This window comes from Delftia sp., assembly GCF_059499305.1.
Genome location: NZ_JCABYI010000023.1, coordinates 1 through 52,365, shown reverse-complemented (window position 1 = coordinate 52,365; position 52,365 = coordinate 1). Strand labels below are relative to the sequence as shown.

Sequence of the window (52,365 nt, the reverse complement as noted above, 5' to 3'; positions counted from 1 at the left end):
TGAGCACGGTGCGCGAGCCGGTGACGATCTTGCCCTTGACGACGCTGTCGGTGATGCGGGCTGCGGGTTTGCCACTCATGCGAGGCTGCTCCTGGAGAGATGGGGGAGAACGGGAATGCGGATACGGGGAACGCGGTACGGGCTGTCTGCCTTCAGCAGTTGAGCCGGTCCATGGGCGAGAGGATCTGGATGTCGCCGGGCGTGATGCGGATGGTGCTTTCGCCGCAGGTCAGCAGGATTTCCTGCTGGGCTTCGAGCCGGATCTTGGCGGCATTGAGCTGGATGCTTTGTCCATCCATGGTGAGCTGCGAGGCCTTGCCACCTCCGCCTGCACCCCCACCACCGCCGCCATCGCCCCCACCGGGCGCCGTGATGTTCATGGCCATGCCGCCACCGGCGCCACCTCCCGCGCCACCGCCACCGCCACCTCCGCCACCACCGCCCACGGTCAGCGAGTACTGCGAGCCCACTTCGGTGCTTTGCTTGCTGCCGACCTTGACCTGGCGCTCCTGCCCCACGGTGAGGCTCTGGTTCATGCCCACATGGGTCTGCATGGCCACGCCGATGTTTTCCATGTAGTTGACGCCGATGTTCATCATCTTCATCCCACCCACGTTCTGCATGTAGGCCATGCCTATGGTCTGGGTCTTGAGCAGGCCGACCGTGACGTGCCAGTTCTGGCCTATCTTGTCGGTCTCGGTCTTGCCGATGGTCTTGCTGCGGTTCTTGCCGATGGAGATGTTCTCGTCGATGCCAACGTCTTCATTGCGGTTGTCGCCGATGCTGATCTTCTCGTCGTGGTCCACCCGCTCCGTGCGGTTGTTGTGCACGGTGATGGTCTCGTCGCGGTCCACGGTCTCGGTGCGGTCGCGGTGGATGACGCTGGTCTCGTCCCGGTCGATGGTCTTGCGCCGGTCGTTGCCCACCCATTTGTCCTCGTCGTTCTCGACTTCGGTGAGCTGGTCCTTTTGCGCGTGCAGCCACAGCTGTTCGGCGCCCGCCTTGTCCTCGAAGCGGATGGCGTTGGCGTCGCCCTGGCCGTTCTTCATGCCTGACCCCGGGTTGCCATCCTTGCTCGATCGGGTCTTGATGCCCGATTGCGTGGCATTGGCCGGCAGCGCCCAGGGCGGCATGTTGGCCGCGTTGTAGACGCAGCCCGTGACGATGGGATAGTCCGGGTCGCCGTTGAGGAAGTCCACCACCACCTCATGCCCTATGCGGGGGATCGAGATGGCGCCAAAGCCCGGGCCTGCCCAGTTGGTGGCCACGCGGATCCAGCAGCTGGAGTTCTGGTCCTTGCTGCCCAGCCGGTCCCAGTGGAACTGCACCTTGATGCGGCCGTATTCGTCGGTCCAGATTTCTTCTCCGGCCGGGCCCACGACGACGGCGGTCTGCGGGCCCGTGGTGCGCGGCTTGGGCGTGGTGCGCGGCGGCGTGAAGGCCAGGCTGGTGGGCTGAGCCTGCAGTTCGTAGCGCTGGAAGGAGCCGTCTTCGGCGGCGCTGCCCTTGGCGCCCGGGGCCACAGCGCTGACGCGGGGGTTCTCCTTGAGGTGGTAGCTCAGGCCGGTGATCAGGTACTGCCGGTTCTGGTCACCACGCGGGTAGTTGTAGAGGCTGAAGGTGTAGCCCGTGGCCAGCGCCCGGTGGCAGGACTGGCCCCGCACCCGGCTGTGGCCCGTGAGGCCTTGCTTCAGGCGCACGCGGATGTAGGCATCTCCATCGCCGTACTCCGTGTAGCCGCCCGGCCATTCGTAGGTTTCATGGCCGTCGTGCGCATGGCCCGGTGGATCGCGGCGCATGTGGGACAGTTCGGCCCGGGGCTTTTTGAAGTCGTAGTCGTCGATGTAATGGCGGCCCGGCTTGATTTCCTGCTCCAGCTGCCAGGCGTGGATGTTTTCCTGGTCGCCTGCGGCGGCTTTTTCCGGGGGATAGAAGGGAATGGATTCGCCGCCGGGCAATGCGCCATGCGAGGCAATGATGTCGTCGCACAGCACCAGGGTGTGCTGGCCCGATGCGTGCTCGAAGAAATAGTAGATGCCTTCGTGTTCCATCAATCGCGAGACGAAGTCGCAATCGCTTTCGTTGTATTGCACGCAGTAATCCCAACTGCGATAGGCGCGCGTGAGTTTCTTTTGCAGGGGATGGCCATAGACGCCCAATACCTGCTCGATGATGTCGGGCACGTTGAGGTTCTGGAAGATGCGAAAGTCGCTCTTGCGCGTGGCCAGCCACAGCCAGGGGCTCAGGCGCGCCTTGTAGGCGTAGTGGCGGTGGTCCTGGCCCTGCATGCCGAAGCGGGTGACGATGCCGTCGATGAAGCGCCTGCCGCCGCCCTGGGTTTCAATTTCTATGGTGGCGTTTTTTCCCAATAGGGCCTTGGGATCGATGCTTTCGTTTTCGCTGAGCATTTCCACATCGAGGCTGAAGAGCTGGCTGATGTTTTCCTGGCCGCGCAATTCACGGAAATGCAGTTCATCGCCCAATGGCGTATGGATGGTGACTCGGCGTGTCATTGTATGAACCGCCCTGGGGGCGGCCTCCCGTCTCTTGGTGAGCGGGGATCATAGACAAGCCGATGGCTATAGGGCAATCAAATGCAGGGTCAGATACACTCTGTAAATGTAAGCAATTTCCCATCTTGGATACAGGCATGTATTTGAATGGCATGCCACCCATTGATCTTCAATGCCATTCAACCCTCCATCGCGCAATGCATTCGCCTTGAACTGCGAATGCATTGCGCGTGCTCACACTCCCAAATACCGTTCCCACAGCGCTCTGTCCCCATCCAGCGCGGCCGAGTCTCCGCTCCACACGACCTTGCCGCGCTCCAGGATGAGGTGGCGGTCGGCCAGGCCCAGCAGGCGCTCCACGTATTTGTCGATGACCAGGATGGTCTGGCCAGCGGCGCGCAGCTGGGCCAGGCAGGACCAGATCTCTTCGCGGATGCGGGGGGCCAGGCCCTCGGTGGCTTCGTCCAGGATGAGCAGGCGCGGGTTGGTGACCAGGGCGCGGCCTATGGCCAGCATTTGCTGTTCACCGCCCGACAGTTGGTTGCCCATGTTGGAGGCGCGCTCGCCCAGGCGGGGGAACAGCGCGAACACGCGCTCGGGCGTCCAGGGCTGTGCCGCGCCGGGACTGCCCGAATTGCGATGGGCCACAAAGGCCGTCAGGTGCTCGCGCACCGTGAGGTTGGGAAAGCACTGGCGGCCTTCGGGCACGATGGCCACGCCGGCGCGGGCGATGCGGTCGGTGGCCCAGCCGGCGATGTCCTGCCCGGCAAACACCATGCAGCCAGCGCGCAGCGGCAGCTGGCCCAGCAGCGTGCGAAGCAGCGTGGTCTTGCCCATTCCGTTGCGGCCCAGCAGGGTGACGACCTGGCCAGCCTCGATGCGCAGGTCCACGCCGAACAGCACCTGGCTGGGTCCGTAGCCGCTTTGCACGGCCTGCATTTCGAGCATCACGCGCCCTCCTTCACTTCTTCGTCTCCCAGGTAGGCCTGGCGCACATCGGCGTTGCCACGTATCTCGTCGGGCGTGCCGGTGGCGATGATGCGGCCGTAGACCAGCACGGAGATGCGGTCGGCCAGGCGGAACACGGCCTGCATGTCGTGCTCCACCAGCAGCATGGCGGCACGGCCGCGCAGGGACTCGATCAGCTCGGTCAGGCGCAGTGTTTCATCAGGCCCCATGCCGGCCATGGGCTCGTCCAGCAGCAGCACGCCGGGGCGCGCAGCCAGGGCCAGCGCGAATTCCAGCTTGCGCTGCTCGCCATGCGGCAGCGTGCCTGCGGGGCGTTGCAGCAGGCTGGCGTCAATGGCGCATTCGCGCGCCAGCTCGCGGGCCTGCTCATAGAGCGCGGTCTCGGCCGCGCGCGGGCGCCAGAAGCTGAAGCTGCTGCCCGCATGCGCCTGCACGGCCAGCGCCAGGTTGTCCAGCACGCTGGACTGCTTGAAGATGTTGGTGATCTGGAACGACCGCGACAGCCCCGCCGCCACGCGCTGGTGGGCGTTGAGCGCGCTCACGTCGCGCCCGGCCAGTGCCAGGGTGCCGGCGTCGGCCGCCAGCGTGCCCGACAGCAGATGGATGAGCGTGGACTTGCCCGCGCCATTGGGGCCGATCAGCGCATGGATCTCGCCAGGCGCCAGCGACAGCGAGACATGGTCGGTGGCCAGCAGCGCGCCAAAGCGGCGCACCAGGCCCTTGGCCTCCAGGGCCGGGGTGGGGATGGAGATAGGTGTGGCCGCGCCGCTCATGCCTGCCTCCCGCGTGCGGACCACAGGCCCGTCAGGCCGCGTGGCGCGCCGAACACCACGCACAGCAGCAGCAGGCCCAGCGGCAAGTGCCAGTACTCGGTCCACATGCGAAGCACTTCCTCCAGCGTCAGCATGACGACGGCGCCGGCCACGCCGCCCCAGCGCAGGCCCACGCCACCGACCAGCACCATGATCAGCAGGTTGGCCGACTGGGTCCAGTGCATGAGGCTGGGCGAGATGAACAGGTTGTGGTTGGCCAGCAGCGCGCCCGCCAGCCCCGCCACCGCGCCGCTGAGAACGAAGGCCACGAGCTTCAGGCGGTAGACCGGGTAGCCCAGCGACTCCATGCGCGACTCGTTCTCGCGCACGCCCTGCAGCGCCTTGCCGAAGCGCGAATCCACCAGCCGGCCGAACAAGGCCATCAGCACCGCGAACAGCGCCAGCACCACGTAGTAGAAAGAAACGTCGTGGCCCAGGTCCAGCCCGGGCAGCACGGAATGGCCGGGCAGGTTCAGCCCGTCCTCGCCGCCGTACTGGCGCAGCGAGATGAAGATATAGAACAGCATCTGCGCAAAGGCCAGCGTGATCATGATGAAGTACACGCCGCGCGTGCGCAGCGACACGGCGCCCGTGGCGGCGGCCAGCAGCCCGGCCAGCAGCGCGGCGGCAGGCCAGGCGACCAGGGCCGAGGTCACACCGTTCATGGCCAGGATGCCCACCGCGTAGGCCCCCGCACCGAAGAAGGCCGCGTGCCCCAGGGCCACCATGCCGCCATAGCCCAGGATGAGGTTCAGGCTGGTGGCGGCCAGCGCGTAGATCAGCACGCGGCGCACGAAGGAGATGTAGAAGTCCAGCCCCAGCGCCGGAGCCACCAGCGGGAACACCGCCAGCGCCAGCAGCGCGAGCACGGTCCAGAAGAACCGGGCCTGGAACCTGCCTTGCAATGTGCTGTGTTCCATGCTCAGCCTCGCGCAGGGAAAAGGCCGGAAGGACGGTACACCAGCACCACCGCCATCAGCACGTAGATGGAAATCGCCGCCAGCGTGGGCCCCACGCTGGACGCCACGGCCGGGGAGAACACCTGGCGCAGCAGCATGGGCAGGAAGGCCCGCCCCGCCGTATCCACCATGCCCACCAGCAAGGCGCCCACCAGGGCGCCGCGTATGGAGCCTATGCCGCCGATGACGATGCACACCAGCACCAGGATCAGGATGTCCTCGCCCATGCCCACCTGCACCGAGGTGATGGGTCCCAGCAGCGCGCCCGCCACCGCCGCCAGCATGGCGCCCAGCGTGAACACGCCCAGGAACAGCAGCGGCACGCGCACGCCCATCAGCGTGGCCATCTGGCGGTTGGAGGCGCCCGCCCGCACCAGCACGCCGGCGCGCGTGCGCGTCACGAACCAATACAGGCCCAACGCGGCGGCCAGGCCGAAGACGATGATCATCAGCCGATAGGCCGGGTACATGAGATCGGGCAGCAGCTGCACGGGCCCGGACAGCGCGGCCGGCATGTTCAGCATCACGGGCGCCGGGCCCCAGACCATCTTGACCAGGTCATTGGCGATGAGGATGACCGCATAGCTGCCCAGCACCTGGGCCAGGTGGTCGCGCACGGCAAGGCGCCGTATCAGCACCAGCTCCAGCACCACACCCGCCACGCCCGTGGCCACGGCCGCCACCAGCACCGCCGCCGTGAACGAGCCCGTGCGATGCAGGGTCTCGGCCGCCACATAGGCGCCCGCCATGTACAGCGAGCCATGGGCCAGGTTCATGATGTCCATGATGCCGAACACCAGGGTCAGCCCGGCCGCGATCAGAAACAGCATCAGCCCGAACTGCAGGCCATTGAGCAATTGCTCCAAGAGCAGCGTCCACGTCATCCACACGCCCCCTGCCGCAGGCGCATCGGCCCGCGCGCGGTCAACAAATCATCCGGCTTTGAAAATCAAGATCAAGGCACGCCGCGCCCGACGGGGGCGCGGCGGCGGGGTCACATCTTGCAGTCGTTGACGTAGACGTCCTGGTACTTGTCGAACACCTTGCCCACCAGCTTGTTGGTGATGCGGCCGCTGCCATCCTTCTCGATCACGCGCTGGTAGTAGGCCTGGATGGGGTAGTGGTTCTTGCCGTACGTGAAGGGGCCGCGCACCGAGGCGTAGTCGGCCTTCTCCAGCGCCTTGACGATGGCCTGGCGGTCCGAGGCCTTGCCGCCGGCCTGCTTGACGGCCGCATCCATGGCCATGATCACGTCATACGCCTGGGCCGCGTAGACCGAGGGGTTGCGGCCCTTGTACTCCTTGCGGAAGGCCTCGACGAAGGCCTTGTTCTGCGGCACGTCCAGGTCATGCGCCCACTGCGCGGTGTTGACCATGCCCAGCATGGGCTCGCCCACGGCCTGGATCACGTCCTCGTCGGCCGAGAAGCCCGGGCCGATCAGCTTGACGCTTTGCGACAGCCCCGTGGACACGAACTGCTTGACGAAGTTGATGCCCATGCCGCCCGGCAGGAAGATGTAGACCGCATCGGGCTTGGCCGCGCGGATCTGGGCCAGTTCGGCCGCGTAGTCGATCTGGCCCAGCTTGGTGTAGACCTCTTCGCCGGGCGCGGTCTTGTAGCCGCGCTTGAAGCCGACCAGCGCATCCTTGCCGGCCGGATAGTCGGGCGCCATGATGAACATCTTCTTGAAGCCACGGTCGGCCGCCAGCTTGCCGGCTGCCTCGTGGAAGGCATCGTTCTGGTAGGACGTGCCGAACCAGAACGCATTGCACTGCGCGCCCGCGAACTGGCTGGGGCCGGGATTGTTGGACAGGTAGGGCACCTTGGCGCCGAACAGCGCCGGGCCCACGGCCAGGGCCACGTTGGAGCCGATGGGGCCGGTGAAGAAATCCACCTTGTCGCGCTGTATGTAGCGCGTGACCAGCTGGCGCGCCTGGTCGGGGTTGCCGCCCATGTCGGTCTGCAGGAACTCGGCCGGCTGGCCGCCCAGCTTGCCGCCCAGCTGCTTGATGGCGAGGTTGAAGCCGTCACGCGCCTCGGCGCCCAGCGCGGCAAACGGCCCGGAAATATCGTTGGCGATACCGACCTTGATGGTGTCCGCCTGCGCGAGCGCGGGAACAAAGGCAGGGGCCAGGGCCGCTGCGGCCAGGAAGGGGGTGAGGAAACGCATGCTGCTGTGCTCCTTGCGCGGGCCGCGCGGATGACAATCGGTGGTGAGGCAGTCTTCCGTCACGCTGGACGGGAAACTCTGTAAGGGCTGGAACGGTTGGCGCGGGTCTTAGTTTAGGTTTAAAGTATTTTGCAGAACAAGTCTGGGACTTGTACCAATACCTGCCATACAAACCATTTCGCGCCATCTCCGTTCCAATGCCCGCACTCTACCGTCACTACGACCGCGCCGGACTCGATGTCCAGTACAACGCCCGCGCGACGGTACGCGACATCACCCCCATCATCAAGGCCTATGCCGACGACAGCCGGGCCGCGCGCCAGAGCCTGCCCTGCGCGCTGAACGTGGCCTATGGCAAGCATGCCGACGAGCTGCTGGACATTTTCCCGGCAGCAACCGGGGCGGCAGGCGCCCCTGTTCTCTTCTTCATCCACGGCGGCTACTGGCGGCTGCTGTCCAAGGACGACTCCAGCAGCATGGCGCCCACCTTCACGCGCGCCGGCGCCGTGGTGGTGGCCCTGAACTATTCACTGGCGCCCGCCGTCACGCTGGACCACATCGTGGACCAGACACGCCGCGCCCTGGCCTGGGTGCATGCCCACATCGCCCGCTACGGCGGCGACCCGGGCCGCATCCATGTCTGCGGCAGCTCGGCCGGCGGCCACCTGGCGGGCATGCTGCTGGCCGGCGGCTGGCATGCGGACTACGGCGTGCCCGAGGACGTGGTGCGCGGCGCCGCACCGCTGTCGGGCCTGTTCGACCTGCGCCCGCTGGTGCACACCCACATCAACGAATGGATGCGCCTGAGCGAGCAGGACGCCATTCGCAACAGCCCCGCCCTCCTGCCGCACGGCGCGGCCTGCCCGCTCATCGTCAGCTACGGCGAGAGCGAGACCGATGAATTCAAGCGCCAGAGCGACGACTACCTGGCCGCCTGGAACCAGCGCTGTGGCCCCGGTCCATCGTCAGGCCAGTACGTGGCCATGCCCGGCACCAACCATTTCGACATCGTGCTCACCCTGAACGACCCGGCCAGCCCGCTGACGCGCGCCATCCTCGCGCAGATGGGCTTGAGCGCCCCCACACCGCAGAACCAGCCATGACCCACGCTCCCGACCTGGAGTCGCGCGCCGCGCCCGACGACCACCATGCGCTGCGCCTGTGGCTGCGCATGCTCACCTGCTGCAACCTCATCGAAGGCGAGATCCGCAACCGCCTGCGCAGCGAATTCGACACCACCCTGCCCCGCTTCGACCTCATGGCCCAGCTGCAGCGCGCGCCCGAGGGCATGAAGATGGGCGAGCTGTCGCGCCACATGATGGTGACCAACGGCAACATCACCGGCATCACCGACCAGTTGGAGAAAGAAGGCCTGGTGGTGCGCACCAAGGTGGAGTCCGACCGGCGCAGCTCCGTGCTGCACCTCACCCCGCTGGGCCGCAAGACCTTTGCGCGCATGGCCAAGGCGCATGAGTCCTGGGTCATGGGCATGTTCGGCGACATGCCGCAGGCCAGCCGCAACGAGCTGTACCAGGCGCTGGGCGACCTCAAGCAGCAGGTGGTGGCCCACCGCTCGCCCACGGACTGAGCGCACGCAGACCCACCCCCATTCAGCCCTGCACGCAGTTGCGCCCTGCGGCCTTGGCGCGGTACAGCGCACGGTCGGCCGCTTCCACCAGCGCCACGGCGGCACCTTGGGTGGAGCCGTGGGTAGTGCCTTGTGTAGCGCTTTGTGTAGCGCTTTGTGTAGCGCCTTGTGTCGCGCCAGCCTCACCGCACTGCGCTGTCGCCACGCCGATGCTGGCCGTCACATGGCCGAAGCGGCTGCTGCGGTGCTCCAGGCCCAGGCCCTCGATGCGCGCACGCAGCCGCTCGGCCACCTGCAGCCCGCCGGCCTGGTCCGTATTGGGAAGCACCACGGCCAGCTCCTCCCCGCCGTAGCGCGCCGCCATGTCGCCGGGCCGCTGCACGGCCTGGGCCAGGGCGCGACACACTGTCTGCAGGCAGGCATCGCCTGCCACATGGCCGTAGGCGTCGTTGTAGCCCTTGAAATGGTCCAGATCGATCAGCAGCAGCGACAGCGGCGTGCCCTCGCGCACGGCGCGCCGTGCCTCGCGCTCCAGCACCTCGTCGAAGCGGCGCCGGTTGGCCAGGCCCGTGAGCTGGTCCTGGGCGGCCAGCACCTCCAGCCGGCGGTTGGCCTGCAGCAATTCCTCGCGCGCGCTGACCAGGGAGCATTCGGCACGCGAGCGCAGCCGCATCGCCGCCGTCAGCCGCCAGCCGATCAGCGCAATCGCCAGAAACAGCCCCAGCACCACGGCCAGCGTCAGCTGCGCCTGGCGCTGCCAGGAACTGAGCGCCTCGTCGCGGCCCAGGGCCACCGTGGTCACCAGCGGATAGCGCTCGCTGCGCAGGAAGGCATAGATTCTTTCCGTGCCATCCAGGCCCGAGCGGAACGACGCCGTGCCCGACATCGCCCCCGCATAGTGGCGCAGGAAATTGGGCGACTGCGAGAAGTCCCGGCCCAGGTCCTGCTCACGGAAGGGGTGGCGCACCAGCAGTTGCCCGCCCGGCGTGCTCAGTGAAATGGCGCCCTGCTCGCCGATGTCGATCTTGCCGAACAGCCGCAGGAAATTTTCCACACCCAGCGTCACCACGACCACGCCGGCAAACTGGCCCTCGCTGTCGGTATAGCGCCGGCTGATGGTGATCACCCATTCGCTTGTGGAGCGGCTGCGGATCGGCGGCCCGATGTAGATGCCTGACGACGGGTCGTCGCGGTGGTGCGTGAAGAAGTCGCGGTCCGCGCTTTGCGTTCCTGGGGGAAACGTCCCCTTGGACGACATCAGCCAGCGCCCCTGCGCGTCCACGACCAGCAGCTCGTTGAGCTGGTTCAGCAGCTGCTCCTGGCGGTTGACCAGATGCAGCACGCGCTCCAGGTGCGCGGCACCGGCGCCATCCAGCTCCAGCCTTTCGGCAATGCCCAGCAGCAGCATGGAGCTTTGGGTGATCACGCCTTCGGAATAGGTATTCAGCGTCTGCGCCAGATTGCGGTTGACGGTATCCACCTCGGCCAGCGTGCGCTGGCGTGCAGCCACCAACTGCCACACCGTGGCCGCCGACACCGACACGAACACCACGGCCAGCAGCCAGCCCACCAGGCGGGTATCGCGTTTGACGGGCCGACCGCTGCGGCTGCGGCAGGCCCTTGTCCACCAATCCCTCTTCGTCACATGCACCTGCGCCATCTCGGCGGTCTCGCCGCCGTCCGATCTTGGGGTTTTCTGCGTCCGGGTTCAACGCCAGTGCAGCTTCCTTCCGCAAGCGATTCCCGTCCTCGACCCAGGTCGAGCCGGAAAAACCCGCGAACCCGGTATTGTCCCCGGCTTCGGAAAAATCGGCCGGCAGGGTTGGGATTGGGGGGTGCTGCCGGCAGTTTCAGGCTGAATGCGGATGGCAGGCCTGTGATCACAGGCCTTATCGTCAAGGCATGGGTGATCAGCCGGGGCCGTCGCTCGCGGCAGCAAGAAGCGGCACCAAGACATCACCGATCGGGGTCGGAACCCCGCGCGCCCGGCCGCGGCGCGCGATAACGCCGTTGCGGATATCCCATTCGAGCGGACGGCCTGCTTCGCGATCCGCCAGTATGGACGTGCCCAGGTCGGCAGGGGATGCCTGGAACTTGTCGAGGATCGCCTGCGGGACCTCATCGCCCAGTTCAGCACCTTCGGCGCGTGCCACGGCCAGGCACTCCTGCAGGTAGTCCAGTGTGAGCTTGGAAATGTCGTGCCGGCCGTACATGCCCGAGCGGCGATGCGTGAGCGCCATGAGCCCGGCCGCCGCGTTCTGCAGCAGCTTTTGCCAGGCCAGAGATCTGAAATTCGAAACCAGGTCTACCAGGCACCGGGAGCCTTGCAGTGCCTGCGCAACCACGAGGGAGGCCGCTTCGTCAGGCAGGCTGATCCGAGCATCGCTGCGCAGGAGCACCGACCCATCGGATTGCGCCTGCGCAGGGAACCACACGACTGCAGGAACGACTCGCCCCTGAGGGCACAGCGCAGTGACACTCTCCAACTGCTCGACCCCGTTTTGCAGGACACACACGACGGTTTGCGGGCCGCTCAACGCCGCAAGCCATTGCGCAGTGGCAGCGGTCTGAGTCGCTTTGACCGCGAGAAAAACGAGGTCCACCGGGCGTGCAATCTGTGCTGGATCCGTTCTCACCGGCCCGGGAACAACGATGCGAACACCGCTACCTTGCAGCACCAGGCTGTCACGCGGCGTACGGCCGCAAAGCATGGGCGTGCGGCCGACTTCGTGCAACGCAGCAGCGACGGTGGTCCCGATCGCACCGGGCCCCAGGACAGCGATTCTTGTATGGACTTGTTGATTCACTGAAGCGGATTCCTCGAAACGGATGCTCGGCGCCGGCCTCGACACCTGAAAAGGACAATTATGGAGTGCCACGGGCGCAGTGGAGGGCTGCTCTTGGCTGTGCGTGCATAGGTGCAATGCATCTTGATAGTTTCTCAGTATTCATCCCGGCACAATACACGTCAGTGGACTCTTTCATTGGGCATGCAATATGAGTTGACGAACATTGCAGTATTCCGTAACGATTGACGAATATCCGGCTTTGATATTCCGTGCCTTTTGGCGAATTGCTCGACCGCCGCTGTGTCAAAACGCGTAGTCTGGATGAAGTCCAGGGCTTCGGCATCCGTATTCAAAAACCGCGCGACCGGAGGAATGCTCAAAAGCCATTTCAGCAATCGGAGCGAAATATGATGCTTTGGGGACTTTATGCCAAGAGGTTGTGCCACCTCTGCCAGGAGTTCTCGCAAGTTGGGACTTTGGTCGTCAAGCGCCAGAAGCTCCTGACCGGCCATGGAAGGATCAAAAGCGCAAGCCGAAACCAGCTCGACCAGATAATCCACAGTGACCAATGGCAACCAGTGCTCTGCGCTACCGGGCACTGCAGCCAGTTTTCCCTGCGCCAGATTGCGTATCAGATCCACCAGTGGCTGGCTGCAAGGTATATGTCCCGTGCGGCTATGACCACAGACCGTTGCGGGGTGCACGACGGTCATTTTCCCTCCCTTGGCAGCCATGAACTCCAGGGTCGCGAAATGCGCCTCCAGTTTGCTCCCCTCGTAAGCGCCGACACGCCGATAGACGGCAGGCCAATGAGTCCTTTCCGGATGGCCGGGATCAATTCCGATGCGCTGCAGATGTTCATTGTTCTTCAGCATATAGCCGCCGATCATCACCAGCCGGCTATCTTGCTGCGCTGCCAACAACGCCACGCGCTTTGCACCTTCCACATTCACTGCACGCGAATGCTCCATTGAAAGGCCCCACGCGAAGTGGGCGCCCAGGTGGAACACAACTTCGGCCTGCCGCAAAGCCTCTCGATCGGAAAGACTCAAGCCGAGGCTCTCCTGCTCCAGATCGCCAGCCACGGCAAAGACCCGGTTTGCGACACCTCCCAGATTGTCGACCTGCTCCCGCAGTTGCGCCAGGCGCTCCGGGCGACGCATCAGCACCCGAATCGTGTGACCTTTCGCGCTCAGGCATGACACCAGATGCTGGCCGATGAAGCCGGTCCCTCCCGTAACAAAGCACTCCACGCTCATTTTTCTGCTCCTTGGCACGATGAAAAATCGAGTGTAGACTGTCGACCCAACTCTATAGTCAAGCGTTTTCTCATGAATATCGGCGAACTCGAGGTCCGCAGCGGCGCCAGCCGCCATACCCTGCGCTACTACGAGAAGATCGGCCTTATCGCACCATTGCGGCGAAACAACAATTACCGTGTTTACACACCACAAACCCTGCAGGATCTTGGATTTATCCAGCGCGCACAAAGCATGGGATTTTCTCTTGCGGAAATAGGCGAAATTCTGGACGCTCAGAGAAACAAGTCAATCGATTGTGCCGAGGGTGCCAAGTTGATTGAAAAGAAAATGCTGGAAATCAGAAAGAAAATCACTGAGCTCAAAAGCATTTATCGGTATTTGGACGAGGAGCGTGCAAATCTCGAGGCCAGTGCTGCCCAGCAACTTGAGCTTCAGCGACTCAACAACGCCTTGAAGTGAGCTGTCGGCATCCAGACAACAGCGGCAATCGCTGCATGGCTGCTCCCGGCATCACCCGAGTACATCCGCGCAGCCTGGACAGAAAACGTATCTGCCGCGCCAAGGCATGGCGCAGCCATTCATCCACGGCTATGCTCAATACCTTTGCCGTTGCGCAGCCGGCGCCCGCCCTGCAACGGACCTTGACTGTTCAGGACCTCCCATGCACATCGAACCCGGCGTCGTCAGCCCCGAAAAAATCGCCCTCAGTTATGTCACCGCCGCAGCGGCCTTCGGCCTGACCGCGGCCCTGGCACGGCAAAGCCTGCGCGACAACGGCGGCTGGCTCGCGCTGCTGGCCCGCAGTGTCATCACCACCGCGCTGGTGTTCAGCTTCTTCGAGGTGTTTCCGCACGAGCCGGTCGGCGTGTCCGAGGTCCATCTGATCCTGGGCTCGACCTTGCTGCTGATGTTCGGCGCGGGAGCTGCGGCCATCGGCCTGGCGTTCGGCCTGCTGGTGCAGGGCCTGTTCTTTGCCCCCTTCGACCTGCCGCAGTACGGCATGAACGTCACCACCTTGCTGGTGCCGCTGTATGCGGTGAACCAACTGGCGCGCCGGCTGATTCCCGCCGGCACGGCCTATGTGGACATCAGCTACAGGCAGGCCCTGGCCCTGTCCACCACCTACCAGGGCGGCATTGTCCTGTGGGTCGCGTTCTGGGCCATCTACGGCCACGGTGCCAGCCTGGCAACCTTGACCGAGGTGGCAAGCTTCGGTGCTGCCTACATGTGCGTCGTGCTGGTGGAACCCCTGGTGGACCTGGCGGTGCTGTGGCTGGCCAAGCGCCTGGCGACCTTCACCCAAGGGCCGCTTTTCAATACCCGCCTGCACGCCGTTGCCGTCTGACAGGGCCGGCTCCCCCGGTCACGGTTGACGCCCCATAGGGCATCTTGTCCCGGTGCTCCCGCCTTGCCGCCCCCGGGCCACCATGGCAAAGCGGGGAGCGGCAGGTGCATGGACGGCCCCGCGCGCAGCCGTGGCCGCTTCCTTTTGGTCCAGAATGACCAGGTCCCTCTTCATCAGCCTGCCGGCAAGCGAGCTCGGCAAATCCACCGCCTTCCACAAGGCCCCGGGCTTCCAACAGAGCCCGCAGCCCAGCAGTGAAGACGGCTTCGCCATGGTCTGGAGCGGCGGGATGCCTGCGCAGTGCAAGGACCCGGCGTTCGCCTCCGCGACGTGGCCTTGGCAACGCGGCCGACGCCGGAATCGCTGCAGCCGGGTGATCGGGCAAGCCTGAAAACCCGCTTCCTGCGACAATCCGCCCCGCTCGCTTTGCTCCACTGCATCGCGACGGCACGGACCGTCGCCGCATTGCTCCTTGTCTGGCGGCTCTCACAAGGAGCGCGCCTGCGCCGATACCTCCATCGCCCATGGCTCTCGACCCCTTCACCCTGCTCGTTCTCACCACGGCCATGGCGGCCGCTTCGGCGCTGTATCTGGCTGCGGAATGGAGCAGCGTGCGCGAACGCTCGCTGCTGCTGTGGAGCGCGGGGTTCGCCATCATCGTCGTGGGCTGCGTGTTGGCCCTGCTGCGTTCCAGCGGCCATGTGCTGCTGGGCATCTGGTTTCCCAACGGCCTGCTGATCGCCGCCCACTGGCTGTTCCTGGCCGGGGTCGCCGGATTCATGCGCGTGCGGCTGTCGCACTTCTGGTGGCTGCTGGCCGTCGTCTGGCTGGCCATGCTGTTTCTGCCAGACGGGCCCTGGTGGTCCAAGGCGATGCTGGGCATCCAGTCGCTGCTGATCGCCATCACCACCTTGCGCGCCGGCCTGCTGCTGCGCCCGCATGGCGGCGCGCTGGGCATGGGCGCGGCGCAGTTGAGTTTCGTGCTGCTGGCCCACGGCCTGTTCTACCTCGCCAAGGCAGGATCGACCGTGGCGCTGGACGCCTTCGTCAACCTGGGCAGTTTCCGCGGCACGGTGATCCTGATCTCGCTGGTGGAGGGCGTGATGGCGATCATGCTGCTGGCCATGTCCATGACCGGGACGGAGCGCCATCGCCGCGAGGAGCGCATCGCGCAGATTGCCGCCCGCGATCCGCTGACCTCCCTGGACAACCGCCGCGCGCTCTATCTGCGCGCACCGGCGCTGCTGGCACAAGCCTCGCCGGCCCGCCCCGGCGCCCTGCTGCTGATCGACATCGACCACTTCAAGCAGGTCAACGACCTGCACGGCCACGATGCCGGCGACCGCCTGCTGATGACGCTGAGCGACCTCATCCGCAGCGTGCTGCCTCGCGGCGCACTGGCCGCGCGGCTGGGCGGGGATGAGTTCGTGATCCTGCTGCACAACGTCTGCGGCACGGCCGCGCAGGCGCTGGGCCAGGACTTGCGCGAGGCGTTCGTGCAGCAGGCGCGCGCGATGTTCGCGACGCCGCAGCCCGTGTCCCTGAGCATCGGTGCGGCCTTGTTCGACCAGCCCGGAACAGAGCTGTCCCACTGGCTCAAGCAGGCCGACGAGGCCCTCTATGCATCGAAGCGCAAGGGACGGGACCGGATGGAACTCGCCCCGCTTGCCCCAGGGCGGCCCCACGGATGATCTGCTTGCCGCAGGTGGGCCGCTTGCGTGCGCTTGCAGGTCACATCTGCCGCTGATAGGGGTCCGGGCCGGTTCAGTCCGGGTCGTTTTGGCGCCTCAAGGCGTCAATGCAAAGTCCACCGCAGCCTCGGCATGCAAGGCCGTGGTGTCCAGCACGGGCACGGGGCAATGCGCCTGCTGCACCAGCAGGCTGATTTCCGTGCAGCCCAGCACCATGGCCTGGGCGCCCTGCCCGGCCAGCTGCGCCATGATGCGCTGATAGGTGCGCCGCGACTCTTCCCGTATCCGGCCTGCGCACAGTTCCTCGTAGATGATGCGGTGCACTTCGGCGCGGTCCGCCTCCTGCGGCACCATCACCTCCAGCCCCTGCTGCTGCAGGCGCTCGCGCATGAAGGGCTGCTCCATGGTGAAGCGGGTGCCCAGCAGCCCCAGCCTGCGGTAGCCTGCCGCCCGGGCCGCATCGGCCACCGGGTCGGCAATGTGCAGAAAAGGGATGCGCACCGCTGCCGCAATGCGGTCTGCCAGCTTGTGCATGGTGTTGGTGCACAGCAGCACCCCATCCGCCCCGCCATCCTGCAGCCGCCGCGCGGCATCTTCCAGCAAGGCAGCTGCGTCATCCCAGCGGCCTTCATGCTGGGCCAGCTCGATGGGGCCAAAATCCACGCTGTACATGAGCAGTTTTGCAGAGCGCAGCGGACCCAGCCGGTCGCGCACGCCCTGGTTGATGAGCCGGTAGTACTCGGCGCTGGACTCCCAGCTCATGCCCCCGATGAGACCGATGATGCGGTGAATTTCCGTGTGGTTCGCGTTCATGCCTTCAGTGTGGGCAGCGCCCGGTTTCCCGTCTATCAAGAAATTTCAGTTCAAGACACAAGGCGCCAGGGTGATGAAAGTTCAGGAACTACCGGGATTCGAGGTGCAGCTGCTGGGCCGCGCCGCCTATAGCAGCCATGACCCGACCCGCCTTCATTCGCTGGGCATTGCGCTGGAGCGCCAGCAAGGCGTGCATGCCATTGGCAGCGACCGCCGCGTGGACTTCGACACATGGCCCGGCACGGTGGCACGCACGCCACCGGGGGTGGATGTGTTTTCCGAATCGGCCACGGGCGGCGAGTACCTGGTGGTTCGCTGTACCCCTGCGCAATGGGAGCAATGGCTGGACGACGCAGTGCCTCACACCGAAGCCCGGCGCGTTGTGCACCCTGGCCAGCGCGCCGCCTTGCAGATTGCGCACCAGCTGCGGCAACTGCTGCTTTGCCCCGAGACGGACACCCTGGCAATAGAGCAGGCAGTCCTGCACTTCATGGCCCGGCAATGCGTCGATGCGAGGGATGTGCCCCATGCGCCCATCCCGCGCATCGATGCATTGCGCCCGGTGTATCGGCCGGTTCTGGAGCGCATGGCGGCCGAGTTTGCACAGCCGTTGAGCATTGCCCAGCTGGCCCGGATGACCCGTCGCACCCCGCTGCGTTTTCTGCGTGAGTTTTCCCAGCTGCTTGGCATGACTCCGCATGCCTATCTTGTGGAGACCCGCATACAGGCGGCCCGCTCCATGATGCGGGCGGATGCCGATTCGCTGGCCTGTATCGCCCACGATTGCGGCTTCAGCCATCAATCGCACATGGGAGCCGCGTTTCGCAAACATCTGGGGCTGACGCCCAGCCAGTACCTGGCCCGCATTCGCCATACGGCCAGGCAGTGACCGATGGAGCACCTGGACCCGTCACGCCCGGGGCATGCGGCATGACCGGTGTTCCAGGCGGTGCAATGAACTTGCAAGTTCCCGCGTTGGCTTTTCATTCCCATTGTCAATCCGAACAGACGGACTCGACCTGCGCACTTCAACCGCGCATACTTAGGGCCATTGCTCTCCCCCTGTTCTGATTTGCGATGGCGCGGCAACCCCAACCTTGCCGTGTTCCTGCCAATGGAGCGGACTACCGATAATTCATTCCCGTTATCAACGGCATATCGTGCCGCTCGGCCATGTCGGGCAGAACTGAGGACCGTCAATCCGCCAGCAGCGCGTCAATTCAATGTGCGTACACATCTGATAGAGCAGATCAATGAAATGACCCCTCGAAAATCCACATTCGCACCTTTGAGCAGAATTTTTGCTTTCGCCATTGAACTGGATGGAGTGGACCGTGTGCTGTCCGTGGTCCGGCGGCATCTGGGCATGGATGTGGCCTTTGTGGCCCGATTCCGCGAAGCGGATCGGGTGCTGGAGCATGTGGACGAGAGCACTGGCGGTGTGATTTTCCGGCAGCAGAAGATTCCATTGAACGAGGGCTATTGCCAGAAGGTGGTCAATGGCGAATTGCCGCAGTTGATTCCAGACACGTCCCGTTTACCCGCTGCACAGGGAATACCGGAGACGCACACCATTCCCATCGGCTCGCACCTGAGCGTACCAATCCGCCTGGATGACAACCGTCTGTACGGCACCTTGTGCTGCTTCAGCCACCAGCCCAATCCCGCGCTGGGTGAGCACGATATGTCGCTATTGCGGGCATTCTCCGATTTATTGGGACTGCATTTCAGTGCAACTTCTGCGGTCCAGCATGCAAGGGACAAAGCGGCCAACGAAATCCACCTTGCCATGCAGGGCAATGCGCTGCGCCCTGTATTTCAGCCCGTATACACCATCGCGACAGGCAAGCTGCACGGTTTTGAGTGCTTGTCGCGCTTTGACCTGGAGCCATTTCGCCCGCCAGACCAATGGTTCAAGGCAGCGCACGAAGTCGGCCTGGGGCTGGAGCTGGAGCGCCATGCAATCGACACGGCGCTTGGCGCGCTCGGTCGCCTGCCAACCGATTGGCTGCTCGCAGTCAACTGCTCGCCGCAGCTGATCCAGTCGGGGCAGCTGCCCCGGCTTCTGGGTTCGGACCAGGATCTGTCGCGCGTGACGCTGGAAATCACGGAGCATGCCGCCGTGGATGACTACAGGGCTTTGGCCGATGCACTGGCTCCGCTGCGGCGCCGGGGCGCGACCTTGGCAGTCGACGATGCCGGTGCCGGCTACTCCAGCATGCGGCACATCCTGCATCTTCAACCGGACATGATCAAGCTGGACATGAGCATCACGCACGACGTCGATACCGACCGCAGCCGCCGTGCGCTCGCCAAGGGGCTCACGAGTTTCGCGCACGAAATAGGAAGCGTGGTGGTCGCCGAAGGTGTGGAGACTGCCGAGGAATTCAATGCGCTGGCAAGCCTTGGCGTGGATCTGGCCCAGGGCTACTTCTTTGCCAAGCCGATGGGGTCAGCACAGGCGCTGGCCATGGGACTTGCCAGGGCCTAGGGCCCAGGCGTTCAAGCTTTCGAGCCTGCGTGAATGCGTGAATGCGTGAATGCGTGAATGTGCTGTGGCGACGCAGCGTTCTCCCGCCACCTTGACCGGGATCAAGCGCACACCAGCCATGGTGCCCGAGCAAGGCGCCCGTTGCGCGAAGCCGTAGTGCACCCGGCGCATAATCGCCTGCATTCTTTCCCCAGCCCATCCGCCATTGCAGGTCTGCATGCGGCAGGCGCGTCCAGCGGCCATCGCGGCGCCCCAGCATTTCCCCAGACTTCCAGCAACAGCCTCCCGGCAGGCGGTCATGGGCATGCCCACGGTGAACCCAGATGGAAGTTTTGAAGCAACTCGAACCCCTCATGCGCGACATCATCGCGCCCCAGGCCGCGCAGATCGACGAGCAGGCACGCTACCCGCGTGCCGCGCTGGATGCACTGGCGGCAGCCGGCCTGCTGGGCCTGATCAGCGCCAGCGAGGTGGGCGGCCTGGGCAAGGGCCTGGCCGAAGCGGTGCAGGTCGTCGAGCGCATTGCCCAGGACTGCCCCTGCACGGCCATGGTGCTGACCATGCACTACTGCGGCGTGGCGCTGATCGAACCCTTTGCCGACGCCCCTGTGCGCCGCGAGATCGCGGCCGGCCGCCACCTCACCACGCTGGCCGTGTCCGAAGCCGGCTCGCGCAGCCATATCTGGGCGCCGACGGGCACGGCGACCGCCGCTGAAGATGTCATCCACCTGAACGCGCTCAAGAGCATGATCACGTCGGCCGGCGAGGCCGATTCCTATGTCTGGATCTCGCGCGCCACGCAGGGCGAGGGCAATACGCTGTGGCTGGTGGACAGCCGGCTGCCGGGCCTGTCCATTCCCGGACGCTTCAACGGCATGGGGCTGCGCGGCAATGCGTCCTCGCCCATCGAGGCACGCAACGTGGGCGTTCCACGCGCCCGCATGCTGGGCGCCGACGGCGAGGGCGAGGCCGTGAAGGGCCGCTATCTGATGCCCTTCTTTCCCACGCTGATCGCCACGACGTCCATCGGCCTGATGCAGGGCGCGCTGCGCCGCGCCGTGGCCCATGTGGCGGGCACGCGCTTTGCGGAAAGCGGCAGCTCGCTGGCCGACCTGCCCACCATCCGCGCCTACCTGGCCCGTGCCCAGCTGCGCCTGGAGCAGGCCCGCCTGCTGCGCGACGATACCGTGGCCGCCGTGCAGGCGGCCCGGGCCGATGCGCGCACCCGCCTGCTGCAGAGCAAGGCCGCAGCCGCCGAGGCCGCACTGGAAGTGACCGACATTGCCATGCGCGTGTGCGGCGGCGCCGCCTTCCGCAAGGAGCTGGGCATAGAGCGCCTGTTCCGCGATGCGCGCGCCGCCTCGGTCATGGCGCCCACCACCGATGTGATCTACGACATGCTGGGCAAAGGCATGTGCGACGCCGCCGCCTGAGCCTGAACGGCAGAACCCGTCGATCGCTTCACCCCTCCTCCCCCATCCAGCAAAGGACTTCCGCATGACGACAACCGCCCCCGTGATCAAGCTCGGCGCCGTGGCCTACGCCCCCAAGGTGATCACCATCTGGGAAGGCTTCAAGGCGTATTTCATCGAGCGCGGCTACTACTTCGACTACGTTCTCTATTCCAACTACGAGTCGCTGACCGAGGCGTTGATGGCAGGCGATGTGCACCTGGCCTGGAACTCGCCGCTGGCCTTTGTGCGCGCCGACCGCATGGCCCGCGCGCGCGGCCTGCGCGTGGAGTCCATCGCCATGCGAGATACCGACCTGGACCTGCATTCGCTGCTGGTCGTGCCAGCAGACAGCCCCATCCAGAGCGTGCAGGACCTGCGCGGCAAGACCGTGGGCTTCGGTGCCGTGGATTCGCCCCAGGCCACGCTGATCCCGCTGGACCATCTGCGCCAGCAAGGGCTGGTGGCCGGGCGCGACTACACGGCACGCCGCTTTGACGTGCTGGGAGGCAAGCATGGCGACCACATCGGCGGCGAGCGCCTGGCCGCCGCCGCCATGGTGGCCGGCGAGATACAGGCTTCATGGATGGTGGGCAAGAACTACCTGGCCTTTGCGCGCGAAGGCACGCTGCCGGCCGGCGGCACGCGCGTGCTGGCCACCTCGGGCGCCTTCGACCACTGCAACATGACGGCCGGCCCGCACATCGATGCCGGGCGTGCCGCCGCCTTCCGCGACATCCTGCTGGCCATGTCCTGGGACGACGCGGCAGTGCGCCCGCTGCTGGAGCTGGAAGGCCTGAAGGTCTGGCACCCGGGCCGCGGCACGGGCTACGGCCTGCTGGAGCGCGCGGTGACGGACGAGGCCTTCTACGACGCCGAAGGCCGCATCACCGTGCAGGACTACCGTTACTGATACGCGCCATGGCCATGCCTGATTCCGACAGCGGCGCCCTGCCCGCCTCCACCCAGCCCGCCTCCACCCTGCCTGTCATCGACCTGCAGGGCCTGGGCTTCGATGCCGGCGCCCATCTGCTGGTCAAGCACGCGCTGGCCGCCCTGTCCGTGGGCGGGCAACTGCGCGTGACCGGCAGCGCGCCGGGCTGGCAGGCCCAGCTGTCGGGCTGGTGCAGCGACCAGGGCCATGGCCTGCGCTGGGAGGATGGCGTGGACGCAGCACAGGCCATGGCCATCGTGGCGCGCGGCGGCGCCCAGGCCGGGCGCTGGCGCGGCGCGGCGCAGACGGGCCGCAGCGATGCGCGCTCGGGCGACGGTGCCGTGGCCGCGCAGGCCCAGCCTTTCTGGGGCCTGGCCGCGCGTGGCGCGCAGGTGGAAGCCGGGGCGCCGGCCTTCCATTTCCGGCTCAGCGACAAGCTGCAGGTCTGGACCGACAGCGCCTCCGACCTCTACGCCCAGGCCGTGGCCGCGCAGTGGAATGCCGACACCGATATCGACTGGAACGACGCACCCGAGCTGCCCGCGCCCGTGGAGGACGCCATCGTCCAGCTCATGACCTACATGGTGGAGAACGAGAATGCGGCCCTGCTGGTGCCTGCGCGCTTTCTGGGCCAGCTGCACCCGCACTACCGCGAGCTGCAGGCGGCGCTGGCCATCCAGGTGGCCGACGAGGCGCGACATATCGATGTCTTCACGCGCCGCATCCGCCGCCACGGCCGCGAGCCCGCGCTGTCCACGGCGGGTGGACAGGCCTCGCTCAAGAGCCTGCTGGACGAGACGGATTTTTCCGTAGCGGGCTTTTTGCTGTCGGTGCTGGGCGAAGGCACCTTCGTGCACCTGCTGCAGTTCCTGCAGACCGAGGCGCCCGACCCCCTCACACGCCAGATCTGCCGCCTGGCCGCGCGCGACGAGGCGCGCCATGTGGCCCTGGGCATGTCCCACCTGCTGTACCGCCTGCAGCACGAGCCCGGCTTCCAGCACCAGCTGGCCCAGGCCGTGGAGCAGCGCTTCGACAACCTGGCCGGCACCTCGGGGCTGAACGAGGAAGTCTTCGACGCCCTGATCCTCATCGCGGCCGGCACCCTCACCCCCGAGGCCCTGGCCCGTGGCGCCGCCCGCGTGCAGCAGCTCATGCGCGACATGGCAGACGGCCGGTTTTCCAAGCTGCTGCGGCTGGGGTTCGAGCGTGGGCATGCGGAGCGGCTGGCTTCGCTGCATACGCGCAATTTCATGTAGGCACGAGAAACGGACCCGGTGCGCGGTGCCCGGTGGCCATAGGACCGGCGCCGGTCAATCCACGATCAATTTGCTGTTGTTCAGCAGCTGCGTGATGATCTGCTGATCCGTGGCGGCACCGGAATACAGCGTCTGCAGATTCACGCCTTCCAGGATGATCTGCTGGGTCTCGGCCGATGCCGAATAGCTTGCACCCACCGCATGGGAGTCCGCACCGAAGCCGCCCGTGTGGCTGACATGGACCCAGTTATCACCTCCCGTGATCTCGAAGTGCAGGTAGTCGGCCAAGTTGCCTGCGGCATTGCCGGGGCCTGCGGATTCACCCTGCAGCAGGTCGCGCAGGTCCAGTACATCACCGCCTGCGCCGTTGGCTCCCGCGGCCGCCATGGCGAAGTTCTGGATTCGGTCCATGGCCGGCGTTCCTGCCGCCCCCTGGTCTCCCAGCGACCAGGCAAAGACATCCACGAAGTTCTCGCCCGCATCACCGCCGCTCATCAGATCGTTGCCGGGGCCACCGGCCAGCAGGTCCGTGCCCGACCCCGCATTGAGGGTGTCGTCGCCGCTGCCGCCCATCAGCACATCGGAGCCTGCGCCCGCCGACAGGTTGTCGTCGCCAGCGCCTCCGAAAACGATGTTGTTTCCGTTGTTGGCGCTGATGGTGTTGGCGCCGTTGCCACCGGTGATGTACTCGTTGGCCGAGCTGCCTGTATAGCTGCCGCTATGGGTCGTGGTGACATCCACGGTCGTATATGAGGCCTTGAGCGTGACCACGGTGGATGTCGATGCCGTGAAGCCGCCGCTCACCTCCGTCGCCGTGACCTGGACCGTGAGATTGGTGGCGTTCGTGGTGTAGCTGCCAGGCAGATTCAGGATGAGATTGGGCAGGTCGGCTTCGGTGAACTGCCAGACACCACCACCCAGGTTCGTGCCCGCATTGAAGGACAGATTGGTGGGCAGTCCACTGATCCTGATCGACAGGGTTTCCGAGCCATCCGTATCCACCAGCTTCGTGGTTATCGGAAACCTGACGCTGGTCCCGCCTGTGCCGTGTGCGATGGCCAGCAACGTGGCAAAGCTGATGCTCCGCGGGATGTCCGTGGCAACCATCCATTGATCTGCCACGGCAACCGGTGCATCGTTCACGGGAGTGACCGTGATGGAAACGGTGACGATGTTTCCCATGGCCAGCCCATCGCTGGCACGGTAGGCAAAGCTGTCGGAAACCGTCTCGCTGCCGTTGTGGATATAGGTGAAGGTGCCATTGCCGCTCAGCGTCAGGGACCCGTTCGCCGGACCCGTCACCAGCACCGCGACGAGCGGATTGCCGTCAGGGTCCGTGTCGTTGGCCAGCACGCTGGTTGCACCGCTGGCAAGGACCGTGGCCACAGCGCCCTCGGCCACCATTATCGCATCGGAGACAGACACTGGCGGTTGATTGCCGGAGGGTGCAGCAGCAACCGTCACCGACACACTGGCCGTGGCAGAACCGCCCCTGCCGTCGCCAATGGTGTAGGTGAAGCTGTCGCTGCCGGTGAAGTTGGCGTTCGGCGTGTAGACCGGATTGCCCGTGACGGCATCCACGACCACGGAACCGTGGGTGCCCTGGGTGATGCCGGAAACGGTCAGGCTGTCCCCATCCGCATCGCTGTCGTTCCCGCGCACGGCGATGGCGACGGATGTATCGGCATCGGTGGTGGCCGTATCGTTGCCGGCCACGGGCACCCGGTTCACGAAAACACTCAGCGTGCTGGACGCGCCGGTCTGCACGGTGTAGCCGATGCCCAGCGGATGGCCGCCGCTGTAGTTCGCATCCGCCTGGAAAGTGAAGCTGCCGTCTGCCTGCAGCGCGAAGGTCCCGCGCCCCGCCACGTTCCGGGAGCTGCCGGCCGCCACGGTCTGGCCTTCATAGGTGAAGCTGGCGACCACGAGCGCCCCATCGGCATCGGAATCGTTGGACAGCACATTGCCCGTGCGCTGCCCGGCCGTGTCCACCTGCACGCTGTCGGGCGCAAGCACGCTGGCGTGGCTGCCGTGCGCGGCGGCCGCCGCGTTGGCGCACAGCTGCGCCACGTCCACCCAGCAGGAGCCGCCCGCCTCCAGCGCGGCGCCGACCGCGCAGGCGCTGCCGGGACGTGGGGCCGTCGTAGGAATCGTGCCCGGCACGCCCAGCGGAAAGCAGGTGTTCCACACAGGGTCCGTGATGCCGGTGATTTTCAGCCGTAGCGATGTCTGATTGCGGTAGACCACGGGCAGGAAGCCCTGCGGCGCTCCAGCGGCGCCCAGGGCGCTCGCCTGCACGGGAATGACAAGCGTCTCGCCCGCAGCCTGGTTGAAGGCTTCCTGCAATTCCTGTATCTGGGCCTGCACCCGGTCGCCCCAGGCCGCCGTGGCCGCTGTCGCCACGACAGCACCGCCCAGGGCCCAGGCGCGCAGGCTGGCCGGGGAAATCCGCCCTGTGCGCACCCCCCATGCAAGGCAGGCCCCCATGGCCAGTGCCAGCAGCGCAAGAGCGCCAGGGTGGTCCACAGGAATCGCCGCCGGCGCCACGGCCGCCAGCGGTGCCGCAGTGATGCTCTGGGCCTGGGCTGCCGGCACGGCACAGGCCACGGCCAAGGCGCCCAACGCCTGTGCGAGCCACGTGCCGCGGGCAAGGAATTGGAAAAGTTGCAGCATGGGTCTGGCCTGGAAGAAAAGATCCGAAGATCCGAACAGGCGGGGAGCGGTCCCCGCCACTGCCTTCAGGCAGGCCACAAATGACTGCGCTGCCGACAATTTCTTACTTTAGACGACGGCCTGCGCAGCGCATATCCCTGAAAGCAGGTAATTGGCCAGCGGGCACCGGCTCTGGCAAGGGCCGCTCGAAGGCCGCACGACCCCTCCAATGCGCCCAGCTCGTCCGACCGCCCGCCCTTGCCTGGCAGGTACCGGCCCAGATCCACCCCGCCCACATGCGGGCCGCATATCACTCGACTTGTGACAACCCTAGAAAACCCAGGGATTTTCTCGCGGGCCTTTGTGATTTTTCCCATCAGAAAAACCGAGCCGCATCAGCGAATTAAGTCAATGGAGCCGGAGAAAGTTTCGCAAAAAGACAAACGCCTGCGCAATCTGACAAGAGAAAGCTTTTCCAAATGTAAACAATTGTTTATTCAGCCTGTAAGATTCCTCCAGTCAATCAGTGTTTCCCATGGGACAGGCCTGCGCCACCCCACAGATGCATTCATCATGAAAATGCATCAATCGAGCAGGATCATTGATTTTTTCATGCAAGAATTCTTACTCAATCCATCTTTTGACGCACAACATCCACGGCCACCCAGATGAGAGCGCATCCAGATTGTGGAGAATAATATCCGACCATCACCAGCGACCTGATCAGGGAAACAATAAAATCAGCCGGGCCGAGCAATTGCTGCAGGCCTGCAAATGGCCGGAGCCGCCGATATATCCATCATTGGTACTCAGGCATATTCAGGAAGCGCAGGCGATTTTCGAATTGCACCGCATGCCTGACCGCGCGGTGTCGTCGCGCATCGCAGCGGCCTTCATCCATTGCCAGCTGGGTGAGGAGCGCAATGCCATTTCACTGGCCACGGCGGCCATGGCCAATCCCGCGCTGCTGCCGCCCGAGGCCCTGGTGCGCGCCACCTATGTGCTGGCGCTGGCGCATGGCCGGCTGGGCGAGCTCGATACCGCCCTGCAATTGATCGAAGGCAAGGACCATGATTTTGCGCAAATGGCGCCCGGAGACAGCCCCTGGCTCCCCGCCCTGATCACCTGGGCCAGGGCGCAAATCCTATGGAAGGTCTTTCTTTATAAAAACCACCAGGACCTGTGGTGCGGGCCGCCGCCCGATTCAGGCCTGGTCCAGCTGGGTGCCGCTGCGCCCGACAGCGTTGCCTTGCAGGACCTGCTGGGGAATGTGGGCCGCCAGCTGCCAGCGGGCCTGGCCTGGCCGTACAGCGAGCTGCTGCGGCTGTCGCTCAAGGGGCTGGAGTCGGGCCGGCGCGAGGCTGCCGCCGTGGTCCGCGCCATTGAGCGCATCGGCATCCACTACCAGGCCAAGAACCCGCCCATTGCAGGCTGGGCCTGGCTCAGCAGTGCGCTGGTGCATTGCAGCAAGCGCCAGTACGGACAGGCGCTGCAGGCCGCCGTACTGGCCAAGTCCACGGCGCAGACCTACCAGTTGGAGGGCCTGCACCGCAATGCGCTGGTCTATGAGTACCACATACAGGAAACGCAGGGCGATTTCGCGGGCGCACTGTCCACGCTGAAGGCGCTGAACATCATGCGACTCAAGAGCATGGCCATCAGTCCTTATCTGGAGAAATCACGATTCACGGCCATGGACAAGGCGCGGTTGCATGACCTGGAACCTGCCTATGTGAAACGCGCCCTTCAATACATAGAAGACAACCTGGACAAGAAACTGCTGGTGCAGTCCATTGCCGACCATTGCCGCGTCAGCCGCCGCACGCTGGAAGTTTCATTTCGCCATAGCCGATCATGCAGCATTGGTGAATATATAAGACAAAGCCGTATCCACCTGGCTGCGGAATCCTTGCTGACCACGGATCAAAGCATAGGACAAATTTCCTCCCGGCTTGGATATTCCTCCCTCTCCACATTTTCCAGGGATTTTTCCGGCCATTATGGGATACCGCCATCGGCCTGGGTTCGGCACCACCGGCTGACGTGATTTGAAAAATCCTGGAATGCATATGACGGGCGTGTATTCAGGCCCTACCGATCACCCGAAGCAACACGCAAAGTAGGACGCAAAGGAAGACGCATGAAATATCTGAAGAATATGAAAACGGGCTCCATGCTGGGTCTGGGTTTCTCGGTTCTCATCCTCATCGCGCTGTCGATTGCGCTGCTGGGCCGAGCGCGGCTGATCCAGGCCTCGGACGATGTCTCCTACCTGGCCGACACGCGCATCACCAGCCTGCTCAGGCTGGTGGAGGTCAAGAGCTCGGTGGAGTTCATCTTCCGCGGCGTGCGCAGTCTGGCGCTGATCGAAGACCCTGCGGAAAAGGCCTTGGCCAAGGCCACGCTGGACACGCAGCGCCAGAAGATAGGCCAGCTCATGGAGCAGTTCCGCGAGGGACTGACCACGCCGCAGGGCATCGCCCTGTACGACCGCATGAGGAATGCGCGCACCGCCTACCTGCCGCTGCTGGACCAGTTCATGGCCGCGGCCATGCGGCATGACCTGCCCACTGTCTCGGCCATGCTGGGCAGCAGCGGAGAGTTCCGCAGGCAGCAGGACGCGTTCTTTGCCGCCATCAACGACATGCTGGCCCACCAGCAGGTGCGTGCCACGGAAACGGCCCAGGCCACCGAAGGCAAATCGCTGGCCGCCGGCCGGCAGATGCTGTCGCTGGCCCTGGCCTCGCTGTTGCTGGGTGCGCTGGTGGCCTGGGCCATCACCCGCCGCATCAAGGGCCTGCTCGGTGGCGAGCCGGCCTACGCGGCCCAGGTCACGCAGGAAGTGGCCAAGGGCAACCTGGCGGTGAACGTACAGCTGCGCCGGGGCGATACCACCAGCCTGCTGGCCAGCCTGGAGGCCATGCGCGCCAGCCTGGCCGGCATCGTCAGCCAGGTGCGCCACAGCAGCGAATCGATTGCCACGGGCGCCAGCCAGATCGCCTCGGGCAACGCCGACCTGAGCGCTCGCACGGAGGAGCAGGCCGCCAACCTGGAGGAGACGGCCGCCTCCATGGAGCAGATGACCGCCACCATTCAGCAGAACGTGGACACGGTGCGCAGTGCCTCGGGCCTGGCCCAGTCGGCCAGCGCCACGGCCGTGCACGGCGGCGAGGTGGTGCATGGCGTGGTCAGCACCATGGAGGACATCACGCACAGCTCGCGCAAGATCGGGGAAATCATCGGCGTGATCGACGCCATTGCGTTCCAGACCAACATCCTCGCGCTCAACGCCGCCGTGGAGGCCGCGCGTGCCGGGGAACAGGGCAAGGGCTTTGCGGTGGTCGCCTCGGAGGTGCGCTCCCTGGCCCAGCGCTGCGCCAATGCGGCCAAGGAGATCAAGGGCCTGATCAGCGAGAGCGTGGGCAAGGTCGCCGCCGGCTCCCGCCAGGTGGCCGAGGCCGGCAGCACCATGAACGACATCGTCACCCAGACGCACCGCGTGGCCGAACTGATCTCCGACATCGGTGCCGCCACGCAGGAGCAGTCCCAGGGCGTGACCCAGGTCAGCGACGCCGTGCAGCAGCTCGACCAGGTGACGCAGCACAACGCATCCCTGGTGGAAGAGTCCGCCGCCGCTGCCGACAGCCTGAACAAGCAGGCGGCGCAGCTGGTGCAGCTGGTCAGCGTGTTCCGCCTGGATGAGAGCGATGCCCGGGCACAGGCCGTTTCCGCGCCGGTGGCAGCGGCCGGTCTGGCGCGCGCACAGACCGCCAGGCCGTCTCCAGCGCTGGCCCCTGCCGTGCCCCGCCCCGCCAAGCCCTTGCGCGCGGCAGCGGCTGCGGCCTCCAGCGCGCCTGTGGCGCTGCCCGCCAAGGCGGCAACACCCCGCCGCGCCACGGCGGCCGGAATGGCCGAGACCGATGAGTGGGAGCAGTTCTAGAACAGGCTCAGCGCATCACCAGGCCGCCATCGACGAACAGTACCTGTCCCGTCATGAAGCCGCTCAGTTCCGAGGCCAGGAACAGCACCGGCCCCGCCACGTCTTCGGGGCTTGCCAGGCGGCGCAGCGGCGTGGCGGCCATCAGCGATTCGCGGAAGGACTCGCGCGTGTCCTGGGTGCCCTGCGTGGGATAGACCAGGCCCGGCGCCACGCAGTTGACGCGTATGCCCACGGGCCCCAGTTCGCTGGCCAGGTTGCGGCTGAAGGCCACCAGCGAGGCCTTGGCCGTGGTGTAGTCGTGGTAGGGCACGACGGGGTGCTCCACCAGGTTGCTGGCGATGTTGACGATGCTGCCCCGCGCACGCTGGCGCATCTGCGGCAGCACGGCGCGGCAGACGTTGAAGGCCGCGCCCACGGCACCGTCGTACTGGGCCTGGTAGTCGCTCCAGTCCAGGTCGTCGAAGCGGCGGCGGCGCTCGGGGTCGAAGGCGTAGGGCCTGAAGGCGTTGTTGACCACGATGTCGATGGCGCCGGCCTCGCGCGCGATGGCCTCGGCCATGGCCTGGACGGCAGGCTGCGAGCCCACATCGGCCTTGATGGCCCAGGCATCGCCTCCGGCCTGCTTGCCCGCAGCCTGGCAGGCCGCCACGGTGCGGGCGGCGGCAGCGTCGTTGGACAGGTGGTTGACCGCCACGAGGGCGCCCTCGCGCGCGAAGGCGGTGGCAATGGCTGCGCCTATGCCGCGGCCGGCGCCGGTGACCAGCACCACCTTGCCTTGCAGGCCCAGGGAAGACGGCTGTGCCATCTCAGGCTCCGGGCAGCAGGCTGGTGTCCACCACGTCGGACACCTTGATCTGCCTTTGCACCATGCCCAGCGCGCGGTAGGCGTCGGCGCCCTTTTGCAGGGCGGCCAGGTCGAAGCTGCCCAGCGGCTTGCCGGCCTGCAGCGGCTGCGAAGACGCATTGCGCAGGCGAATCACGTCCAGGTTGATGTCGCGCTGGGTGCCGTCGATGGCGTGCTTGCCGGCCAGCGTGGCGGCTTCGTCGGGGTTGGCCATCATCCAGGCGGCGCTGTCGCGGTAGCCCTTGAGGAAGGCGCGCAGCAGGTCCTTCTTGTCGCGCAGCGTGTCCTCACGCACCACGAACATGTCGCTGGAGATGTTGAGGTGGTCGCGCACCTGCATCACATCGACCTCGCCAATGCCTTTGCGCAGGCCCACGGCCAGGCCGGTGTCGGTGGCGGCCGTGGCATCGACCTGGCCCTGCATCAGCGGCGCGAAGTTGAGCAGGCCGGTGACGACGATGGTCACGTCCGACTCCTTGAGGCCGGCCTGGTGCAGCATCACCAGCAGGTTCTGGCGCGTGCCGCTGGAAAGGCTGTAGACGCCGATCTTCTTGCCCTTGAGGTCCGCCGGCTTGCGGATGCCGGCCGACTTGAGCGAGACCACGTTGAACACGTTCTGCGGGTAGATGTCGTAGATGGCGACCAGCTTCTCGCCCTTGTCCAGCGCCATGAAGAAGGAGCCGGGATCGGTGAAGGCCACATCGGCCTGGCCGCTGAGCATGTTGCGGATGGCGTCGCCGCCGCCCGCGCCGGGCAGGTAGGCCAGCTCCACGCCCTGGGCCTTGAAGAAGCCCTTGTCGGGCTCGGCCAGGATGTTGGTGATCTCGCTGATGGGCTTGCTCCAGCCCGCCAGGCGGATCTTGCCTTGCACAGGAGCGGCCAGGCAATTGCCGGCCAGCGCCAGGCCGGCAAAACCGGCAGAGGCGCCCAGCAGGCTGCGGCGGGTGAGGAAGGGGGATTGCGGTGTGTGCATGGCGCTTGGGGAAAAGGTTTCGGAAGTGTTCAGGATGGTCAGGCGGCGCGCGAGCGCAGCAGCCGGCGCTCCAGCACCAGGCAGGCCTGGTACAGCAGCAGGCCCATGGCGGCGATCAGCACCAGGGCGGCGAACATGAGGGTGGTGTCCATCATTCCCTGGGCGGCAATGACCACGGCGCCCAGGCCCCGGCTGGCGCCCATGAATTCGGCCACCACGGCGCCGACCAGGGCCAGCACCACGGCCACGCGCAGGCCCGCAAGAATGGCGGGCAGGCCCGTGGGCAGCTTCAGGCGCAGCAGCGTCTGCAGCCGCGTGGCGCCCAGCATGCGAAACAGCTGCAGCCGCTGGGCATCGACCTGGCGCAGGCCGGTCAGGGTGTTTTCCATCAGCGGGAAAAAGCAGATCAGCGCCGTGATCAGCACCGTGGGCAGCATGCCGAAGCCGAACCACAGCACGAACAGCGGCGCCAGCGCCAGCTTGGGCACGACCTGGCTGACCACCACGTAGGGCTTGAGCACACGCTCGAGCAGCTCGGATTCAGCCAGGGCCATGCCCGCCAGCAGGCCGATCGCGCTGCCGGCCGCCAGCCCCAGCAGCAGGGCCTGGAGCGTCGCCCAGATGTGCGGCCAGAAATAGCCCGTGGCCAGCCCCGTCCACAGCGATGCCGCAATGGCCGAGGGCGCCGGCAGCACCAGGGCGGACAGGCCCCATTGCCGCACCAGCAGCTCCCACAGGCCCAGCAGGACCAGCGCCAGCGCGGCGGCCAGCAGGCGGGCATGGAACAAGGACACCGTCATGCCGCCGTCCTGTCCAGGGCTGCGCGCACGCGGGCGCAGTGTTCGTTGAACGCCGGCCCGTGGCGCATGGCCTGGGTGCGCGGCGCGGGCAGATCGACCGCCATATCGGCCACGATGCGCCCGCCGTGCATGAGGGCGATGCGGTCGCCCAGGTAGACGGCCTCGTTGATGTCGTGGGTGACGAAGAGCACCGTGGTGCCGCGCTCGCGGCAGGTGCGCAGCAGGTCGTCCTGCAGCTCGGCGCGCGTGATGGCGTCCAGCGCGGCAAAGGGCTCGTCCAGCAGCAGCAGCGGCGGATCGAGGACCAGCGCCCGCGCCAGCGCCACGCGGCTTTGCTGCCCGCCCGAGAGATGGCGCGGATGGCGCTGCGCATGGCTGGCCAGGCCCAGCTGCTGCAGCAGCGCCAGGGCGCGTTGCTCGTCCTGCGGCGCGGGCCGCCTTTGCAGCGACACGGGCAGCAGCACATTGCCCAGCGCCGTATGCCACTCCAGCAGCGTGGGCGCCTGGAACATGAAGCCCAGCTGCGGGCCGGGCTCGGCCAGCTCGGCGCCGCGCAGCAGGATGCGGCCCGACTGCGGCCTGAGCAGCCCCGCCGCCAGCTTCAGCAAGGTGGTCTTGCCGCAGCCGCTGCGGCCCAGCAGGCAGTGGACCTCACCGGCCTGCACGCGCCAGTCCACGCCGTCCACCACGGGCGGGCGGCCCGGGTAGGTGAAGACCACTTGCTCGACATCGAGAAACGCCATGGTTGCAGCCCCGTCCGTCCCCTCTTGCAGGTTCGCCATGTCAGTCCGCATACGGCGCAAACGGCTGCGCCGCCGCCTCGGCAGATTGCTCTATCTCGGTCATGCGCACCAGGTCCAGCAGGTTGAAGCGGCCGTCATGGTGCCAGCCGGCCTCGGGCATGCTCATGGAGCCGATGGCGCTGATGCGTGTGACGCCGGCCGCGCCCAGCAGGCCGGCCAGGCGGTACAGCTGCTCGGGCGAGGCGGCAATGCCGGCCGTCTGCAGGTAGTCGCGCTGCGCGGCCACCACGGGCACGGCGTCATCCAGGCGGTCCACGCCCACCACGGCAATCGTGCGGTACAGGGCCGTGGGCGCCAGCGGCTGCAGGCTGTCGCTGTACGCCACGCTCCAGGGCGCGTCCACCGGACCCAGCAGTTGCTGTTCGTCACCCGACCATTCCACGGACTGCTGCCAGCGGGCCACGGCGGCGCCCTCCTCCAGCTCCAACGGCCGGCGCGCAAAGCGCCGCTGCAGGTTGGCCAGCTCGGCCGCCAGGTAGTCGGCAAAGGCACGCGGCGGCACGGGGGCACCGCGCTCCACGTAGAAGACATGGGGCGAGTAGCAGCCCTGCTGGTCGTAGCGCATCACGTCCCAGGCCGCCAGCCGCGCCACGGCGGGCGCCTTGAGCGTGTCCAGCGCCTGGGCGCCCACCATGCCGAAGCCCAGCTTGTGGCCATGCGGCAGAAAGCGCGTGGTCACGGGCAGGCGCTGGCGCAGCGCCTGCAGCGTCTGGTTGCCGCCGTAGGCGAGCACGGTGTCGGCCTCGGCATGGAGCGCGGCGGCTCCACCGCCATCCACGCCATCGGCGCCATCCGCCCCATCCACACCACCCGCACCGCTCCACCACACCACGGCCAGGCAATCGGCCAGCGGCGGATGCACCTCGGCCAGCAGCCGTGCGAACCAGCCCGCGAACAGCGGCTCGGCGCTGGCCAGCTTGCCAATGGCGGGCGCCTTGACCAGCAGGCCGCAGACCAGGCTCCACAGGGACAGCGCAGGCACATTGCCGGCCCAGCTGTGCATCAGCAGGTCGGGCCCGAAGGCGCGCACCGCGCCGCCCTTGGGCGCGGGCTGGAAGCCGTCGAGCACGGCCGGGTTGGCAAAGTCCTCGGCCACGAAGCGCCGCAGCTGCGCGGCGCGAAAGGTCTTGAAGAAGCCCGTCAGCCCCAGGCGCACCATGTCGGAGTCATAGCCGCTGACCACGGGCAGCCAGGTCTCGGCCTGGCGCCGATAGGGATCGCTGCGGTCCAGCAGGCGGGCGATGGCGCGGTCGATGGCGTCGATGATCTCGGCCACGGGCATGGCCCTGAGGTGGCGGTCGGCGGCACGGCGCACATGGGCTGCCAGCGCATGCATCTGCGGGCCGGTCAGCAGGGGCACGGAGACTTCCAGCCGCACGCCACCGCGTTCGAAGGGCAGCACATGCCACTGCACCTCGTCCTCGCGCAAACCAGGCAGTTCAGGCAGGTAGCCGGCCGTGATCCGCTCGATGTTCATGCAGCAGCGGCCTTCACGAATTCATCGACCGCCAGCGAGCAGCCCTTGGCCGCTGCGCCCTCGGCACGCCCCAGCAACAGGAAACCGCTGTTCTCGCCATGGCCGGCCCACAGGCCCACGTCCTCGGTGAGGATGGTGGTGACCGCGTTGTAGTTGGCCAGGTCGCAGTGCACGAGAATGCCGCGCTCGCCGGGCGCCACGCTGCGGCCGGTGACGGGCTCGACCAGGCGCGAGCGTATCCAGTGCGGCCCCGACTTGACCGAGGGCAGCGTGGCATTGCCGTCGTCATAGAACTGCGTGCTCAACTCGGTCATGCCGTACATGTTGATGCAGTGGCTGCGCGGCACGCCCAGCAGCCGGGACAGGTCGGCGTAGAAGTCCTCCAGCGGCAGCTCGCGCGACTGGCCCTTGTAGCCGCCCGTGTCCAGGATGCGGCTGCCCGGCGGCAGACGGAAGCTGCGGCCCTGCTCGCGCAGTGCGTCCATCACATGCACCAGGCTGAAGCTGGCGCCCAGCAACGCATAGGGGCGGCCGCTGCGCTCGGATTCCTCCAGCACGGCGCACAGGCCGGGCATGTCCAGGCCGTCGGGGGTGAGGAAGTAGCGGCTGTCGGGAGTGCCGAATTCCGTCTTGGCCAGCGCCAGGTAGTGGGCCAGCGAAGAGTTGGGCATGGCCTGCTCGTCGGGAAAGAGGATGCCCATGGGCAGGCGTTCGTGCCCGGCCATGAAGCGCTGCGCGAAGTTGCGCGTCATCGACGCATCGTAGACATCGAGCGCTGGATGGAAGTGGCGCCCGCGCGCGGACAGTCCCTTGGCCTGGCCCGTGGTGCCGCTGGTCATGAACACGCGCTCCGCGGGCGAGGCCGGCTCGCTGCGCAGCTCCATGGCCTTGAACGCATCGATGGGCACGGCGGGAATGTCGCTCCAGGTCTTCACATTGCGCAGCGTGGCGCCGCGCCGCTGGCAGAAGCTGCGAAACGGCGCATTCGATTCGTATTGGTAGGCGAACAGCCGCAGGGCCAGTGCATCGAACTGCTCGTCGGTGCAGCCGTCCATGGCGATGAATGCAAGCAGGTCTGCGACCAGAGAAGCCGCCTGGGGCCGGGCCTTGTCCATGGAATTCCTTCGAGAGCTGGGACGTGATGCTCCGAAGGCGCCCCGCCCGTGGCGCATGGGCGGCCACGCAGGGGTGCAAGCTCTTCTTCCGCCGGAATGACCCGGTTCAAGTTCTCGGGTGTGGATCTCAGCACTGGCGTGCACCCCGGAGCGGAGGGCTATCTTACAGCAGGGTCGCCAACGCCGCAGGCCCGGGGCCATCGCCCTGCAAGACTGCGTCAGCCCAGTGCCGTCAGCCGCCGCATCACCCATTCCACGGGCCCCTGCGCCACCTTCTTGCTCCAGGCCCAGGCGGCCAGGCTGGCGATGATCACGTACAGCGCGGCGGCCACGGCCACTTCGCGCAGGCTGCGCGATCCGTCCAGCGCGCCCATGGCCTCCAGCAGCCCCATGCCGATGAGGATGTGGGCCAGGTACAGGGTCAGCGTCATGCGCCCGGCCGGCAGCAGGCCGCGCCACGGTCCACCGGGCCAGCGGTCGGCCAGCCGCAGGCAGGCGCCGATGGCAATGCTGGCGCAGCCCAGGCCCATCAGCAGGTAGGCAGGGCCGGGCGGCATGGGGCCGGTGGCCAGCCAGGGAGCCCAAGCGCTGCGGGCCGCAAGCGCCGAGACGGCGCAGGCCAATCCCACCATCACGCCACCCGCAGCCACCAAGGTCCATTGCACGCGCGGCTCGGCCAGCGGCAGGCGTGCCAGCAGCATGCCGCACAGGAAGAACGCAAACCACGGCAGCACCGGATGGAAGCCGTTGAACAGCAGGTTGCGCGCAAAGCCGGCCGGCTCCCACAGGCCCTGGTAGGACAGGCTGGCCCAGTCCCAGCCCTGGCCGTAGTCCAGCTGCAGCAAGGCCCAGGCGGAGAGCATGGCCACGGCCGCCATGCCGGCCAGCAGCGCCCTTGCGCCGGCCTGCAGCCAGGCGATGGCCAGCACGAAGTAGACCGCGTAGTAGTGAATGATGTCGGCCGGAAAGATCACCAGGTTCATGCCACCGGCCACCAGCAGGAACAGCGCGCGGCGCAGCGTCCAGAGGCGCGCCGTGGCCGGCTCCAGCGAGCGCGTGGCCAGCACCAGGCCCAGGCCTGCCAGCACCACGAAGGTGGCCGAGGCCTTGCCCTCCAGGAAATGGAAGAACGACAGCAGCCAGCCCGGCTCCTGCAGCGCGGGATGCATGGCCTGCTTGAAGTTGACGAACACCATGCCTGCCAGCGCCAGGTAGCGCGCCAGGTCCAGCCCCGCCAGGCGGGCGCCCCTGCCGGTGGCATGCCTCATGTCGCGTCTCCCTGTGCCTCGCCTCCAAGAAGGCAGGCCAGTAAGGCGGGATGCAGCACATCGACCCCTTCATCCGCCCCCGCGTCTTCTTGCGGCGTCACCGCCAGCGCAAAGCGCAGCGCATCGCTTTCCACCACATCCAGCAGCAGTTGCGCGGCCAGGCGCACGGGCACGGCGGGCCGCAAGAGGCCCTGCTGCGCCCCGCGCTCCATGAAGCCTGCCAGGCCGTCGAGCATGCGCCTGCGGTTGGCCTCGAAGGCCGGCGCCAGCCCGGGCGAACGCGCGATCTCGGACAGGCATTCTGCGCTGAGCACGGCCCATTCCCGCTGGCGGCACAGCGCCTGGTAGGCGGCCAGGAATTGCGCCACCACAGGCAGCGAAGGGGCTGCGGCCCGCTCCAGCGCCTGAAGCAAGGGCAGCAGCTCGGTCTGCTCCTGCGTGGCGACCTCGGCAATCAAGGCCTCCTTGCCGTCGAAGTGGTTGTACAGGTTGCCCAGGCTCACCGAGGCGGCCTGCGCAATGTCGCGCATGCTGGTGCAGTGAAAGCCGCGCTCCACGAAGCACTGCAGGGCCGCCTGCACGATGAGGGCCCTGCGCTCGCTGATGTCTTCCTTCTTTTTCATGCCCCGAATGATGAACGAACGTTCATTCATAGTCAACACCGGGGCACGAAGTCACAGCGGCGGCATGGGGCCCACGCCCGGCGGAACGGCCTCCTCGTTGGGCCTGCAGGGCTGGCGCAGCATGCGCCGGCAGTCCGGCAGCTGCCGCTCATGGGCATAGGCGATGTGGCCCAGCACGATCTTCGACGGCCGGCTGCGGTCCAGCCAGACGGTGTTGGTCGAAGGCGTGGACAGATGGTCGAAGGCCCAGTACCCGGTCTGCGAAGGCGTGTCCAGGGTCACGCGCAGGCTGGAGCCCGCGCGGAACACATGGGCGAATTTCTGGATTTCCACGCGCATCAGCGTGGGCTCGCCGGGGCGCAGCGGGCGCACGGCGGCCTCGGTGAAATCGCCCCAGGGCCTCAAGGCGGTGGAGCGCTGGCCGTCCAGCGCGCGCATGGAGGCACGCAGCCAACCGCGCTGCACGAACATCTCCTGGCCGTCGGGACGCACCTCCGAGACGGTGACCTGCACATCGGTGTCGCCGGCCGTGGCGCTGAGCCACAGGTCCAGCGAGGCCTCGCCATAAAAGCTCAGCGCGCGCGGCAGCGGGGCCGTGGTAAAGCGCAGCAGGCCCTGCCCGGCGGGGCTGGCCGTCCATTGGCCCGCGCCGGACTCGGTGTCCGCGTCGGGATGGTTGGCATCGGCGCCCGGCAGCGGGTAGCGGTAGCTGGCCGATTGGCGCTCGGCCTGCGGGGGCGCATCGCCCAGCCCGCCGCCCGGCTGCAGCCACAGCGTCATGGGCGTGACGCGCACGGGCAGCCGGTCAAAGCTGGCCACGGCCGAGGGACGCAGCTGCCCATAGTCGCCCCCACCGTTCATCCACTGCATTTCCTGCGCCAGCAGCACGCGCGGCGTGTGCTCGAAGCCATTGCTCTCGCCCTTGAGAAAGCGCGCGTAAAAGCGCTTCATGGTCTCGCGAATAAAGGGGGCGCTGTCGGTGTGGTGGTCGCCGTTGGAGCTGATCAGCCACATCTTGTCCGGGGCGATGCTGTCCTCGTAGTAGCCCATGCGGGTGCCCACCTGCTCGTCCTGCCAGGACTGGGTGCCCAGCGTGGGAATGTCGATGCGGTGCGTGGTGTACATGGCGCTCTTGCGCGCGTAGCGGGCGCCGAAGAAGCGGTCCTCGTCCAGCCAGCGCGCCATGTCCAGGTCGGGGCGCTGGATCTTGCGGATGTTGTCCTCCACGACCTGGGCGCATCCGGTATCGCCGTCCAGCGCCTTGGCGTCCTCGGCGGCCTTGCGCCATATCGCGGGGAACTGCCCCCACCAATTGGCGGGAAAGCCGATGTTCTGGATGCCGCCCGGATAGGCCACGTCGCGGTAGGGATCGGCCACGTTCTTGCCCGGCGCGATCGCCTTGAGGCTGGGCGGACGCTGGGCCGCCACCCACAGCTGGTCGTAGCCCGAGTATGAATAGCCCACCATGCCCACCTTGCCCGTGGACCACGCCTGGCGCGCAGCCCACTCCACCGCGTGCGCCCCGGCCGCGCCCACGGAGGCGTCGGCCCACTGGTTCTCGCCCGTGGAGCAGCCCGTGCCGGGCACGTTCAGGCCCATCACGGCATAGCCTTCCTTGGTCCATTCCTGGGTGGTCTGGTCGGTGACCGAGCCCGATCCGTAGCCGTCGTACTCCATCAGCACGGGAAAAGGCCCCGGCCCCTTGGGAAAGACCACCGAATAGCGCATCTTGTTGCCGTCAGGCAGCTGGATGTAGCCCCAGATGCGCGGCCCGGGGTTGGTGCTGCCCGACGAGCCCCCGCCGCAGGCCGCAAGGCCCAGGGCAAGGGTGGCGATGCCGGCCGCGCCGAGCCACGCGCGGGAATGGCGAAAAGTCATCATGGATGGTCCTCCTGGTTGCTGATGCAGTCATGCCCGCAAGGGGGCAGGCCGCAATGTAGGACCGTCCGGGCGCATGGCGCACGCGCAGGCTGAAGGGGGGCTGAAGCACGCCTGAAGACAGGCTGAAGGCGAACGCGGCCAATCGCCACGGCCTTAGGCCCCGGACCACGGCAGCCGCGCGCCACACTATGATTCGATTTTCAGTTCCTTGACCCCATGCCCCGCGCCCGCACATCCAAGCCCGCTCCGTCCGAAGAGAACACGGCCCCGTCCGGCACCACAGCGCCGGGGCCGTCCATCGACGCCTCTTTCCTGCACACCCTGGTCGGCTACAACGCCCGGCGTGCCTCGATGTCCATCATCGAGGTGTTCGTGGAGCGCATGGCCACCCACGATCTCAAGATGGTGGAGTTCTCCGTGCTGTCCCTGGTGTCCCACAACCCCGGCATCACCTCGCGCCAGCTGTGCACGGCGCTGGACGTGATGCCGCCCAACCTGGTGGGCCTGATCGCCGCCCTGGAGCGGCGCAAGCTCATCGAGCGCCGCCCCCATCCCACAGACCGCCGCGCCGTGGGCGTGCACCTGACGCCGGCCGGCGCCGAACTCACGGCCCAGGCCGAAAGAACGGCGGCCCAGCTGGAGATGGATGCCACCTACCGCCTGACCGATGCCGAGCGCAAAACGCTGATCCAGCTGCTGCAGAAGATCTACAACTGAGCGCGCTCAGTCCGCCTTCTGCGCGGCGGGCCGGTCCAAGCCCAGCAGCCGCACCGCATTGCCCTTGAGGATGCCGGGCATCACCTCGGGCTTGAAGCCGGCTTCCTGGAAATCCTTCATCCAGCGCTCGGGCGTGATCAGGGGATAGTCGCTGCCGAACAGCACGCGGTCCCTGAGCAGGGTGTTGGCGTACTGCACCAGCTGCCGGGGAAAGTACTTGGGGCTCCAGCCCGACAGATCGATCCAGACATTGGGCTTGTGCAGGGCCACGGACAGGGCCTCGTCCTGCCAGGGAAAGCTGGGGTGGGCCATCACGATCTGCATGTCGGGAAAGTCGATGGCCACGTCGTCCAGGTGCATGGGATTGCTGTAGGCCAGGCGCAGGCCGCCGCCGCAGCGCATGCCGCTGCCAATGCCGCTGTGGCCCGTGTGGAAGATGGCCGGCAGTTGGTGCTCGGCCACCACCTCGTAGATCGGCCAGGCCATGCGGTCGTAGGGATGGAAGCCCTGCACCGTGGGGTGGAACTTGAAGCCCCTGACGCCCTCTTCCTCGATCAGCCGCCGCGCCTCGCGCGCACCCATGCGGCCCTTGTGCGGATCGATGCTGGCGAAGGCCACCATCATGTCGCTGTTGGCCCGCGCAGCCTCGGCGATCTCCTCGTTGGGAATGCGGCGCCGGCCCAGCTGCGATTCGCTGTCCACCGTGAACATCACCAGGCCCAGGTTGCGCTCGCGGTAATAGGCCACGGTCTCGGCGATGGTCGGGCGCCGGCCGTTGCCGAAGTACTTGTCGGCGGCGCGGTCGTACTCCTCGCCGTAGTTGTCGAACGGGTTCCAGCAGCTCACCTCGGCGTGCGTGTGGATGTCGATGGCAATGAGTTTTTCGTGGTCCATGTCTGTCTCCTGTGCGGCCTGCTGCCTGCCCCGCAATCAAGGGGAAGTCCCAATAAGAAATTCGCAAAGGCCGCTTGAATTGGTTATTAAATATAACCAAAATCGCGGCCATCAGAAAGCGATGCAGATGCAGGCAACGGCTGCCACGCAACGGATTCGCGCTGAGGCTTCACACCACCTTCCGAGGAGACAGACATGGACAAAAAGATCCACAAGACCCGTTCCCGCGCCTTGCCGGCCGCGCTGGCCGCCGCCCTGCCCGCCCTGCTGCTGTCGGCCTGCGGCGGCTCGAGCGACGGCATCGCGCAGCTGGCCGAGGCCCGCCCCGCCACGCTGCTGTCGTGCACGGACCTGGCCGCGAAAATATCCTTTCCCAACACCCGCATCACCGCCGCCGAGACCGTGGCCGCCGGCACGCTGGCGGTGGCGGGCAAGCCCATTGCCGAGCACTGCCGCGTGACCGGCCGCATGCACGAGCGCGTCAGCACCGTGGATGGCCAGAACTACGCCGTGGGCTTCGAGATGCGCCTGCCGCGCGACTGGAACGGGCGCTTCTTCTACCAGGCCAACGGCGGGCTGGACGGCGTCGTGAGCACGGCCGTGGGCGCGCTGGGCGGCGGGCCGCTGGGCAATGCGCTGCAGATGGGCTTTGCCGTGCTCAGCTCCGATGCCGGGCATGCAGGCAGCCTGGGTCCCTTCTTCGGCCTGGACCCGCAGGCGCGGCTGGACTATGGCTACCAGGCCGTGGGCAAGCTCACGCCCATGGCGCGCAGCGCGCTGCAGACGGCCTATGGCAAGGGGCCTGACCGCTCCTACCTGGGCGGCTGCTCCAACGGCGGGCGCCACGCCATGGTGGCGGCCTCGCGCTATGCCGACCAGTACGACGGCATCATCGCCGGCAACCCCGGCACGCGCCTGCCGCTGGCGGCCATTGCCAACATTGCCGGCGCCCAGGGCTATGCGAAGCTGGCCACCACGGCCTCGGACCTGGGCACGGGCTTCACCCAGGCCGAGCGCCGCCTGGTCAGCCAGGCCGTGCTGGCCCGGTGCGATGCGCTGGACGGGGCCACCGACGGCATGGTGCAGGCCGGCGCAGCCTGCCAGGCGAGCTTCGACCTGTCGCGCGATGTGCCCACCTGCGGCGGTGCGCGCGACGGCAGCTGCCTCAGCGCCGAGCAAAAGAGCACCATCGCCGGCCTGTTCAAGGGCGCCACCACCAGCGGCGGCAGCCGCATCTACAGCAGCTTCCCGTATGACGCGGGCCTGGATACGGCCGGCTGGGCCGGCTGGAAATTCTCCAACCCCATCAGCCGCGACTCCGGTGCCGTGGCCTTCATCTGGCAGACGCCGCCGGAAAGCGCCGCCAGCTTCAACGACGCGCAGTTCGCCCTCAACGGCAGCGTGGACAGCATGCTGGCCAAGGTGCAGGCGACCAACGGCACCTTCACGGAAAGCGGCCTGTCGCTGATGATGCCGCCCGACTACGGCAAGCTGCCCGTGCTGCGCAACCGGGGTGCCAAGCTCATGGTCTACCACGGCACGGCCGACCCCATCTTCTCCAGCGATGACACCGTGCAGTGGTACGACACGCTGCGCCGCAACCATGGCGACGCCGCCGACTTCGCCCGCCTGTACCTGGTGCCCGGCATGAACCACTGCAGCGGCGGCCCGGCCACCGATCAGTTCGACATGCTCAGCTCCCTCGTGGCCTGGGTGGAGAAAGGCCAGGCGCCGGACCGCGTGATCGCCAGTGCGCGCGGCGCGGGCAACGCGGGCGGCGCCAACGCCGACCTGCCCGCCAACTGGTCGCCCACGCGCACCCGGCCGCTGTGCCCCCATCCGCTGGCCGCCCGCTACAACGGCAGCGGCGACATGGAAAGCGCTGCCAGCTTCAGTTGCCGCTGACCATGCACTGAAGGCGGGCGGCGCCTGAACGGTCACCTGAACGGCACGCCCCCTCCGCCCCCATCCACCCCTTGTCCGCAGTCCCGCCCCCGGCGGGGCCGGGCCCCGCTGCGCCCGAGAAAAGGCGCGCGGACACCCACGCCAAGACGGCAACGATTTTTCAAACCAGAGGAGACATCACCATGAAAACCACCCCATCCCCGCGGACCCTGGCGGCCACCGCCGTGCTGGCCCTGGCCGGCTCCGGCGCCAGCTTCGGCGCCTTCGCGCAAGGCACCTCCAGCGTCACGCTCTACGGCATCGTCGATGTGGGCGTGGAGCACCTGAACAATGTGGCGGCGGGCGGCGGTCTCAGCCGCATGCCATCGACCACCAGCATGGTGCCCTCGCGCTGGGGCCTGCGCGGCAGCGAGGACCTGGGCGGCGGCCTCAAGGCCATCTACACGCTGGAGTCGGGCTTTGCGCCCGACCAGGGCACCTTCAACCAAGGCGGGCGCGGCTTTGGCCGCCAAAGCTGGGTGGGCCTGGGCGGCAACTGGGGCAGCCTGACCATGGGCCGCCAGAACTCCATGCTGTTCTGGTCGCTGCTGGACTCGGACATCATCGGCCCGGCCGTCTTCGCCATGGGCTCGCTGGACGCCTACATTCCCAACTCGCGCGCCGACAACATGCTGGCCTGGCGCGGCAACTTCGGCGGGCTGGCACTGGGCGCGGGCTACAGCTTCGGGCGTGACACCGTCAATGCCGGCCCCAGCCCGGCAGGCACCAACTGCCCGGGCGAGAGCGGATCGGACACGCAGGCCTGCCGCCAGTGGTCGCTGTACGCCAAGTACGACACACCGGCCTGGGGCGTGGCGCTGGGCTACGAGCAGCAAAACGGCCGCACGCCGGCCTCGTCCACCGACCCGGTGTTCGGCGGCATGAACTCCAGCGCCAAGCATGACGAGCGCCTGCACCTGGGCGGCTACTTCAAGCTGGCCGGCGTGAAGATCGGCGGCGGCCTGCTGCGCCGCGACAACGACGGCGACGCCGTCAAGCCACGCAGCAACCTGTGGTACGTGGGCGCCTCCTACCCGGTCACCGAGGCCCTGGTGCTCGAAACCCAGTGGCTCACGCTGCGCTACCGCGGCGTGTCGGGCTACGACTCCGACCTGCTGGTGGCACGCGCCATCTACAACCTGTCCAAGCGCACGGCCGTCTACACGCAGCTCGGCCACATCCGCAACGACCGCCTGGCGACCGTCTCGGTCAGCGGCGGCGCGCCGGGCAGCAACACCGCGCCGGGACGCTCGCAGACCGGCATCAACGTGGGCATCCGCCACATGTTCTGAGCCGCTTCCATCCGCCTGCCTTTCCCATATTCACCAGGAGACATCCCATGCAGATGCATCGCCGTCATTTCGTCCAGGCCCTGGGCAGCGCCGCCGCCCTGGGCTCGCTGTCACCGCTGCAAGCCCTGGCCCAGGCACTGGACCAGGTCAAGATCATGTACGGCTTTCCGGCCGGCAGCTCGGGCGACAGCGTGGCCCGCCGCGTGGCCGAGCGGCTGGGCGGCACGCCCTACAGCAAGGGCCCGGGCTTTGTGGAGAACAAGCCCGGCGCCGGAGGCCGCATCGCGGTGGAGGCCTTGAAGAACTCCCCGCCCAACGGTTCCGTGCTGGCACTGGCCCCCGTATCGGCCTTCTCGGTCTATCCCCACATCTACCCCAAGCTGACCTACAGGCCCGAAGACGCAACGCCCGTATCGATTGGCGCCGTGATCTACCACGGCCTGGCCGTGGGCCCCGCCGTGCCGGCCGAGGTCAAGACGCTCAAGGACTTCCTGGCCTGGGCCAAGGCCAACCCCGACCGCGCCAGCTTCGGCTCGCCGGGCGCGGGCTCCATGCCGCACCTGCTGGGCGCGCTGCTGGGCCTGCGCTCGGGCGTGGAGCTCAAGCACGCGCCCTATCGCGGCACCGTGCCGAGCATCACGGACCTGGTGGGCGGCCAGATCGCGGCCACCATGAACCCCAGCGGGGACTACCTGCAGTACCTGAAGGCGGGCCGCCTGCGCGTGCTGGCCACCTCGGGCAAGCAGCGCTCGCCCTTCCTGCCCGAGGTGCCCACCTTCACCGAGCTGGGCTTTCCCGATGTCACGGTGGAGGAATGGTTCGGGTTCTACGCGCCCGCCAAGACACCGGCCGCCACCATTGCCAACGCCAACGCGGCCATCACCGCCGCGCTCAAGGACAAGGCCGTGATCGACGGGCTGGCGGCCCTGGGCCTGCTGGCGCGCGGCAGCACGCAGCAGGAGATGGCCGCCGACCAGCAGGCCGAGTTCGAGCGCTGGAGTTCGCTGGTCAAGCAGATCGGGTTCACGGGCGAGTCCTGATGGCGCACCCGGACGGCAGGTCCATATCCCTTCGCGAAACAAGGCCACACTCATGCAACAAATAATGTTGCATGAAACAGAACAGCCAATTCTCGGACGTCCTGCATGTGCTGCTGCACATGGCCGAGGGCGATGGACCTGCCACCTCCGACATGCTCGCCGCCGCGCTGCAGACCAACCCGGTCGTGCTGCGCCGGCTGATGTCGGGCCTGCGCGATGCAGGCCTTGTCACCTCCGCCAAAGGCCATGGCGGGGGCTGGGTGCTGTCTTGCGAGCTGGACCGCACCACGCTGCGCGACGTGCATGAAGCCTTGGGCGCCCCTGATCTGGTGTCGCTGGGCTTCAGGGAAGACCGGCCCGAATGCCTGGTCGCCCAGGCCGTGAACGAAGCGCTGAGCAACGCGGTGCAGCAGGCCGAGGCCGCCCTGCTCGCGCGCCTGGGCTCGGTGACGCTGGCTGCCCTGTCCCAGGACTTCCATGCCCGCCTGGCGCGCCACCGCGCAGCGGGCGGCCAGGGCTGGTATCAACTGCAGGAGCACCAGCATGAAACACATTGATTTCGCCGTCATCGGCGGCAGCTATGCCGGCCTGTCCGCCGCCCTGCAACTGGCGCGTGCGCGCCGCCAGGTGCTGGTGGTCGATGCCGGGCTGCGGCGCAACCGCTTCGTGGACCAGGCCGGCGAAACATCGCACGGCTTTCTCACCCAGGATGGCGTCGCCCCCACCCAGATCGCCGCCCAGGCCCGGCAGCAGCTAATGGCCTACCCCACCGTGCAGTGGCTGGACGGCACAGCCGAAGACGCCCGCGTGGCGCCCGATGGCCGGCTGGAGTTCCGTGCAGCGGGCACCGCCATCAGCGCCGCCCGCCTCGTCCTGGCGCTGGGCGTGCATGACAGCCTGCCGCCCGTGCCGGGACTGGCCGAGCGCTGGGGCCGCAGCGTCTTCCATTGCCCGTACTGCCACAGCTACGAGATGAATGCGGGGCGCATCGGCATCATTGCCAGCTCGGCCCTGGCCCATCACCACGCCGTCATGCTGCCCGACTGGGGCCAGACCACCCTGCTGCTCAACGGCGCCTACGCGCCAAGTGCCGATGAGCTGGCCGCCTTCGCACGCCGCGGCACGCAGGTGGAGGCCACCCCCATCGCACGCCTGGAAGGCCGGGCCGACGTGCTGCTGCAGGACGGCCGCCGCCTGGTCATGGATGGCCTGTTCACCCAGCCGCGCACCCGCATCGCCAGCCCCGTGGCCGAACAGCTGGGCTGCGCCCTGGAAGAGGGCCCCATGGGTCCCTTCATCAAGGTCGCGGAAGGCCAGGCCACCAGCGTCCCCAACGTGTTCGCCTGTGGCGACGCGGCCCGCGCCGCCGGCAACGTGGCCATGGCGGTGAGCGATGGCGCCATGGCCGGCATTGGCGCGCACCGGTCGATGATGGGATGGTGAACTGCGGCGCCCGCCCTAGAGCGTGCTATGCACTTTGATGTGCCCGCGAAAGCCGGGAAAGGGGTCCGGAACGAGGCGTAGCACGCTCTATCCGAAGACCGCGCCGCCCGCATCCAGCGCGGGCGGCCGCAGAAGATCGGCATTGACGCCCATGGCCTCGCTGGCCCGCTCCACGGCCTGCCACAGGGGGGCCGGCATCTGCAGTATTTCCTCGGGGGAGTTCGCGCGGGCGATCCAGTCGCTGATCTCAACGTGCTGCTCGGGGGTGAGCAGGTCCAGGTTCAGCATTTCGTCAATGGTCTTCATCGGGTGTCGGTCTGTCGCTCGTGTGCGGAAGGTGTACAGAAAAGGAACGGCCCGTGCATTGTCAGCGGTCCACGGCAGGCAGTCGCTGCAGCAGGGCATCGCGGGCGCGCAGGCCGGCATTGGGCTTTTGCGCCTGCTCGTCCTGGATCAGCGTGGCGAACACCAGCCTGCGCTGGTCCTTGGTGGCCCAGCCCACGTACCAGCCATAGGCCCGGCTGGCGTCGTAGCGGTTGTCGCTGCCCGGCGAGCCCGTGCCCGTCTTGCCATGCACGGTCCAGCCGCCCACGGCCACTGGATGCCGGGTGATGCGCGCGGTCATGTCGATGGCCTGACTGTTCACGGGCAGTTCCCGGCGCACGATCCTGCGCATGAAGGCCACCTGCTCGGCCGCCGAGATGCGCAGCGAAGACACCACCCACACGCCGTTGTGGCCCGGGTCGGCCACTGGCACGGCAGAGACATCCTCGTTGCCATAGCGGAAGGCCTTCACGTAGGCGTCAAAGCGCTGCTGGCCCAGACGCATCACCACCTGCTGCGAGTACCAGAACACCGAGTCTTTCATCCACGCCTGGGGCGTGATATCGCGCCGCCAGGCATCGCCGCCCCAGTCCGGATACTCCGGTTGGTACGGCCACGCGGGCCGGGATTCGTCCTGCAGGATGCCGGCGTCATAGCCCATCAGGCTGATGGCGATCTTGAAGGTGGACGCCGGCGTGACCCGCTCGGCGCAGGCCGGGCCGCTGTGCACCAGGGACTGGCCCGTGTCGGCGTCGGCGACGAGGGTGCACAGTTCGTGCGCGACAACGGGGACGGGAACGGAAACCCAAAAAAAAGCTGCCACGGCCGTGGCAGCGGTCCCAGGAAATCTATGCATGTGCTGTGCGCTGCGGTGTTCGTATCTGGCGCGCGATCATAGATGCGCGCGCAGCCTTTGCAGAGCCCCTGCAGCAAACAGCCCCACGGCGCCCTGGGCAAGCGCGTGTGGGACTTGCCCATGGATGGGAACTGCCCGCGGGGCTACGCCTGCGCCTCCTGCAACTGCCGCCACATCACCTTGCCGCTGCCGCTCTTGGGCAGGGCCTTGACGAACTCCACCACCTTGGGCGCCTTGTAGACGGCCATGTTCTCGCGGCACCACTGGATGATGTCCTCGGCCGTGGTGTCTTCCTTGCCGGCACGCAGCACGACGACGGCCTTGACCGACTCGCCCCGGTAGGCGTCGCGCGTGGAGATCACGCAGGCTTCCTGGATGGCGGGGTGGCGGAACATCAGCGACTCGACCTCGGCCGGCCAGACCTTGAAGCCGCTGGCGTTGATCATGCGCTTGAGGCGGTCGGTGATGAAGTAGTAGCCGTCCTCATCCACGTGGCCCAGGTCGCCGGTGCGAAAGAACCGCTTGCCGTCGATCTCCATGAAGACCTGGGCCGTGGCGTCGGGGCGCTTCCAGTAGCCGTCGAAGACCTCGGGCCCGTGGACCACGATCTCGCCCTGCTCGCCCTGGGGCACTTCGGCACCGGTGTCAGGATCGATGACGCGCGCCTCCGTGCTCATGAAGGGAATGCCCAGGCACTGCTGCTTGGGGTGCTCGGACGGGTTGCTGTGCGTGGGCGCAGCGGTCTCGGTCAGGCCGTAGCCCTCGCAAAAGCGCAGGCCGTATTGCTCCAGCAGGCGCTGGGCCACGGCCTGGGGCATGGCCGCGCCGCCGCCGCCGATGTACTTGAGGCTGGTGAGGTCGAACTGCGCGAAGTTGGGGCTGCCCAGCAGGTCGATGACCATGGTGGGGATGTTGGTCCAGCTGGTGACCTGGTAGCGCGAGATCAGCCGCCCGGCCAGCTCGCGGTCCCAGCGCGGCATGACCACCACGGTGGCACCCATGAAGATGGCCGTGTGCAGCACCGACACCATGCCCGTGATGTGGAACATGGGCACCACCGCCAGCACGACCGCCTCGCTGGTGCCGCTGCCCCAGTAGCTGCCGGCCACGGCGTTGTGGTTGATGGAGCGGTGCGGGTGCATGCAGCCCTTGGGGTGGCCCGTGGTGCCGCTGGTGTAGGGCAGCACGGCCATGTCGTCGCGGCCCACCACATGGGGCGGCGCAGCGTCGGTGCAGGCCAGGGCCTGCTGCCAGGTGTGGACGCTGCCGCCCTCCAGCACAGCCGGCTCGCGCCGGGTGAGCAGCCAGTCGTGCCACTGCGCAGGCGGCGCATCGTCGCCCTGCACACCGGCATCGAAGGCATCGGTGAACTGGGTGACGATCAGGTGATCGAGCCGCTGGCCCGGCGCCAGCGCGTTGCTGGCCTTGGCCAGCTCGGGGGCCAGGTCGGCCGTGGTGATGGCGACCTTGGCGTCGGCGTCGGTGATGTAGTGCTTGAGCTCCTCGGCCATGTTCATGGGATTGACCGGCACCACCACGGCATTGGCGCGGAAGATGGCGTAGTGCGCCAGGATGAGCTGAGGCGTGTTCTGCATCAGCAGGATCACGCGGTCGCCGCGCTGCACGCCCAGGCTGTGCAGGTAGGCCGCCATGCGCTCCGTGCCCTCGCACAGCTCGCGGTAGCTGATGGAGCTGCCGAAGTAGCGGATGGCCGGCTTGTCGGGATAGCGGCGCGCGTTGACGGCCAGGTTCTCCCATACGCTGGTGGCGGGCACGGTGATGGAATGGGGCAGACGGCTGGGCCAGAAGGCGTGGTGCGCGGGCAGGGTCGACATGGACGGATGGGCGTTGAATGGTCGGTGAGTGGATCGGACGGCGGCAATCCGCCTTGCCAGCGAGGCTAGGCGCACACCCGGTTCCCGGCATTGGGGAAGGCCCCAGGGAATCGTCGCCAAAGTGACGCTTGAGCGCCCATGGCATACCGGTGCCACCGCAACTCGCCTTGTGCTTTCGCAAGCCGGCCACGGGCACGCCACAAGTACGCCACGGGTACGATGGCGCCATGCCCTCCACGCCCGCCATGCCCCACCTGTCCCGCCTGCAGCTGTCGCTGCGCGATCTGCTGGCCCGCCGCCGCAGCGCGGCCCTGGCCACCCAGCCCGCCGACTCCCCTGCCCCCGGGGCTGGCGATGCACTGCCCGCTCCCCGTCTGTCCATGGTGCCCTGGGCCTGGAATGCGCAGTTTGGCTGCTTTGTGCTGCACGTCAGCGCACTGGCAGCGCACACGCGGGCCATGGAACTGCACCCGGCCGTCAGCCTGCTGGTGTGCGCGGCCGAAGTGGACGGCGAGGGCGTGCATGCACTGGAGCGCGTGGCCATTGAAGGCGTGGCCAGCACACCACCGCCCGGCAGCGTGCTGGCCGATGGCGCGCGCGACAGCTATGTGCTGCGCTTCCCCGAAGCCGCGTTCATGACCGATCTGGGCGACTTCCGCTTTGTCTGCATCACGCCATCCATCGCCCGGCACGTGGCGGGCTTTGGCGCGGCGCGCGATGTGTCGGCCCATGACCTGATCGAAGCACTGAGCATCCAGCCCAGCTGACTCACGTGCCCCGCACGTGGGCCGCGATCAGGGCGCCCGCCACATCGCCCTGCCCCGCCACGCAGGCGCGTACATGGTCCTCCCACATCTGGCCCTGCTGCTCCACCTGGGCATGGACAAAGCGCTGCAGCATGCGCCGGGGATCGTCGCAGCGCTCGTAGGCATAGGGATCACCGCGCGTGCACAGCGCCTTGAACTGCAGCCAGGCCGCCTGCCGCGTGACGGGCATGCCCTGCAGGCGCTGCCACTGGTGCAGCAGCTCATGGGCAAAGATGCCTGCGATCTGCGGATGCGACAGGCGCAGCGGCTGGCGCGGATCGGACTGCATGAAAAAGGCACGCGGCATGAAGATGCGCCCGCCATTCATGGACAGCGCCCTGCGCGTGTCGCCCAGGCGGCGCAGATAAAGGCGCATGCGCGGCAGCAGCGCATCCAGCGAGGCACCGAAGTGCGTGCGCACAAAGGCCTGTTCCTGCGCATCGAGCGGCCGGCTCCAGTACACCATGCTCAGTCCCCCGGCCCCTGCCGATAGCGCCGTGCCATGAAATCCACGAAGGCACGCACGGCCGGGCGCAGATGCCGCGTGCGCGGATACAGCGCGTGGTAGCTGTACTGCCCCAGATGAAAACAGGGCAGCACCCGCACCAGCTGGCCGCGCTCGATGGCCGAGCGCACGGTATGCCAGGTCAGCGCCGCAATGCCCCGCCCCGCGCGTGCAGCCTCGAAGATGGTGGCCACCGAATCGGTGCGCAATGCCGCTAGCGGCTGGACCTCGGTGACAGCGCCCTGCCCGGACACCACGCTCCAGCGCAGCTGGGCCGGACCCGCAGCAAAGGCCAGGGCGCGGTGCGCGGCCAGTTGCTCTGGCGCCTGCACCACCCCGTGGCGCATCAGATAGGCGGGCGAAGCCACCAGCACCAGAGGCGAATGCGTGAGCAGCCGCGCCTGCAGTCCACTGTCCGGCAATTGCCGGCTGATGCGCACGGCTGCATCCACGCCCTCGGCCACCAAGTCCACCAGCCGGTCGGTGCACAGCAGTTGCAGCTCCAGATCCGGGAATTGCTGCTCGAACTCGGGCAGCCAGTCGCCCAGCTCGATGGCGCCCACGGCCAGCGGCAGCGTGATGCGCAGCACGCCCGCCACGCGTGCGCGGCGCACGGCCAGCGCGGCCTCGGCCGCATCGAGCTGCTCCAGCAACTGCACGCAGCTGAGGTAGTAGCTGCGCCCCGCCTCGGTCAGGCTCAGCCCGCGCGAATTGCGCTGCAGCAGCTGCGTGCCCAGTTCCGACTCCAGCCATTTGACATGGCGTGACGCCGTGGAATGCGTCATGCCCAGCCGGTCCTGGGCCGCCGTGAAACCCTGCGCGTCCACTACGCCGCAAAACACCCGCATGGCCTGCCATCTGTCCATTGCCCGTGCACTCCTTTGGCGGGGATTGTGGGGCATGCGGGCGGCCGCATTCCGTTGCGCCACAGCCCCACGCCGGCCCCTTTTCCGCCCCATTCCTCCCTTTGGGCCGCAGAAACAGACTATTCCTAGAGACAAGCACGCCGCAGCTGCCTAGATTGACCGGCAACCCGGACACAGGCTTGCCTCCACCAGCTCCCCGCCAGACGCATGGCCGCCTCCTGCCCGAGATTCCTAAAAATCCCGAGGGAGAAACTCACATGCACCCACGGCACACGCTGCTGCGCAGCGCCTTGCTATGCATTGCCGCACTGCTGGCCCAGGCCACGCCCACCCTGGCGGCTGCCGCCCCCAGCCTGGGCGGCGGCTCCGGCAAATGCGACCCCACCGTGCAAAGCTGCGCCCCCGGCGCGGGCGGCGGCATCGA

General features: G+C 67.1%; 46 protein-coding genes. 20 read left to right on the top strand and 26 right to left on the bottom strand.

From position 1 onward, the window contains the following. Positions 1-152: 152 nt before the first annotated feature. The 6 genes from AC5I49_RS14305 to AC5I49_RS14280 all read right to left on the bottom strand — a co-directional run bounded on the left by AC5I49_RS14305 (position 153) and on the right by AC5I49_RS14280 (position 7,423). A complete protein-coding gene (locus tag AC5I49_RS14305) occupies positions 153-2,513 on the bottom strand; it encodes a type VI secretion system Vgr family protein (protein ID WP_495789547.1) in 2,361 nt (786 codons plus the stop codon). Between the two features lie 234 nt (positions 2,514-2,747). Continuing rightward, a complete protein-coding gene (locus AC5I49_RS14300) occupies positions 2,748-3,461 on the bottom strand; it encodes an ABC transporter ATP-binding protein (protein WP_495789546.1) in 714 nt (237 codons plus the stop codon). Then, entirely contained in the window at positions 3,461-4,255 is a 795-nt protein-coding gene (locus AC5I49_RS14295) for an ABC transporter ATP-binding protein (RefSeq protein ID WP_495789545.1), read from the bottom strand. Before AC5I49_RS14295 ends, AC5I49_RS14300 begins: the two co-directional genes overlap by 1 nt. Beyond that, on the bottom strand, positions 4,252-5,214 hold the full coding sequence (locus AC5I49_RS14290) for a branched-chain amino acid ABC transporter permease (RefSeq protein WP_070080314.1): 963 nt from the start codon (positions 5,212-5,214) through the stop codon (positions 4,252-4,254). The genes AC5I49_RS14295 and AC5I49_RS14290 overlap by 4 nt, the downstream gene beginning before the upstream one ends. A gap of 2 nt (positions 5,215-5,216) precedes the next feature. Continuing rightward, positions 5,217-6,137 carry a branched-chain amino acid ABC transporter permease gene (locus AC5I49_RS14285; RefSeq protein ID WP_495789544.1) on the bottom strand — a complete coding sequence of 307 codons (921 nt, stop codon included), beginning with the start codon at positions 6,135-6,137 and terminating at the stop codon, positions 5,217-5,219. 110 nt (positions 6,138-6,247) lie between these two features. Further along, positions 6,248-7,423: an ABC transporter substrate-binding protein gene (locus AC5I49_RS14280; protein WP_016450648.1), complete on the bottom strand. Its 1,176-nt coding sequence runs from the start codon at positions 7,421-7,423 to the stop codon at positions 6,248-6,250. A 197-nt stretch (positions 7,424-7,620) separates the two neighbouring features. Here AC5I49_RS14280 and AC5I49_RS14275 point away from each other — a divergent pair, with 197 nt between their 5' ends. Together AC5I49_RS14275 and AC5I49_RS14270 are read left to right on the top strand one after the other, a co-directional pair. After that, positions 7,621-8,526 (top strand): alpha/beta hydrolase, encoded by a 906-nt coding sequence (locus AC5I49_RS14275; protein WP_495789543.1) that lies wholly within the window; start codon positions 7,621-7,623, stop codon positions 8,524-8,526. After that, a complete protein-coding gene (locus tag AC5I49_RS14270) occupies positions 8,523-9,011 on the top strand; it encodes a MarR family winged helix-turn-helix transcriptional regulator (RefSeq protein ID WP_495789542.1) in 489 nt (162 codons plus the stop codon). The genes AC5I49_RS14275 and AC5I49_RS14270 overlap by 4 nt, the downstream gene beginning before the upstream one ends. A gap of 22 nt (positions 9,012-9,033) precedes the next feature. On the opposite strand, the gene AC5I49_RS14265 is transcribed toward AC5I49_RS14270, so the two are convergent. The 3 genes from AC5I49_RS14265 to AC5I49_RS14255 all read right to left on the bottom strand — a co-directional run bounded on the left by AC5I49_RS14265 (position 9,034) and on the right by AC5I49_RS14255 (position 13,059). Next, positions 9,034-10,671, bottom strand: coding sequence for a sensor domain-containing diguanylate cyclase (locus tag AC5I49_RS14265; RefSeq protein WP_279495037.1), 1,638 nt, complete (start codon positions 10,669-10,671; stop codon positions 9,034-9,036). A 250-nt stretch (positions 10,672-10,921) separates the two neighbouring features. Beyond that, positions 10,922-11,818 carry an oxidoreductase gene (locus AC5I49_RS14260; protein WP_046986576.1) on the bottom strand — a complete coding sequence of 299 codons (897 nt, stop codon included), beginning with the start codon at positions 11,816-11,818 and terminating at the stop codon, positions 10,922-10,924. A 161-nt stretch (positions 11,819-11,979) separates the two neighbouring features. Beyond that, positions 11,980-13,059 carry an SDR family oxidoreductase gene (locus AC5I49_RS14255; protein WP_016450652.1) on the bottom strand — a complete coding sequence of 360 codons (1,080 nt, stop codon included), beginning with the start codon at positions 13,057-13,059 and terminating at the stop codon, positions 11,980-11,982. Between the two features lie 72 nt (positions 13,060-13,131). Here AC5I49_RS14255 and AC5I49_RS14250 point away from each other — a divergent pair, with 72 nt between their 5' ends. The 3 genes from AC5I49_RS14250 to AC5I49_RS14240 all read left to right on the top strand — a co-directional run bounded on the left by AC5I49_RS14250 (position 13,132) and on the right by AC5I49_RS14240 (position 16,098). Further along, positions 13,132-13,521 (top strand): MerR family transcriptional regulator, encoded by a 390-nt coding sequence (locus tag AC5I49_RS14250; protein ID WP_043790259.1) that lies wholly within the window; start codon positions 13,132-13,134, stop codon positions 13,519-13,521. A 202-nt stretch (positions 13,522-13,723) separates the two neighbouring features. Next, positions 13,724-14,407, top strand: coding sequence for an energy-coupling factor ABC transporter permease (locus AC5I49_RS14245; protein ID WP_016453227.1), 684 nt, complete (start codon positions 13,724-13,726; stop codon positions 14,405-14,407). 524 nt (positions 14,408-14,931) lie between these two features. Then, positions 14,932-16,098: a GGDEF domain-containing protein gene (locus AC5I49_RS14240; RefSeq protein ID WP_047474028.1), complete on the top strand. Its 1,167-nt coding sequence runs from the start codon at positions 14,932-14,934 to the stop codon at positions 16,096-16,098. Positions 16,099-16,194: 96 nt separating this feature from the next. On the opposite strand, the gene AC5I49_RS14235 is transcribed toward AC5I49_RS14240, so the two are convergent. Next, a complete protein-coding gene (locus AC5I49_RS14235; protein ID WP_034367640.1) occupies positions 16,195-16,911 on the bottom strand; it encodes an aspartate/glutamate racemase family protein in 717 nt (238 codons plus the stop codon). A 73-nt stretch (positions 16,912-16,984) separates the two neighbouring features. Between AC5I49_RS14235 and AC5I49_RS14230 the strand changes: the two genes are divergently transcribed. The 5 genes from AC5I49_RS14230 to AC5I49_RS14210 all read left to right on the top strand — a co-directional run bounded on the left by AC5I49_RS14230 (position 16,985) and on the right by AC5I49_RS14210 (position 23,043). Then, positions 16,985-17,800 carry a helix-turn-helix domain-containing protein gene (locus AC5I49_RS14230; RefSeq protein ID WP_495789541.1) on the top strand — a complete coding sequence of 272 codons (816 nt, stop codon included), beginning with the start codon at positions 16,985-16,987 and terminating at the stop codon, positions 17,798-17,800. A 369-nt stretch (positions 17,801-18,169) separates the two neighbouring features. Next, positions 18,170-19,402 carry a sensor domain-containing phosphodiesterase gene (locus tag AC5I49_RS14225; RefSeq protein ID WP_495789540.1) on the top strand — a complete coding sequence of 411 codons (1,233 nt, stop codon included), beginning with the start codon at positions 18,170-18,172 and terminating at the stop codon, positions 19,400-19,402. Positions 19,403-19,725: 323 nt separating this feature from the next. After that, positions 19,726-20,835: an acyl-CoA dehydrogenase family protein gene (locus AC5I49_RS14220; RefSeq protein WP_495789539.1), complete on the top strand. Its 1,110-nt coding sequence runs from the start codon at positions 19,726-19,728 to the stop codon at positions 20,833-20,835. A gap of 64 nt (positions 20,836-20,899) precedes the next feature. After that, positions 20,900-21,766 carry a phosphate/phosphite/phosphonate ABC transporter substrate-binding protein gene (locus AC5I49_RS14215; RefSeq protein WP_016450660.1) on the top strand — a complete coding sequence of 289 codons (867 nt, stop codon included), beginning with the start codon at positions 20,900-20,902 and terminating at the stop codon, positions 21,764-21,766. Positions 21,767-21,774: 8 nt separating this feature from the next. Then, a complete protein-coding gene (locus tag AC5I49_RS14210) occupies positions 21,775-23,043 on the top strand; it encodes a ferritin-like domain-containing protein (protein ID WP_338500429.1) in 1,269 nt (422 codons plus the stop codon). A 54-nt stretch (positions 23,044-23,097) separates the two neighbouring features. On the opposite strand, the gene AC5I49_RS14205 is transcribed toward AC5I49_RS14210, so the two are convergent. Then, the gene (locus AC5I49_RS14205; protein ID WP_495789538.1) at positions 23,098-25,716 is read right to left on the bottom strand and encodes a midcut-by-XrtH protein; all 2,619 of its coding nucleotides are present in this window, start codon (positions 25,714-25,716) and stop codon (positions 23,098-23,100) included. A 300-nt stretch (positions 25,717-26,016) separates the two neighbouring features. Here AC5I49_RS14205 and AC5I49_RS14200 point away from each other — a divergent pair, with 300 nt between their 5' ends. From AC5I49_RS14200 to AC5I49_RS14190, 3 genes are all read left to right on the top strand, one after another. Beyond that, positions 26,017-26,367, top strand: a complete 351-nt coding sequence (locus AC5I49_RS14200; RefSeq protein WP_126312084.1) for a hypothetical protein — start codon at positions 26,017-26,019, stop codon at positions 26,365-26,367. A gap of 181 nt (positions 26,368-26,548) precedes the next feature. After that, entirely contained in the window at positions 26,549-27,742 is a 1,194-nt protein-coding gene (locus tag AC5I49_RS14195) for a helix-turn-helix domain-containing protein (protein WP_495789537.1), read from the top strand. Between the two features lie 93 nt (positions 27,743-27,835). Then, on the top strand, positions 27,836-29,635 hold the full coding sequence (locus AC5I49_RS14190; protein WP_495789536.1) for a methyl-accepting chemotaxis protein: 1,800 nt from the start codon (positions 27,836-27,838) through the stop codon (positions 29,633-29,635). A gap of 7 nt (positions 29,636-29,642) precedes the next feature. Here the strand turns inward: AC5I49_RS14190 and AC5I49_RS14185 are convergent, their stop codons facing one another. From AC5I49_RS14185 to AC5I49_RS14145, 9 genes are all read right to left on the bottom strand, one after another. Beyond that, positions 29,643-30,440: an SDR family oxidoreductase gene (locus AC5I49_RS14185; protein ID WP_277848626.1), complete on the bottom strand. Its 798-nt coding sequence runs from the start codon at positions 30,438-30,440 to the stop codon at positions 29,643-29,645. A gap of 1 nt (position 30,441) precedes the next feature. Then, complete coding sequence (locus AC5I49_RS14180; RefSeq protein WP_126312081.1) at positions 30,442-31,452, bottom strand: ABC transporter substrate-binding protein; 1,011 nt, start codon at positions 31,450-31,452, stop codon at positions 30,442-30,444. Between the two features lie 38 nt (positions 31,453-31,490). Further along, positions 31,491-32,252, bottom strand: a complete 762-nt coding sequence (locus AC5I49_RS14175) for an ABC transporter permease (protein ID WP_016450562.1) — start codon at positions 32,250-32,252, stop codon at positions 31,491-31,493. Further along, positions 32,249-33,034, bottom strand: a complete 786-nt coding sequence (locus tag AC5I49_RS14170; protein WP_016450563.1) for an ABC transporter ATP-binding protein — start codon at positions 33,032-33,034, stop codon at positions 32,249-32,251. The genes AC5I49_RS14175 and AC5I49_RS14170 overlap by 4 nt, the downstream gene beginning before the upstream one ends. A gap of 1 nt (position 33,035) precedes the next feature. Continuing rightward, positions 33,036-34,532, bottom strand: a complete 1,497-nt coding sequence (locus AC5I49_RS14165; protein ID WP_495789535.1) for an acyl-CoA reductase — start codon at positions 34,530-34,532, stop codon at positions 33,036-33,038. Further along, positions 34,529-35,647, bottom strand: coding sequence for a LuxE/PaaK family acyltransferase (locus AC5I49_RS14160; protein WP_016450565.1), 1,119 nt, complete (start codon positions 35,645-35,647; stop codon positions 34,529-34,531). The genes AC5I49_RS14165 and AC5I49_RS14160 overlap by 4 nt, the downstream gene beginning before the upstream one ends. Before the next feature lie 218 nt (positions 35,648-35,865). Further along, positions 35,866-36,915, bottom strand: coding sequence for a DUF418 domain-containing protein (locus AC5I49_RS14155; protein ID WP_495789534.1), 1,050 nt, complete (start codon positions 36,913-36,915; stop codon positions 35,866-35,868). Beyond that, the gene (locus AC5I49_RS14150) at positions 36,912-37,538 is read right to left on the bottom strand and encodes a TetR/AcrR family transcriptional regulator (protein WP_495789533.1); all 627 of its coding nucleotides are present in this window, start codon (positions 37,536-37,538) and stop codon (positions 36,912-36,914) included. The genes AC5I49_RS14155 and AC5I49_RS14150 overlap by 4 nt, the downstream gene beginning before the upstream one ends. A gap of 51 nt (positions 37,539-37,589) precedes the next feature. Further along, positions 37,590-39,419, bottom strand: a complete 1,830-nt coding sequence (locus tag AC5I49_RS14145; RefSeq protein WP_252653307.1) for a CocE/NonD family hydrolase — start codon at positions 39,417-39,419, stop codon at positions 37,590-37,592. Positions 39,420-39,635: 216 nt separating this feature from the next. On the opposite strand from AC5I49_RS14145, the gene AC5I49_RS14140 reads away from it, so the two are divergent. After that, positions 39,636-40,136: a MarR family winged helix-turn-helix transcriptional regulator gene (locus AC5I49_RS14140; protein WP_016453244.1), complete on the top strand. Its 501-nt coding sequence runs from the start codon at positions 39,636-39,638 to the stop codon at positions 40,134-40,136. A gap of 6 nt (positions 40,137-40,142) precedes the next feature. Here AC5I49_RS14140 and AC5I49_RS14135 read toward each other — a convergent pair whose 3' ends face one another. Beyond that, positions 40,143-41,030, bottom strand: coding sequence for a 4-hydroxyphenyl-beta-ketoacyl-CoA hydrolase (locus tag AC5I49_RS14135; protein WP_016450570.1), 888 nt, complete (start codon positions 41,028-41,030; stop codon positions 40,143-40,145). 195 nt (positions 41,031-41,225) lie between these two features. Here AC5I49_RS14135 and AC5I49_RS14130 point away from each other — a divergent pair, with 195 nt between their 5' ends. From AC5I49_RS14130 to AC5I49_RS14110, 5 genes are all read left to right on the top strand, one after another. Beyond that, the gene (locus tag AC5I49_RS14130) at positions 41,226-42,935 is read left to right on the top strand and encodes a tannase/feruloyl esterase family alpha/beta hydrolase (RefSeq protein WP_495789532.1); all 1,710 of its coding nucleotides are present in this window, start codon (positions 41,226-41,228) and stop codon (positions 42,933-42,935) included. A 182-nt stretch (positions 42,936-43,117) separates the two neighbouring features. Beyond that, the gene (locus tag AC5I49_RS14125; RefSeq protein WP_016450572.1) at positions 43,118-44,266 is read left to right on the top strand and encodes a porin; all 1,149 of its coding nucleotides are present in this window, start codon (positions 43,118-43,120) and stop codon (positions 44,264-44,266) included. Between the two features lie 47 nt (positions 44,267-44,313). After that, complete coding sequence (locus AC5I49_RS14120; protein ID WP_495789531.1) at positions 44,314-45,306, top strand: tripartite tricarboxylate transporter substrate-binding protein; 993 nt, start codon at positions 44,314-44,316, stop codon at positions 45,304-45,306. A gap of 71 nt (positions 45,307-45,377) precedes the next feature. Then, positions 45,378-45,863, top strand: coding sequence for an Rrf2 family transcriptional regulator (locus AC5I49_RS14115; protein WP_016453247.1), 486 nt, complete (start codon positions 45,378-45,380; stop codon positions 45,861-45,863). Further along, positions 45,850-46,749, top strand: a complete 900-nt coding sequence (locus AC5I49_RS14110; RefSeq protein WP_495789530.1) for an NAD(P)/FAD-dependent oxidoreductase — start codon at positions 45,850-45,852, stop codon at positions 46,747-46,749. The genes AC5I49_RS14115 and AC5I49_RS14110 overlap by 14 nt, the downstream gene beginning before the upstream one ends. An 87-nt stretch (positions 46,750-46,836) precedes the next feature. On the opposite strand, the gene AC5I49_RS14105 is transcribed toward AC5I49_RS14110, so the two are convergent. The 3 genes from AC5I49_RS14105 to AC5I49_RS14095 form a co-directional block, all read right to left on the bottom strand. Continuing rightward, on the bottom strand, positions 46,837-47,055 hold the full coding sequence (locus tag AC5I49_RS14105) for a hypothetical protein (protein WP_016450576.1): 219 nt from the start codon (positions 47,053-47,055) through the stop codon (positions 46,837-46,839). A 61-nt stretch (positions 47,056-47,116) separates the two neighbouring features. Continuing rightward, complete coding sequence (gene blaOXA, locus AC5I49_RS14100; RefSeq protein WP_016450577.1) at positions 47,117-47,929, bottom strand: class D beta-lactamase; 813 nt, start codon at positions 47,927-47,929, stop codon at positions 47,117-47,119. 143 nt (positions 47,930-48,072) lie between these two features. Further along, on the bottom strand, positions 48,073-49,764 hold the full coding sequence (locus tag AC5I49_RS14095) for a long-chain fatty acid--CoA ligase (protein WP_016450578.1): 1,692 nt from the start codon (positions 49,762-49,764) through the stop codon (positions 48,073-48,075). Positions 49,765-49,991: 227 nt separating this feature from the next. Between AC5I49_RS14095 and AC5I49_RS14090 the strand changes: the two genes are divergently transcribed. Further along, positions 49,992-50,531, top strand: a complete 540-nt coding sequence (locus AC5I49_RS14090) for a pyridoxamine 5'-phosphate oxidase family protein (RefSeq protein ID WP_034369154.1) — start codon at positions 49,992-49,994, stop codon at positions 50,529-50,531. Position 50,532: 1 nt separating this feature from the next. Here the strand turns inward: AC5I49_RS14090 and AC5I49_RS14085 are convergent, their stop codons facing one another. Both AC5I49_RS14085 and AC5I49_RS14080 read right to left on the bottom strand, forming a co-directional pair. Continuing rightward, on the bottom strand, positions 50,533-51,036 hold the full coding sequence (locus AC5I49_RS14085; protein ID WP_034369157.1) for a hypothetical protein: 504 nt from the start codon (positions 51,034-51,036) through the stop codon (positions 50,533-50,535). Positions 51,037-51,038: 2 nt separating this feature from the next. Further along, positions 51,039-51,941 (bottom strand): LysR family transcriptional regulator, encoded by a 903-nt coding sequence (locus AC5I49_RS14080; RefSeq protein WP_016453252.1) that lies wholly within the window; start codon positions 51,939-51,941, stop codon positions 51,039-51,041. Between the last annotated feature and the right edge of the window lie 424 nt (positions 51,942-52,365).

What these genes read in the sequence shown, in the direction of transcription:
- AC5I49_RS14305 (WP_495789547.1), bottom strand. Translation starts at nt 2,513, where the DNA reads ATGACACGCCGAGTCACCATCCATACGCCATTGGGCGATGAACTGCAT.
- AC5I49_RS14300 (WP_495789546.1), bottom strand. Translation starts at nt 3,461, where the DNA reads ATGCTCGAAATGCAGGCCGTGCAAAGCGGCTACGGACCCAGCCAGGTG.
- AC5I49_RS14295 (WP_495789545.1), bottom strand. Translation starts at nt 4,255, where the DNA reads ATGAGCGGCGCGGCCACACCTATCTCCATCCCCACCCCGGCCCTGGAG.
- AC5I49_RS14290 (WP_070080314.1), bottom strand. Translation starts at nt 5,214, where the DNA reads ATGGAACACAGCACATTGCAAGGCAGGTTCCAGGCCCGGTTCTTCTGG.
- AC5I49_RS14285 (WP_495789544.1), bottom strand. Translation starts at nt 6,137, where the DNA reads ATGACGTGGACGCTGCTCTTGGAGCAATTGCTCAATGGCCTGCAGTTC.
- AC5I49_RS14280 (WP_016450648.1), bottom strand. Translation starts at nt 7,423, where the DNA reads ATGCGTTTCCTCACCCCCTTCCTGGCCGCAGCGGCCCTGGCCCCTGCC.
- AC5I49_RS14275 (WP_495789543.1), top strand. Translation starts at nt 7,621, where the DNA reads ATGCCCGCACTCTACCGTCACTACGACCGCGCCGGACTCGATGTCCAG.
- AC5I49_RS14270 (WP_495789542.1), top strand. Translation starts at nt 8,523, where the DNA reads ATGACCCACGCTCCCGACCTGGAGTCGCGCGCCGCGCCCGACGACCAC.
- AC5I49_RS14265 (WP_279495037.1), bottom strand. Translation starts at nt 10,671, where the DNA reads ATGGCGCAGGTGCATGTGACGAAGAGGGATTGGTGGACAAGGGCCTGC.
- AC5I49_RS14255 (WP_016450652.1), bottom strand. Translation starts at nt 13,059, where the DNA reads ATGAGCGTGGAGTGCTTTGTTACGGGAGGGACCGGCTTCATCGGCCAG.
- AC5I49_RS14250 (WP_043790259.1), top strand. Translation starts at nt 13,132, where the DNA reads ATGAATATCGGCGAACTCGAGGTCCGCAGCGGCGCCAGCCGCCATACC.
- AC5I49_RS14245 (WP_016453227.1), top strand. Translation starts at nt 13,724, where the DNA reads ATGCACATCGAACCCGGCGTCGTCAGCCCCGAAAAAATCGCCCTCAGT.
- AC5I49_RS14240 (WP_047474028.1), top strand. Translation starts at nt 14,932, where the DNA reads ATGGCTCTCGACCCCTTCACCCTGCTCGTTCTCACCACGGCCATGGCG.
- AC5I49_RS14235 (WP_034367640.1), bottom strand. Translation starts at nt 16,911, where the DNA reads ATGAACGCGAACCACACGGAAATTCACCGCATCATCGGTCTCATCGGG.
- AC5I49_RS14230 (WP_495789541.1), top strand. Translation starts at nt 16,985, where the DNA reads ATGAAAGTTCAGGAACTACCGGGATTCGAGGTGCAGCTGCTGGGCCGC.
- AC5I49_RS14225 (WP_495789540.1), top strand. Translation starts at nt 18,170, where the DNA reads ATGACCCCTCGAAAATCCACATTCGCACCTTTGAGCAGAATTTTTGCT.
- AC5I49_RS14220 (WP_495789539.1), top strand. Translation starts at nt 19,726, where the DNA reads ATGGAAGTTTTGAAGCAACTCGAACCCCTCATGCGCGACATCATCGCG.
- AC5I49_RS14215 (WP_016450660.1), top strand. Translation starts at nt 20,900, where the DNA reads ATGACGACAACCGCCCCCGTGATCAAGCTCGGCGCCGTGGCCTACGCC.
- AC5I49_RS14210 (WP_338500429.1), top strand. Translation starts at nt 21,775, where the DNA reads ATGGCCATGCCTGATTCCGACAGCGGCGCCCTGCCCGCCTCCACCCAG.
- AC5I49_RS14205 (WP_495789538.1), bottom strand. Translation starts at nt 25,716, where the DNA reads ATGCTGCAACTTTTCCAATTCCTTGCCCGCGGCACGTGGCTCGCACAG.
- AC5I49_RS14195 (WP_495789537.1), top strand. Translation starts at nt 26,549, where the DNA reads ATGCCTGACCGCGCGGTGTCGTCGCGCATCGCAGCGGCCTTCATCCAT.
- AC5I49_RS14190 (WP_495789536.1), top strand. Translation starts at nt 27,836, where the DNA reads ATGAAATATCTGAAGAATATGAAAACGGGCTCCATGCTGGGTCTGGGT.
- AC5I49_RS14185 (WP_277848626.1), bottom strand. Translation starts at nt 30,440, where the DNA reads ATGGCACAGCCGTCTTCCCTGGGCCTGCAAGGCAAGGTGGTGCTGGTC.
- AC5I49_RS14180 (WP_126312081.1), bottom strand. Translation starts at nt 31,452, where the DNA reads ATGCACACACCGCAATCCCCCTTCCTCACCCGCCGCAGCCTGCTGGGC.
- AC5I49_RS14175 (WP_016450562.1), bottom strand. Translation starts at nt 32,252, where the DNA reads ATGACGGTGTCCTTGTTCCATGCCCGCCTGCTGGCCGCCGCGCTGGCG.
- AC5I49_RS14170 (WP_016450563.1), bottom strand. Translation starts at nt 33,034, where the DNA reads ATGGCGAACCTGCAAGAGGGGACGGACGGGGCTGCAACCATGGCGTTT.
- AC5I49_RS14165 (WP_495789535.1), bottom strand. Translation starts at nt 34,532, where the DNA reads ATGAACATCGAGCGGATCACGGCCGGCTACCTGCCTGAACTGCCTGGT.
- AC5I49_RS14160 (WP_016450565.1), bottom strand. Translation starts at nt 35,647, where the DNA reads ATGGACAAGGCCCGGCCCCAGGCGGCTTCTCTGGTCGCAGACCTGCTT.
- AC5I49_RS14155 (WP_495789534.1), bottom strand. Translation starts at nt 36,915, where the DNA reads ATGAGGCATGCCACCGGCAGGGGCGCCCGCCTGGCGGGGCTGGACCTG.
- AC5I49_RS14150 (WP_495789533.1), bottom strand. Translation starts at nt 37,538, where the DNA reads ATGAAAAAGAAGGAAGACATCAGCGAGCGCAGGGCCCTCATCGTGCAG.
- AC5I49_RS14145 (WP_252653307.1), bottom strand. Translation starts at nt 39,419, where the DNA reads ATGATGACTTTTCGCCATTCCCGCGCGTGGCTCGGCGCGGCCGGCATC.
- AC5I49_RS14140 (WP_016453244.1), top strand. Translation starts at nt 39,636, where the DNA reads ATGCCCCGCGCCCGCACATCCAAGCCCGCTCCGTCCGAAGAGAACACG.
- AC5I49_RS14135 (WP_016450570.1), bottom strand. Translation starts at nt 41,030, where the DNA reads ATGGACCACGAAAAACTCATTGCCATCGACATCCACACGCACGCCGAG.
- AC5I49_RS14130 (WP_495789532.1), top strand. Translation starts at nt 41,226, where the DNA reads ATGGACAAAAAGATCCACAAGACCCGTTCCCGCGCCTTGCCGGCCGCG.
- AC5I49_RS14125 (WP_016450572.1), top strand. Translation starts at nt 43,118, where the DNA reads ATGAAAACCACCCCATCCCCGCGGACCCTGGCGGCCACCGCCGTGCTG.
- AC5I49_RS14120 (WP_495789531.1), top strand. Translation starts at nt 44,314, where the DNA reads ATGCAGATGCATCGCCGTCATTTCGTCCAGGCCCTGGGCAGCGCCGCC.
- AC5I49_RS14115 (WP_016453247.1), top strand. Translation starts at nt 45,378, where the DNA reads ATGAAACAGAACAGCCAATTCTCGGACGTCCTGCATGTGCTGCTGCAC.
- AC5I49_RS14110 (WP_495789530.1), top strand. Translation starts at nt 45,850, where the DNA reads ATGAAACACATTGATTTCGCCGTCATCGGCGGCAGCTATGCCGGCCTG.
- AC5I49_RS14105 (WP_016450576.1), bottom strand. Translation starts at nt 47,055, where the DNA reads ATGAAGACCATTGACGAAATGCTGAACCTGGACCTGCTCACCCCCGAG.
- blaOXA (WP_016450577.1), bottom strand. Translation starts at nt 47,929, where the DNA reads ATGCATAGATTTCCTGGGACCGCTGCCACGGCCGTGGCAGCTTTTTTT.
- AC5I49_RS14095 (WP_016450578.1), bottom strand. Translation starts at nt 49,764, where the DNA reads ATGTCGACCCTGCCCGCGCACCACGCCTTCTGGCCCAGCCGTCTGCCC.
- AC5I49_RS14090 (WP_034369154.1), top strand. Translation starts at nt 49,992, where the DNA reads ATGCCCTCCACGCCCGCCATGCCCCACCTGTCCCGCCTGCAGCTGTCG.
- AC5I49_RS14085 (WP_034369157.1), bottom strand. Translation starts at nt 51,036, where the DNA reads ATGGTGTACTGGAGCCGGCCGCTCGATGCGCAGGAACAGGCCTTTGTG.
- AC5I49_RS14080 (WP_016453252.1), bottom strand. Translation starts at nt 51,941, where the DNA reads ATGGACAGATGGCAGGCCATGCGGGTGTTTTGCGGCGTAGTGGACGCG.